At 70.3% G+C, this 55,219-nt stretch carries 52 protein-coding genes, 1 tRNA gene, 2 pseudogenes and 1 riboswitch (3 of these 56 only partly in view); of the genes and pseudogenes, 27 read left to right on the forward strand and 28 right to left on the reverse strand.

Translation table 11 applies throughout. The annotated features are described in order from the left end of the window. Nucleotides 1-930, reverse strand: the 5' portion of a protein-coding gene (thrC, locus tag IG08_RS0102890) for a threonine synthase (protein ID WP_030595822.1). It extends 351 nt beyond the left edge of the window; the window shows 930 of its 1,281 coding nt (coding positions 1-930); it begins with the start codon at nt 928-930; the stop codon falls past the left edge of the window. 17 nt (nt 931-947) lie between these two features. Then, a riboswitch (SAM riboswitch) is annotated at nt 948-1,094 on the reverse strand. A gap of 167 nt (nt 1,095-1,261) precedes the next feature. Between thrC and IG08_RS0102895 the strand changes: the two genes are divergently transcribed. The 3 genes from IG08_RS0102895 (at nt 1,262) to otsB (ending at nt 4,815) form a co-directional block, all read left to right on the forward strand. Continuing rightward, nucleotides 1,262-2,206 (forward strand): glucosyl-3-phosphoglycerate synthase, encoded by a 945-nt coding sequence (locus IG08_RS0102895; RefSeq protein WP_030595825.1) that lies wholly within the window; start codon nt 1,262-1,264, stop codon nt 2,204-2,206. A 106-nt stretch (nt 2,207-2,312) separates the two neighbouring features. Continuing rightward, on the forward strand, nt 2,313-3,803 hold the full coding sequence (locus tag IG08_RS0102900; protein WP_030595828.1) for an alpha,alpha-trehalose-phosphate synthase (UDP-forming): 1,491 nt from the start codon (nt 2,313-2,315) through the stop codon (nt 3,801-3,803). A 157-nt stretch (nt 3,804-3,960) separates the two neighbouring features. Further along, entirely contained in the window at nt 3,961-4,815 is an 855-nt protein-coding gene (gene otsB, locus IG08_RS0102905; RefSeq protein WP_030595831.1) for a trehalose-phosphatase, read from the forward strand. Nucleotides 4,816-5,279: 464 nt separating this feature from the next. Here the strand turns inward: otsB and IG08_RS0102910 are convergent, their stop codons facing one another. Together IG08_RS0102910 and IG08_RS0102915 are read right to left on the reverse strand one after the other, a co-directional pair. Then, the gene (locus IG08_RS0102910) at nt 5,280-5,528 is read right to left on the reverse strand and encodes a DUF3263 domain-containing protein (RefSeq protein WP_030595834.1); all 249 of its coding nucleotides are present in this window, start codon (nt 5,526-5,528) and stop codon (nt 5,280-5,282) included. Nucleotides 5,529-5,560: 32 nt separating this feature from the next. After that, nucleotides 5,561-6,826: an extracellular solute-binding protein gene (locus IG08_RS0102915; protein ID WP_078655416.1), complete on the reverse strand. Its 1,266-nt coding sequence runs from the start codon at nt 6,824-6,826 to the stop codon at nt 5,561-5,563. Between the two features lie 130 nt (nt 6,827-6,956). Between IG08_RS0102915 and IG08_RS0102920 the strand changes: the two genes are divergently transcribed. From IG08_RS0102920 to IG08_RS0102930, 3 genes are all read left to right on the forward strand, one after another. Then, nucleotides 6,957-7,898 (forward strand): ROK family protein, encoded by a 942-nt coding sequence (locus tag IG08_RS0102920; protein ID WP_030595840.1) that lies wholly within the window; start codon nt 6,957-6,959, stop codon nt 7,896-7,898. Next, complete coding sequence (gene nagA / locus IG08_RS0102925) at nt 7,898-9,133, forward strand: N-acetylglucosamine-6-phosphate deacetylase (RefSeq protein WP_078655417.1); 1,236 nt, start codon at nt 7,898-7,900, stop codon at nt 9,131-9,133. Before IG08_RS0102920 ends, nagA begins: the two co-directional genes overlap by 1 nt. Nucleotides 9,134-9,273: 140 nt before the next feature. Continuing rightward, on the forward strand, nt 9,274-10,203 hold the full coding sequence (locus tag IG08_RS0102930; protein WP_030595846.1) for a 1-phosphofructokinase family hexose kinase: 930 nt from the start codon (nt 9,274-9,276) through the stop codon (nt 10,201-10,203). Between the two features lie 33 nt (nt 10,204-10,236). On the opposite strand, the gene IG08_RS0102935 is transcribed toward IG08_RS0102930, so the two are convergent. Together IG08_RS0102935 and cdgB are read right to left on the reverse strand one after the other, a co-directional pair. Beyond that, nucleotides 10,237-11,172, reverse strand: a complete 936-nt coding sequence (locus IG08_RS0102935) for a CBM35 domain-containing protein (protein WP_030595850.1) — start codon at nt 11,170-11,172, stop codon at nt 10,237-10,239. A gap of 116 nt (nt 11,173-11,288) precedes the next feature. Further along, a complete protein-coding gene (cdgB, locus tag IG08_RS0102940) occupies nt 11,289-12,947 on the reverse strand; it encodes a diguanylate cyclase CdgB (RefSeq protein ID WP_030595854.1) in 1,659 nt (552 codons plus the stop codon). A gap of 385 nt (nt 12,948-13,332) precedes the next feature. Here cdgB and IG08_RS0102945 point away from each other — a divergent pair, with 385 nt between their 5' ends. Both IG08_RS0102945 and IG08_RS0102950 read left to right on the forward strand, forming a co-directional pair. After that, on the forward strand, nt 13,333-13,908 hold the full coding sequence (locus IG08_RS0102945) for a flavin reductase family protein (protein WP_030595856.1): 576 nt from the start codon (nt 13,333-13,335) through the stop codon (nt 13,906-13,908). A 42-nt stretch (nt 13,909-13,950) separates the two neighbouring features. Beyond that, entirely contained in the window at nt 13,951-14,424 is a 474-nt protein-coding gene (locus IG08_RS0102950; protein ID WP_030595859.1) for a GNAT family N-acetyltransferase, read from the forward strand. Here the strand turns inward: IG08_RS0102950 and IG08_RS0102955 are convergent. Both IG08_RS0102955 and arfB read right to left on the reverse strand, forming a co-directional pair. After that, the gene (locus IG08_RS0102955) at nt 14,421-15,293 is read right to left on the reverse strand and encodes a sigma-70 family RNA polymerase sigma factor (protein WP_030595861.1); all 873 of its coding nucleotides are present in this window, start codon (nt 15,291-15,293) and stop codon (nt 14,421-14,423) included. The genes IG08_RS0102950 and IG08_RS0102955 overlap by 4 nt on opposite strands. Before the next feature lie 229 nt (nt 15,294-15,522). After that, complete coding sequence (gene arfB / locus IG08_RS0102960) at nt 15,523-15,960, reverse strand: alternative ribosome rescue aminoacyl-tRNA hydrolase ArfB (protein ID WP_030595863.1); 438 nt, start codon at nt 15,958-15,960, stop codon at nt 15,523-15,525. A 171-nt stretch (nt 15,961-16,131) separates the two neighbouring features. Here arfB and IG08_RS0102965 point away from each other — a divergent pair, with 171 nt between their 5' ends. Next, nucleotides 16,132-16,707: a TerD family protein gene (locus IG08_RS0102965; protein WP_030595866.1), complete on the forward strand. Its 576-nt coding sequence runs from the start codon at nt 16,132-16,134 to the stop codon at nt 16,705-16,707. Nucleotides 16,708-16,778: 71 nt separating this feature from the next. Here IG08_RS0102965 and IG08_RS0102970 read toward each other — a convergent pair whose 3' ends face one another. Further along, on the reverse strand, nt 16,779-18,182 hold the full coding sequence (locus IG08_RS0102970) for a M1 family metallopeptidase (RefSeq protein ID WP_030595868.1): 1,404 nt from the start codon (nt 18,180-18,182) through the stop codon (nt 16,779-16,781). A gap of 41 nt (nt 18,183-18,223) precedes the next feature. On the opposite strand from IG08_RS0102970, the gene IG08_RS0102975 reads away from it, so the two are divergent. Next, entirely contained in the window at nt 18,224-18,724 is a 501-nt protein-coding gene (locus IG08_RS0102975; RefSeq protein WP_030595869.1) for a hypothetical protein, read from the forward strand. 49 nt (nt 18,725-18,773) lie between these two features. Here the strand turns inward: IG08_RS0102975 and IG08_RS0102980 are convergent, their stop codons facing one another. Continuing rightward, nucleotides 18,774-19,988: a polysaccharide pyruvyl transferase family protein gene (locus tag IG08_RS0102980; RefSeq protein ID WP_030595870.1), complete on the reverse strand. Its 1,215-nt coding sequence runs from the start codon at nt 19,986-19,988 to the stop codon at nt 18,774-18,776. 192 nt (nt 19,989-20,180) lie between these two features. Next, the gene (locus IG08_RS0102985) at nt 20,181-20,858 is read right to left on the reverse strand and encodes a pentapeptide repeat-containing protein (RefSeq protein WP_078655418.1); all 678 of its coding nucleotides are present in this window, start codon (nt 20,856-20,858) and stop codon (nt 20,181-20,183) included. Nucleotides 20,859-20,997: 139 nt separating this feature from the next. On the opposite strand from IG08_RS0102985, the gene IG08_RS0102990 reads away from it, so the two are divergent. The 3 genes and pseudogenes from IG08_RS0102990 to IG08_RS56675 all read left to right on the forward strand — a co-directional run. After that, the gene (locus tag IG08_RS0102990; RefSeq protein ID WP_030595873.1) at nt 20,998-22,158 is read left to right on the forward strand and encodes an FAD-dependent oxidoreductase; all 1,161 of its coding nucleotides are present in this window, start codon (nt 20,998-21,000) and stop codon (nt 22,156-22,158) included. A gap of 65 nt (nt 22,159-22,223) precedes the next feature. Beyond that, nucleotides 22,224-23,204 (forward strand): zinc-binding dehydrogenase, encoded by a 981-nt coding sequence (locus tag IG08_RS0102995; protein ID WP_030595878.1) that lies wholly within the window; start codon nt 22,224-22,226, stop codon nt 23,202-23,204. A 73-nt stretch (nt 23,205-23,277) separates the two neighbouring features. After that, nucleotides 23,278-23,777: pseudogene (locus tag IG08_RS56675) on the forward strand (MFS transporter); the annotation flags it as partial. A gap of 57 nt (nt 23,778-23,834) precedes the next feature. Here the strand turns inward: IG08_RS56675 and IG08_RS0103005 are convergent. The 3 genes from IG08_RS0103005 to IG08_RS0103015 form a co-directional block, all read right to left on the reverse strand. After that, on the reverse strand, nt 23,835-27,062 hold the full coding sequence (locus tag IG08_RS0103005) for a hypothetical protein (RefSeq protein WP_030595880.1): 3,228 nt from the start codon (nt 27,060-27,062) through the stop codon (nt 23,835-23,837). A gap of 143 nt (nt 27,063-27,205) precedes the next feature. Then, nucleotides 27,206-28,612, reverse strand: a complete 1,407-nt coding sequence (locus tag IG08_RS0103010) for an NAD(P)/FAD-dependent oxidoreductase (protein ID WP_030595882.1) — start codon at nt 28,610-28,612, stop codon at nt 27,206-27,208. 10 nt (nt 28,613-28,622) lie between these two features. Continuing rightward, nucleotides 28,623-29,243, reverse strand: coding sequence for a rhomboid-like protein (locus tag IG08_RS0103015; protein ID WP_338060134.1), 621 nt, complete (start codon nt 29,241-29,243; stop codon nt 28,623-28,625). Between the two features lie 37 nt (nt 29,244-29,280). Here IG08_RS0103015 and IG08_RS0103020 point away from each other — a divergent pair, with 37 nt between their 5' ends. Continuing rightward, nucleotides 29,281-30,192: an aminoglycoside phosphotransferase family protein gene (locus IG08_RS0103020; RefSeq protein ID WP_043453029.1), complete on the forward strand. Its 912-nt coding sequence runs from the start codon at nt 29,281-29,283 to the stop codon at nt 30,190-30,192. Here IG08_RS0103020 and IG08_RS0103025 read toward each other — a convergent pair. Next, nucleotides 30,189-30,764, reverse strand: coding sequence for a CGNR zinc finger domain-containing protein (locus tag IG08_RS0103025; RefSeq protein ID WP_030595891.1), 576 nt, complete (start codon nt 30,762-30,764; stop codon nt 30,189-30,191). The genes IG08_RS0103020 and IG08_RS0103025 overlap by 4 nt on opposite strands. 200 nt (nt 30,765-30,964) lie before the next feature. Here IG08_RS0103025 and IG08_RS0103030 point away from each other — a divergent pair, with 200 nt between their 5' ends. From IG08_RS0103030 to IG08_RS0103040, 3 genes are read left to right on the forward strand one after another with little or no spacing between them, the layout of a single operon-like run. Beyond that, nucleotides 30,965-32,164 (forward strand): MFS transporter, encoded by a 1,200-nt coding sequence (locus IG08_RS0103030; protein WP_043453112.1) that lies wholly within the window; start codon nt 30,965-30,967, stop codon nt 32,162-32,164. Nucleotides 32,165-32,174: 10 nt separating this feature from the next. Beyond that, nucleotides 32,175-32,660, forward strand: coding sequence for a GNAT family N-acetyltransferase (locus IG08_RS0103035; RefSeq protein ID WP_030595895.1), 486 nt, complete (start codon nt 32,175-32,177; stop codon nt 32,658-32,660). Between the two features lie 34 nt (nt 32,661-32,694). Continuing rightward, nucleotides 32,695-33,816 (forward strand): DUF4037 domain-containing protein, encoded by a 1,122-nt coding sequence (locus IG08_RS0103040; protein WP_234342794.1) that lies wholly within the window; start codon nt 32,695-32,697, stop codon nt 33,814-33,816. A gap of 14 nt (nt 33,817-33,830) precedes the next feature. On the opposite strand, the gene IG08_RS0103045 is transcribed toward IG08_RS0103040, so the two are convergent. Then, nucleotides 33,831-33,904 (reverse strand) — tRNA-Thr (locus IG08_RS0103045). Nucleotides 33,905-34,119: 215 nt separating this feature from the next. On the opposite strand from IG08_RS0103045, the gene IG08_RS0103050 reads away from it, so the two are divergent. The 3 genes from IG08_RS0103050 to IG08_RS0103060 all read left to right on the forward strand — a co-directional run bounded on the left by IG08_RS0103050 (nt 34,120) and on the right by IG08_RS0103060 (nt 36,743). Then, the gene (locus IG08_RS0103050) at nt 34,120-35,256 is read left to right on the forward strand and encodes an ABC transporter ATP-binding protein (RefSeq protein WP_030595899.1); all 1,137 of its coding nucleotides are present in this window, start codon (nt 34,120-34,122) and stop codon (nt 35,254-35,256) included. Between the two features lie 215 nt (nt 35,257-35,471). Beyond that, nucleotides 35,472-35,927 carry a hypothetical protein gene (locus tag IG08_RS0103055; RefSeq protein WP_030595901.1) on the forward strand — a complete coding sequence of 152 codons (456 nt, stop codon included), beginning with the start codon at nt 35,472-35,474 and terminating at the stop codon, nt 35,925-35,927. Between the two features lie 84 nt (nt 35,928-36,011). Next, the gene (locus IG08_RS0103060; RefSeq protein WP_030595905.1) at nt 36,012-36,743 is read left to right on the forward strand and encodes a nucleotidyltransferase family protein; all 732 of its coding nucleotides are present in this window, start codon (nt 36,012-36,014) and stop codon (nt 36,741-36,743) included. 205 nt (nt 36,744-36,948) lie between these two features. Here IG08_RS0103060 and IG08_RS0103065 read toward each other — a convergent pair whose 3' ends face one another. From IG08_RS0103065 to IG08_RS0103090, 6 genes are all read right to left on the reverse strand, one after another. Then, on the reverse strand, nt 36,949-38,571 hold the full coding sequence (locus IG08_RS0103065; RefSeq protein WP_030595908.1) for a DoxX family protein: 1,623 nt from the start codon (nt 38,569-38,571) through the stop codon (nt 36,949-36,951). A 114-nt stretch (nt 38,572-38,685) separates the two neighbouring features. Then, a complete protein-coding gene (gene rlmB / locus IG08_RS0103070) occupies nt 38,686-39,627 on the reverse strand; it encodes a 23S rRNA (guanosine(2251)-2'-O)-methyltransferase RlmB (RefSeq protein WP_030595911.1) in 942 nt (313 codons plus the stop codon). Nucleotides 39,628-39,742: 115 nt separating this feature from the next. Next, complete coding sequence (gene cysS, locus IG08_RS0103075; RefSeq protein ID WP_030595914.1) at nt 39,743-41,140, reverse strand: cysteine--tRNA ligase; 1,398 nt, start codon at nt 41,138-41,140, stop codon at nt 39,743-39,745. Nucleotides 41,141-41,216: 76 nt separating this feature from the next. Next, on the reverse strand, nt 41,217-41,711 hold the full coding sequence (gene ispF / locus IG08_RS0103080) for a 2-C-methyl-D-erythritol 2,4-cyclodiphosphate synthase (protein WP_030595916.1): 495 nt from the start codon (nt 41,709-41,711) through the stop codon (nt 41,217-41,219). Further along, the gene (ispD, locus tag IG08_RS0103085) at nt 41,701-42,453 is read right to left on the reverse strand and encodes a 2-C-methyl-D-erythritol 4-phosphate cytidylyltransferase (RefSeq protein ID WP_030595918.1); all 753 of its coding nucleotides are present in this window, start codon (nt 42,451-42,453) and stop codon (nt 41,701-41,703) included. The genes ispF and ispD overlap by 11 nt, the downstream gene beginning before the upstream one ends. Nucleotides 42,454-42,748: 295 nt before the next feature. Then, nucleotides 42,749-43,231: a CarD family transcriptional regulator gene (locus IG08_RS0103090; protein WP_003953493.1), complete on the reverse strand. Its 483-nt coding sequence runs from the start codon at nt 43,229-43,231 to the stop codon at nt 42,749-42,751. A 645-nt stretch (nt 43,232-43,876) separates the two neighbouring features. On the opposite strand from IG08_RS0103090, the gene IG08_RS0103095 reads away from it, so the two are divergent. Further along, nucleotides 43,877-44,521 carry a copper chaperone PCu(A)C domain-containing protein gene (locus IG08_RS0103095; RefSeq protein ID WP_030595920.1) on the forward strand — a complete coding sequence of 215 codons (645 nt, stop codon included), beginning with the start codon at nt 43,877-43,879 and terminating at the stop codon, nt 44,519-44,521. A gap of 108 nt (nt 44,522-44,629) precedes the next feature. On the opposite strand, the gene phoP is transcribed toward IG08_RS0103095, so the two are convergent. Both phoP and phoR read right to left on the reverse strand, forming a co-directional pair. Next, nucleotides 44,630-45,301 carry a two-component system response regulator PhoP gene (phoP, locus tag IG08_RS0103100; RefSeq protein ID WP_004000192.1) on the reverse strand — a complete coding sequence of 224 codons (672 nt, stop codon included), beginning with the start codon at nt 45,299-45,301 and terminating at the stop codon, nt 44,630-44,632. Nucleotides 45,302-45,306: 5 nt separating this feature from the next. Continuing rightward, on the reverse strand, nt 45,307-46,566 hold the full coding sequence (phoR, locus tag IG08_RS0103105) for a two-component system sensor histidine kinase PhoR (RefSeq protein ID WP_030595922.1): 1,260 nt from the start codon (nt 46,564-46,566) through the stop codon (nt 45,307-45,309). A 246-nt stretch (nt 46,567-46,812) separates the two neighbouring features. Between phoR and phoU the strand changes: the two genes are divergently transcribed. The 3 genes from phoU (at nt 46,813) to IG08_RS0103120 (ending at nt 49,154) form a co-directional block, all read left to right on the forward strand. Further along, entirely contained in the window at nt 46,813-47,514 is a 702-nt protein-coding gene (gene phoU / locus IG08_RS0103110) for a phosphate signaling complex protein PhoU (protein WP_030595923.1), read from the forward strand. Nucleotides 47,515-47,994: 480 nt separating this feature from the next. After that, nucleotides 47,995-48,246 carry an SCO4226 family nickel-binding protein gene (locus IG08_RS0103115; RefSeq protein ID WP_030595924.1) on the forward strand — a complete coding sequence of 84 codons (252 nt, stop codon included), beginning with the start codon at nt 47,995-47,997 and terminating at the stop codon, nt 48,244-48,246. Nucleotides 48,247-48,449: 203 nt separating this feature from the next. Further along, nucleotides 48,450-49,154 (forward strand): hypothetical protein, encoded by a 705-nt coding sequence (locus IG08_RS0103120; protein WP_030595925.1) that lies wholly within the window; start codon nt 48,450-48,452, stop codon nt 49,152-49,154. A gap of 54 nt (nt 49,155-49,208) precedes the next feature. Here the strand turns inward: IG08_RS0103120 and IG08_RS0103125 are convergent, their stop codons facing one another. After that, nucleotides 49,209-50,867: a serine/threonine-protein kinase gene (locus IG08_RS0103125; protein WP_030595926.1), complete on the reverse strand. Its 1,659-nt coding sequence runs from the start codon at nt 50,865-50,867 to the stop codon at nt 49,209-49,211. Nucleotides 50,868-51,212: 345 nt separating this feature from the next. On the opposite strand from IG08_RS0103125, the gene IG08_RS59920 reads away from it, so the two are divergent. Continuing rightward, nucleotides 51,213-51,527, forward strand: coding sequence for a hypothetical protein (locus IG08_RS59920; RefSeq protein ID WP_158812178.1), 315 nt, complete (start codon nt 51,213-51,215; stop codon nt 51,525-51,527). A gap of 50 nt (nt 51,528-51,577) precedes the next feature. On the opposite strand, the gene IG08_RS0103135 is transcribed toward IG08_RS59920, so the two are convergent. Next, on the reverse strand, nt 51,578-51,991 hold the full coding sequence (locus IG08_RS0103135; RefSeq protein ID WP_030595927.1) for a cytidine deaminase family protein: 414 nt from the start codon (nt 51,989-51,991) through the stop codon (nt 51,578-51,580). A 157-nt stretch (nt 51,992-52,148) separates the two neighbouring features. Here IG08_RS0103135 and IG08_RS0103140 point away from each other — a divergent pair. Continuing rightward, nucleotides 52,149-52,583: pseudogene (locus IG08_RS0103140) on the forward strand (UTRA domain-containing protein); the annotation flags it as partial. A 25-nt stretch (nt 52,584-52,608) separates the two neighbouring features. On the opposite strand, the gene IG08_RS0103145 reads toward IG08_RS0103140, so the two are convergent. Together IG08_RS0103145 and IG08_RS0103150 are read right to left on the reverse strand one after the other, a co-directional pair. Next, complete coding sequence (locus tag IG08_RS0103145) at nt 52,609-52,977, reverse strand: hypothetical protein (protein WP_234342795.1); 369 nt, start codon at nt 52,975-52,977, stop codon at nt 52,609-52,611. A gap of 104 nt (nt 52,978-53,081) precedes the next feature. Beyond that, complete coding sequence (locus IG08_RS0103150; protein WP_030595934.1) at nt 53,082-53,843, reverse strand: phosphoglyceromutase; 762 nt, start codon at nt 53,841-53,843, stop codon at nt 53,082-53,084. A gap of 151 nt (nt 53,844-53,994) precedes the next feature. Between IG08_RS0103150 and IG08_RS0103155 the strand changes: the two genes are divergently transcribed. After that, a protein-coding gene (locus IG08_RS0103155) for an MDR family MFS transporter (RefSeq protein WP_030595935.1) crosses the window boundary here: on the forward strand, nt 53,995-55,219 show its 5' portion. Its footprint extends 44 nt past the window's final position; the window shows 1,225 of its 1,269 coding nt (coding positions 1-1,225); its start codon is at nt 53,995-53,997; its stop codon lies off the right edge, out of view. Further along, a protein-coding gene (locus IG08_RS0103160; protein ID WP_030595937.1) for a DUF397 domain-containing protein crosses the window boundary here: on the reverse strand, nt 55,207-55,219 show its 3' portion. Its footprint extends 215 nt past the window's final position; the window shows 13 of its 228 coding nt (coding positions 216-228); its start codon lies off the right edge, out of view — the gene reads right to left on this strand; it ends in the stop codon at nt 55,207-55,209. The two genes, IG08_RS0103155 and IG08_RS0103160, sit on opposite strands and share 57 nt — an antisense overlap.

A 55,219-nucleotide genomic window follows, 5' to 3' on the forward strand; every position in this document is an offset into this window, starting at 1 on the left:
CTTCTGCGGCCGGACGACGTCGTGCCCCGCCTTGTAGGCGACGGACACCGGGGAGCAGCCCTCGGCCTGCGCGCCGAAGATCTTGTACGGCTTGTCCTCGACGAGCCCGAGCTTGATCAGCTCCTGCAGACCCTTGTCGATCTTCGTGAGCTGCGAGCCGGAGGCGATCGGGACGACCAGCTGGTCCGGCAGCTGCCAGCCGAGCTGCTCGCAGATCTCGTACGCCAGCGTCTTGGAGCCCTCGGCGTAGTACGGCCGCAGGTTGACGTTGACGAAGCCCCAGCCCTCGCCGGCCGGGTCGCCGATCAGCTCGGAGCAGAAGCGGTTCACGTCGTCGTAGTTGCCCTCGATGCCGACGAGCTCGCCGCCGTAGACCGCGGCCATGACGACCTTGCCCTGTTCCAGGTCGTGCGGGATGAACACGCAGGACCGGAAGCCGGCGCGGGCGGCAGCGGCGCCGACGGCGCCGGCCAGGTTGCCGGTCGAGGAGCAGCTCAACGTCGTGAAGCCGAAGGCCCTCGCGGCCTCGATGGCCTGGGCGACGACGCGGTCCTTGAAGGAGTGCGTCGGGTTGCCGGAGTCGTCCTTCACATACAGACCGCCGGTCACGCCGAGCTCGCGGGCCAGGTTGTCGGCCTTGACGAGCTGGGTCCAGCCGGGGTTGATGTTGGGCTTGTCGGCCACGTCCGCGGGGACGGGCAGCAGCGGCGCGTAGCGCCAGATGTTCGCGGGTCCCGCCTCGATCTGCTTGCGGAGCTCCTCGGTGTCGTAGGCCGAGAAGTCGTACGCGATCTCGAGCGGGCCGAAACACTCCTCGCAGGCGAAGACCGGACCGAGGGGGACGCGGTGGCCGCATTCGCGGCACGAGAGCGCCGCGGCGGGTCCCAGATCGACGGAGTTCGTGGTGCTTGCAACAGTCTGCGCAGCCATGGAGGCGAGGCCCTTTCTCCTCATCTTCCTCACGACGCATCTCGCCGTGAGACGGATTTGGCACCTTCCCTAGCCGGGAGCCTCGCCACGTCAACGTGACAAGACCGGCTGGAGGGTTGCCGGGGCTTCAACGGGCCGTATCCCTCTGCCCCTCTGGATGAGCGGTATTCGATTGTGTACGCCGACGGCCCCCGACATGCGATGGTCATCAGCGTTGTTCAAGACTGTAACCGAAGGCCAGGACAGTTGAGTGAGCCGTCCGAACCGCGAGATGGATCACGCACCCTAAGTGATCGCCGCTCGCCGAGAGAACGCAGAGGAGCCGCGCACTGTGCTGAACGAAGTCGAGCGCTGGCTGGCCAGCCGATCCTGGTCCGTGACCGATCGCCCGCTCCACCGGATCATGGCCGCGAAGCGCAGCAAGGGGCAGACGGTCAGTGTCGTCCTGCCTGCGCTCAACGAGGAGGAGACGGTCGGTGACATAGTCGCCGTGATCCGTCACGACCTCATGCAGCAGGTCCCGCTCGTCGACGAGATCGTCGTCGTCGACTCGGGATCGACCGATCGTACGTCCGAAGTGGCCGCCGCCGCCGGGGCCCGGGTCGTCCACCGCGACGACATCCTCCCCCGCCTTCCGGCCGCCCCCGGCAAGGGCGAGGTGCTGTGGCGCTCGCTCCTTGTCACCAGCGGTGACATCGTCTGCTTCATCGACGCCGACCTGAAGGAGTTCTCCTCGGACTTCGTCTCCGGCATCGTCGGCCCGCTGCTCACCGATCCCGAGGTCGACCTGGTCAAGGGCATGTACGACCGCCCGCTGGGCGGCGCCGCCGGCCAGGGCGGCCGGGTCACCGAGCTCATGGCGCGTCCGCTGCTGAACATGCACTGGCCGCAGCTGGCCGGTTTCGTGCAGCCGCTCGGCGGCGAGTACGCGGCCCGCCGCTCGCTCCTCGAGCAGCTGCCGTTCCCGGTGGGATACGGCGTCGAGCTCGGGATGCTGGTCGACGCCCTGCATCTCGTGGGCCTCGACGCGCTCGCCCAGGTCGACGTCGGTGTGCGCAAGCACCGGCACCAGGACGGGCAGGCGCTGGGCCGGATGTCCGCCGCGATCTACCGCACGGCCCAGCTCCGGCTGGCCCGCGGGCACCTCATCCGTCCCTCCCTCACCCAGTTCGAGCGGGGCGAGGACGGCTTCGAGCCGCGTACGTACTCCGTGGACACGGAGGAGCGGCCGCCGATGGTGGAGATCGCGGAGTACGCGGAGCGCAAGGTCGCCTGAACGGGCCCCGTTCCCCGCGTTACGGGCTGCTACCTGCCGTATACGGCGAGGCAGCCGGGACCGGCCGAACGTTTGAGTGTTTACGGGCCGGGCTAGGTTGAGGCGTATGGCTTCCACGGCTTCCATGCAGGTGCTGGTCGCGTCCAACCGCGGCCCGGTCTCGTACGACGTACGCCCGGACGGTTCGCTGCACGCCAAGCGGGGTGGCGGCGGACTGGTCTCGGGACTGTCGGCGATCGGGCCGGACACGGGTGCGCTGTGGGTGTGCTCGGCGCTGAGCGACGGCGACCGGGAGGCGGTACGGCGCGGGGTCGGCGGTGGGGGTCCCCCCGCTCGAGCGAAGCCGAGAGTGGGGGACGGTGTGCGGATGCTGGACATTCCGGCCGACGTGCACGAGGACGCGTACAACGGCATCGCCAACTCCGTGCTCTGGTTCGTCCACCACATGCTGTACCAGACACCGCTGGAGCCGGTCTTCGACGCGGAGTTCCGGCGGCAGTGGGCGTCGTACGAGACCTACAACCGGGCGTTCGCGGAGGCGCTGGCGGAGGAGGCGGCGGAGGGCGCGGCGGTGCTGGTGCAGGACTACCACCTGTGTCTGGTGCCCGGCATGCTCCGCGAGCTCCGCCCCGACCTGCGCATCGGGCACTTCTCGCACACGCCGTGGGCGCCGCCGGAGTACTTCCGGATGCTGCCCGACGACATCCGGGCGCGGCTGATGGAGGGCATGCTCGGGGCGGACCGGGTGGCGTTCCTGACCTGGCCGTGGGCGACGGCGTTCCAGCGCTGTGCGGAGCAGGTGGACCCCGAGCGCTGGATCGGCGCCTGGCCGTCGGGTGCCCCGAGGTCGATCGAGCACCTGCTCGACGGCCGTCGGATCACCCGCGAGACGCTCATCGGCGTGCACGGCCTCGGTGCCGACGCCGAGTTCCTGCACGCCCGCTCGCACGAGGCGGACGTCGAGGAGCGCCTGGTGGCCCTGCGCGCGGAGATCGGCGAGGGGCGCAAGGCCATCGTCCGGGTCGACCGCACCGAGCTGTCGAAGAACATCGTGCGCGGACTGCTGGCGTACCGGCAGCTTCTCGACGACCACCCCGAGTGGCGCGAGCGCGTCGTGCACGTCGCCTTCGCCTATCCCTCCCGCCAGGACCTCGCCGTGTACCGGGAGTACACCGCCGAGGTGCAGCGGCTCTCGGACGAGATCAACTCCCAGTACGGGACGCCGGGTTGGACCCCGGTCGTGCTGCATGTCAAGGACGACTTCGCGCGCTCCCTGGCGGCGTACCGGCTTGCCGACGTGGCCCTGGTGAACCCCATCCGGGACGGCATGAACCTCGTCGCGAAGGAGGTGCCGGTCGTCTCCGACGAGGGGTGCGCGCTGGTGCTGTCGCGGGAGGCGGGGGCGTTCCAGGAGCTGGGCAAGGACGCGATCGCCGTGAATCCGTACGACGTGGTCGGTACGGCGCGGGCGTTGCACGAGGCGCTGACCATGCCGCTGGACGAGCGGGCGGAGCGGACGAAGCGGCTCGCCGCGGCGGCTACGGCGTTGCCGCCGGCGCAGTGGTTCCTGGATCAGCTGGGCGCGCTGAACGGCTGATTTCGCCCCCGCCGCCCCTACCCGTCCCGTCCCTGGGGGCTGCCGCCCCCAGACCCCCGCTTTCGGCCTGAACGGCCTCGTCCTCAAACGCCGGACGGGCTGAAATACACCGGTCGGCGCCCAGATCTCAGACTCCTTCACGGATAAGGTCCCCACCATGGGCAGCCACACGGACTCCACCGACCCTCTGCCGACGCCGGTCACCCCCGCCGGGCGGGACGGGCTTCGCGCTCTGCTCGCTCAGCCGGAGCGCGCGGTGATCGGGCTCGACTTCGACGGCACCCTCGCGCCGATCGTGGCGGATCCCGAGCAGGCGCGGGCGCACCCGGAGGCGGTGGCCGCACTCGCCGCACTCGCGCCGAAGGTGGCCGCCGTGGCGGTGATCACCGGGCGGCCGGCGGGGGTGGCCGTCCGGAACGGTGGGTTCGCCGGGGTGCCCGGCCTGGAGCACCTCGTCGTTCTCGGTCACTACGGCGCCGAGCGCTGGGACGCCGTCACCGGCACCGTGAACGCGCCCGCCCCGCATCCCGGGGTCGCCGCCGTCCGGGCGGAGCTGCCGGGGTTCCTGGACAAGATCGGCGCGTGGCAGGGGACGTGGATCGAGGAGAAGGGCCGGGCGGTCGCGGTCCACACCCGCCGCGCCTCCGACCCCCAGACCGCCTTCGAGGCCCTCCGCGAGCCCCTCGCCGACCTGGCCACCCGCCACGGCCTGATCGTCGAGCCGGGCCGCCTGGTCCTGGAACTCCGCCCACCCGGCACGGACAAGGGCGTCGCCCTCCTCGAATACGTCCGTGAGCTCTCCGCCGAGTCCGTCCTCTACGCCGGCGACGACCTCGGCGACCTCCCCGCCTTCTCCGCCGTGGACAAACTCCGCTCCGACGGCACACCCGGCCTCCTCGTCTGCAGCGGCAACGACGAGGTGACCGAGCTAAGGGAACGGGCGGACGTCGTGGTGGACGGCCCGACGGGAGTGGTGGAACTGCTGCGGGGGCTGGCGACACGACTGGGCTGAGACATTCCAGCCGGGGGCTCCGCTTCCAGGTGCCGGCCGGTGCATCCCAGCCCGCCCGGCGCCTGAGGACAAAGCACCGACCATCCCGAACCCCCACCCACCCGCCGGGGGCCCCGCTTCCAGGCGCCGGCCCCGGCATCCCAGCCCGCCCGGCGCCTGAGGACAAAGCACCGACCATCCCAAACCCCCACCCACCCGGTGGCGGCGTCGCTGCCAGGCGCCGGCCGGTGCATCCCAGCCCGTCCAGCGCCTGAGGACAAAGCACCGACCATCCCAAACCCCCACCCACCCGCCGGGGGCGTCGCTGCCAGGCGCCGGCCCCGGTATTCCAGCCCGTCCGGCGTTTGAGGACAAGGCCCGTTCAGGGCCGACAGCGGGGGGCTGGGGGCGGCAGCCCCCAGGGACGGGACGGGTAAGGGCGGCGGGGGCGAGACCGCATCCGTCAGCGGCCCCGCCGCGGGCCGTCAGCGCTCCGACCGGCGGGCCTCCCGCACCCGCCGCAGCCGGTTCACCGTCACCGGGTCGTACGCCAACGCCCTCTCGTCGTCCAACAGGGCATTCAGCAACTGGAAATACCGCACCGGCGCCAGCCCCAGCTCCTCCCGTATCGCCCGCTCCTTCAGCCCCGGCCCACCGAATCCGCGCCGCTCCAGCGCAAGAATGTCCCGCTCCCGGCGACCGAGTCCGCCGTACTCCTCCCGCTCGTCCTCCATGCCCGCACCGTAGCCCCCGGCACTGACAGTGACTACTCCCCGCTCTCCGCCGAGATTGCCGTGTTCTGCAGCGCGTCCAGGACCGACGTCGGGCTGCCGCCCGAGGCGACCGCCTGGCCGATCTTCGCCTTCACGGCCGCACTGACGGTCGCCCAGGAGGTCTTGCCGACGGGGTAGAGCTCGGAGACCGGAAGGGCGTCGAGGAAGGGCTCGAGGTCGGCGTCCTGCTTGGCCGTACTCATCGTCCTGGAGGCGGAGTCGGTGACGGGCAGCAGGTCGTACTCGCGGGAGAAGGCGAGCACGTTCTTCTCGCTGTAGACGAAGTCGAGGAAGTCGCCGACCTGCTCGGCGTGGCCGTTCTGCTTGAAGGCCATCATCCAGTCGGCGACGCCCATGGAGGTCTTGCTCTGCCCGTCGGCCCCGGGCATCGGCACCATGCCGACCTTGACGCCCTTGGCGGCGGCCGTCTTCATCAGCGAGGGATGCCCGTTGAGCATGCCGACGTCCCCGGCCGCGAACGCGGCGAACGCGTCCGCGCGGTTCAGCTTGCCCGGCGCGACCGGCCCGGTCAGCCCCTTGCCGACGAGGTCGTTCTTGAGCCAGGTGAGGGTGGCGACGTTCTCCTCGGAGTCGATGCCGTAGCTGCCGAGGGAGTTGGTGTAACCGCCGCCCCCGCTGAGCAGCCACTGCATCGTCTCGGCCTGCGCCTCCTCCGGCCCGAGCGGCAGCGCGTACGGGTACTTCACGCCCTGCGCCTTGAGCACCTCGGCGTCGGCGGCGAGCTCGTCCCACGTCTCCGGCGGGGTGAGGCCGGCCTTGGTGAAGAGGGCCTTGTTGTAGAAGAGCAGCCGGGTGGAGGCGGCGAACGGCATGCCGTACTGGACGTCGTTCACCTGGCCCGCGGCGGCGAGCTGGGACTCCCAGTCGGCCTGGGTGGTGATGGAGACCAGGTCGCCGGCCTTGTAGAGGAGGTCCTTGCGGGCGTAGTCGGAGTAGGAGCCGATCTGCGCGAGGTCGGGCGCCTTGCCGGCCTCGACCATGTTCTTGACCTTGCGGTCGACGTCGTTCCAGGAGTAGACGGTCAGGTCGATCGTCACACCGGGGTGATCGGCCTCGTACGCCTTGATGAGCTTGTTCCAGTACTTCTGGGAGCTGTTGGCCGCGCCGTCGCCGTAGTCGGCGGCGACCAGCTTGAGGGTGACGTCCCCCGAGCCGTCGCCGAAGCCGCAGCCACCGAGGACCGCCGCCATGCCAAGTGCGGACACCGCCGCGATCGTTCCCGTTCCACGCCGCCCCACCAACAACCGCCCCAAACTCACGTTCGAAACTTTTCGAAATCTTCAAAAAGTCATACTTATTCAGAGGTTCAGGTCTACACCACGTGAGTGGACTAGACCTCTTGCGGGTCCGGGGGCCACACTGTCCCCCGTGAGACATGTCATCGCCCTCGATGTGGGCGGCACCGGGATGAAGGCCGCCCTGGTCGGGACGGACGGCGAGCTGCTGCACCAGGCCCGCCGCGCCACAGGGCGCGAGCGCGGCCCGGACGCGGTCGTCGACGGCATCCTCGACTTCGCCGCCGAGCTACGCGCGTACGGCGTCGAGCACCTCGGCGAGCCCGCGGCCGCGGCCGGCGTCGCCGTGCCCGGCATCGTCGACGAGGAGCGGGGCATCGCCGCCTACTCGGCCAACCTCGGCTGGCGGGACGTACCGCTGCGCTCGCTCCTCGGCGAGCGGCTCGGCGTCCCGGTCGCCCTCGGCCACGACGTGCGCACCGGCGGCCTCGCGGAGGGCCGGATCGGCGCGGGCCGGGGCGCCGACCGCTTCCTGTTCGTGCCCCTCGGCACCGGCATCGCGGGCGCCATCGGCATCGGCGGCCGGGTGGAGTCGGGCGCGCACGGCTTCGCGGGCGAGATCGGCCACATCGTCGTACGGCCCGGAGGGAGCCCCTGCCCGTGCGGGCAGCGCGGCTGTCTGGAGCGGTACGCGTCCGCGGCGGCGGTCAGCGAGGCGTGGGCGTCGGTCTCCGGGGACCCCGAGGCGGACGCGGCCGACTGCGCGAAGGCCGTCGAGTCCGGCGACCCGCAGGCACAGGCCGTCTGGCAGAACGCCGTCGACGCCCTCGCCGACGGCCTGGTCACCGCCCTCACCCTGCTGGACCCCCGCACCCTCATCATCGGTGGCGGCCTGGCCGAGGCGGGGGAAACCTTGTTCACACCACTACGGGACGCAGTCCGCCGACGAGTCACTTTCCAGAAGCTCCCGTCGGTGGTTCCGGCGGCCCTGGGAGACACCGCGGGATGCCTGGGCGCGGGCCTGCTGGCCTGGGATCTGTTGACCACACCTACGACGCCGGAGGAAGCGACCTGATGGCAACCCCCCTAGGGGCGCGGGACAGCGCCGATATGCGGCTACGCCGCGGGGCGCGACCAGCCACACACCACCCGCAGCCCGCATCCGGCAATGGGCCCCTCATCCTGTCCGGAGCCGACCTGGTCCTCCCCACCGGAACCGTCAAGAACGGCCGACTCATCATCGACGGCGCCCGAATCACCGGTGCCGCCCCGGCCAACGCCCAGGTGATCGACGTATCCGGCCACACGCTGGTGCCCGGATTCGTCGACCTCCACAACCACGGCGGAGGCGGAGCCTCCTTCACCTCAGGCACCGCAGACGACGTGGTCAAGGGCATCGACACGCACCGGCGACACGGCACCACCACCCTCGTCGCCTCCACCGTCACCGGCGACATGGACTTCCTCGCCCAGCGGGCCGGCCTCCTGTCCGAGCTCGCCGAGCAGGGCGACATCGCGGGGATCCACTTCGAGGGCCCGTTCATCTCCCCGTGCCGCAAGGGCGCGCACTCCGAGGCGCTGCTGCGCGACCCGGACCCGGCGGAGGTCCGCAAGCTGATCGACGCGGCACGGGGAAAGGCCAGGATGGTCACCCTCGCCACCGAACTCCCCGGCGGCATCGACTCCGTACGCCTGCTCGCCGAACACGGCGTCATCGCGGCGATCGGCCACACGGACGCGACGTACGAGCAGACCCTCGAAGCCATCGACGCGGGCGCCACCGTGGCCACCCACCTCTTCAACGCGATGCCGCCCCTCGGCCACCGCGACCCCGGCCCGATCGTCGCCCTCCTGGAGGACGAGCGCATCACCGTCGAGCTCATCAACGACGGCACGCACCTCCACCCCGCCTCCCTCCAACTGGCCTTCCATCACGCCGGCGCGAGCAGAGTCGCGTTCATCACGGACGCGATGGACGCGGCCGGCTTCGGCGACGGGCGGTACATGCTCGGCCCGCTGGAGGTCGAGGTCAGCGAGGGTGTGGCGAGGCTGGTGGAGGGCGGCTCGATCGCGGGCTCGACCCTGACCCTGGACCGCGCGTTCAAGCGGGCGGTGACGGTGGACCGGCTGCCCGTCGAGGACGTCGTCGCGGCCATCTCCGCCAACCCGGCCCGGCTGCTGGGGATGTACGACCGCATCGGCTCCCTGGAGCCCGGCAAGGACGCCGACCTCGTGCTTCTTGACCATCAATTCGACCTCAAGGGCGTGATGCGCCGCGGCGAATGGGTGGTCGATCCCCAACTGGGGTGATGTGTCCGGCTGTTGAGAGCGGCGGTTGTCCTGCGAGACTGGGACGACCGCCGTCCGTTTGGCATGATCACCTCTCCGGGCGGCGCAACAGCCGTACGGCAGGCGCGTTCTGTTCATTTCCTCGGGGGAGGTCGGCCCAGGTGATCCTCACGGTCACGCTGAACACCGCTCTCGACATCACCTATCGCGTACGGTCGCTGCGGCCGCACACCTCCCACCGGGTCGGCGAGGTGACCGAACGGCCGGGCGGCAAGGGCCTGAACGTGGCCCGGGTGCTCGCGGCCCTCGGCCACGAGGTGACGGTCACCGGCTTCACGGGCGGCGCCACGGGGCGTGCCGTACAGGATCAACTCACCGCGGTGCCCGGGGTGGTGGACGCCCTCGTCCCGGTCACGGGCGCGAGCCGCCGCACGATCGCCGTCGTGGACGAGCGGACCGGCGACACCACCCAGCTCAACGAGCCGGGTCCGACGGTGACTTCGGCCGAGTGGTCCGCCTTCCAGGAGGCGTACGAGGATCTCGTCGCGTCCGCCGCCGCGGTGGCCCTGTGCGGGAGTCTGCCGCCGGGGGTGCCGGTGGGGGCGTACGCGGGTCTCGTACGGACCGCTCGGGCGGCCGGAGTGCCCGTGCTGCTCGACACCGGCGGGGAGCCGCTGCGCCGTGGGGTCGCCGCCCGCCCGGACGTCATCAAGCCGAACGCCGACGAACTGGCCGAACTCACCGGCTCCCACGAGCCGTTGCGCGCCACGCAGGACGCGCGCAGGCGTGGCGCCCGCGCGGTCGTCGCCTCCCTGGGCGCCGAGGGCCTGCTCGCGACGGCCCCCGAGGGCCGCTGGCGCGCCACCCCGCCCGCCCGCGTCCACGGCAACCCGACGGGCGCCGGAGACTCGGCGGTCGCGGGCCTGCTGTCAGGACTGGTGGAACGACTCCCGTGGCCGGACCGGCTGGCCCGCGCGGTCGCCCTGTCCGCAGCGACCGTACTGGCGCCGGTGGCGGGCGAGTTCGACCGCGAGGCCTACGAGGAGCTGGTGGGGCGGGTGGCGGTGACCGGGGAGGTCAGCGCGGCGTGACAGTCCCACGATGTCGGAGCTCTGCTCCAACCACTACTGGTCGACGTTCTCCGTCACGGAGAACTGGTCGAGCAGGGCATTGCACTGGTTGCCCTGTTGGCACGAGAGCTCGATCGTGTTGGTGCCCTTGTTCAGGGAGACCTGGGCCCAGGTGGTCTGCCAGCCCTTCTCCCAGTCGCCCTCGGGCTGCTTGGCGAAGTTCTTCATGTTCAGCGGCTGGGTGTTGGCCTTGCCGTTGACCGTCAGCGTCCCGTTGGCATCCACACCGGGAATGTCGTAACGGACGTAGAGCCGGTAGGTGCCGGTCTTCTCAATGCCGTTGACGGTCCACGTGACCTTGGCGCCGACCTGGTTGAAGCCCTGCACATAGACGCCGCCGTCGGCGTTGGCGCCCTTCACATCGGACGCGGTGGTGGTACCACCCTCCAGGCGAAGTGCCTTCGCGTCGACCTTCGGCAGCTCACCGGCAGCCGCCGACTCCGAGGCCGACGCACTCGGCTCGCTGCTCTGCGAGGTCGACGGCGTCGTGGACGCCCCGCTGCCGCCCGCGTTGTCCTTGTCGTCGCCGCCCGCCATCGCCACGCCGATGCCGATGACGACCGCGGCGACCACCGCGATCGCGCCGATCAGCAGGCCCTTGGTGTTGGGGCCGCGGCCGCGGTTGCCGCCGTCACTGTAGGACTGCATCGGGTGCTGGGTGGTGGGGGCGCCGCCCGGGAAGGTCTCGGGCGCGGCGTAGTGGGCGTTCGACTGCTGCGGGACCTGGCCGTACGGCGCGGTCGCGGGTGCCGGTGCCTGCTGGGGGTACTGCCGCTGGCCGACCGCGCGCACGCGGTTGACGGAGCCCGGATAGCCGTAGCCACCGCTACCCGACGGGGGCTGCGCTCCGTTGGCCTGTCCGTCGGCGTAGAGGTAGCCGAACGGGTCGTCGTCCTCGGGCGTGCTCGCCCCGTTGTTGCCGGACGTCATCCCTTGTACTCCTCAGGTGCGGGCGGATGCGATACGTGGAGTCAGAATGGCGAGCCTACCCGCTCCGCATGGCCCAAACGGGTGACTCGGATCGCATCAGCTCACTGACCTGGGGATCATCCCGCGCGTCTGTGTTGTTTGGGACGAGATCGTTTCTCGATGTACATCCGCTCGTCGGCGGACTTCAACACCTCGTCCGCCGTCATCCCGCAGTGCGCCCAGCCGATGCCGAAACTGGCGCCGACGCGGACGGCCCGGCCCTCGGCCCGGATGGGCTGGATGATCTCGTTGCGCAGGCGTACTGCCAGGTCCTGGGCGTCGGCCTTGCCGAGCCCGTTGGCGAGGATCACGAACTCGTCGCCGCCGAGCCGGGCCACGGTGTCGCCGTCGCGCACCTGGCGGGACAGCCGGCGGGCGACCTCGATGAGGACCGCGTCACCCGCGTTGTGCCCGAACCGGTCGTTGATCGACTTGAAGCCGTCGAGGTCGCAGAAGAGCACCGCGAGCCCCTTGGCGCCGTCGTCACGTTCACCCTCGGGGGCGACGGTGTGCACGTGGTGGTCGAAGGCGTCGAGGGCCGCGGCGTCGGGCCGGAAGTCGAAGCCGTGGCCGTTGGCGTCGTAGGCGGGGTGGCCGTAGGTCGCCGCGTCGAGGGGCTCCAGGGCGGCGGAGTGGGTGGTGGGGCGCTGACACAGACGGGAGGACAGGCGCGCACGCAGCTCGGCGGAGTTCGGCAGTCCGGTGAGCGAGTCGTGCGAGGCGCGGTGGGCGAGCTGGAGCTCGCGGCGCTTGCGCTCCTCGATGTCCTCGACGTGGGTGAGGAGGAAGCGGGGTCCGTCGGCGGCGTCGGCGACGACGCTGTTGCGCAGGCTGACCCAGACGTACGTACCGTCGCGGCGCCCGAGCCGGAGCTCGGCGCGGCCGCCCTCGGCGGAGGTCCGCAGCAGTGTCCCTATGTCCTCGGGATGGACGAGGTCGGAGAAGGAGTAGCGGCGCATCGCGGAGGCGGGGCGGCCGAGCAGGCGGCACAGCGCGTCGTTGGTGCGCAGGATCCGGCCGTGCTGGTCGCCGCCCATCTCGGCGATGGCCATGCCGGAGGGGGCGTACTCGAAGGCCTGCCGGAAGCTTTCCTCGCTCGCCCGCAGGGCCTGCTGGTCCCTTTCGAGCCTGACCAGTGCCCGCTGCATATTCGCGCGTAGACGGGCATTGCTGATCGCGATGGCGGCCTGGAACGCGTACATCTGGAGTGCCTCGCGCCCCCAGGCGCCGGGCAGCCGGCCGTTGCGCGGGCGGTCCACCGAGAGCACGCCGATCAGCTCGCCGCACGCGGCGCCCCCGGCGCCCGGCGTGTACATGGGCGCGAAGAGCCGGTCGGAGGGGTGCCACTCGTCCTCGAAGCGGGGCGCGGGGCCGTCGGTGTACCACTGCGGTACGTCGTCGTCGTCGAGGACCCAGCCCTCGGTGTGCGGGATGAAGACCAGGTCGCCCCAGTTCTCGCCCATGCTGAGGCGGCGCTCCCAGGACTCGCGGGAGCCGACCCGGCCGGTGATGAGGGCCTCGGCGGCCTGGTTGCCGGAGAAGGCGGCGACCACGAGATCACCGTCGGGGCGTACGAGATTGACGCACGCCAGCTCGTAACCGAGTGCGCCCACAACGCCGTCCGCGACCGTCTGCAGTGTGTCCGCCAGGCTGCGGGCCGTGTTCATGTCGGCCATGCCCTGGTGCAGCTGTCGCAGAGACGCAAGGCGGACATAAGGCTCCGACTCGGTCTCCATGTTCGCCCTCCCCCCGAGACTTCGCAGCGAATCAAGGGTTGTCTTCGGCGTACTCTTCCGCGCTTCTTGTGCAGTGCTTCGTGTTCGGTGGTGCCCTTGCATCTTCCCCGCCACTGAATCACAGCGCGCTGCCCACTCGGTACACAGGGTCAACAATTAGTACCTCTTGTGACTCAAGTCACAGCGAAACATGAACAATTGAGTGGGGTTTCTGCGATTTCCCTGTGCGTTTGCTGAACACAAACTTTGTGTCTTTGTGGAGGCAGTGGCCCGACCTGCGCGCGCCTCGATCGCGGGTCGGTCTCAGGTCGGTCGCGGGACCTAGGTCCGGCCTCGGGCGGAGGCCCGATGCGGCGCGCACGGACCGGAGATTAGCGTGACCGACGTGCCGAACACTCCCCCCGCCACGCGCCCGATGATCCCCACGCCCGCCTCCGGGCATGCTGTGGGGGTGAGCAACGACGAGTTCCGCGCCGCCATGTCCCGGCTGGCCGCCGGCGTGGTCCTGGTGACCGCGTTCGAGGCCCCGCTCGATGCCGAGGGGCCGGGGGGCGAGGACGTCGGCATGACGGCCACGGCGTTCATGTCGGTCTCCCTGGACCCGCCTCTGGTGCTGGTCAGCCTGCGTACGGGCTCCCGCATGGACGACCTGCTGGACGAGCAGCCCCTGTGGGGGGTCTCGGTCCTGTCCGAGAGCCAGCGGCACATCGCCGGCCGCTTCGCCATGAAGGGCCGCATCAGCGACCGGCTGCTGTTCGAGGACATCCCGTACGTCCGCGGCGCCGCGACCGGCGCTGTCCTGGTGGGCGGCGCGCTGGCCACGCTGGAGTGCCGGACGGAGCAACGGGTGGCGGCCGGCGACCACGTGCTGGTGATCGGCCGGGTGCTGACGGCGGACGTGCCGAGCGCGGACGGGGGGCCGCTGGCGTATTTCCGTGGGCGGTACCGGCAGTTGAGCTGAATTCGTTGGCCCACGCGTGATCCGCTTGCCTAGGGTGCGCGCATGACGACGGCCTCCGCACTTCATCTGGAAGAGATCACGCCCCGCAACTTCGCGGCCGCGACGGGCATAAAGGTCCGCCCGGAACAGGAATTCGCGGTCTCGCCGGTGATGCAGTCCCTCGCCGAGGCATACGTCCATCCCGCCGGGGTCGCCTGGCCGCGTCTGATGGTCGACGGCGACCGCCCGGTCGGATTCCTGATGGCCTTCTTCGACATCGACTGGGCCGCGGACGGCACGCTGTTCCGTTCCGGCCTGTGGCGGCTGAACATCGCGGCCGGCGAACAGGGCCGCGGATACGGCCGGTTCGCGGTCGAGTCGGTGGCCGAGGAGATCCGCCGCCGGGGCGGCAAGCAGCTCTACGTCACCTGGCATCCCGAGCCGAACGGGCCGGAGGAGTTCTATCTGAAGCTGGGGTTCCGCATCACCGGGGAGCAGAGCGAGGGCGAGACGGTCGGGGTCCTGGAGCTGGACTAGAGCAGGCGTACATCCAGTCGCGAGACGTGTCCGGGGTCCGTGGCGATGTCGATCACGGCGATGCGGTCGTGTACGAACGTGAAGGTCAGGGTGCGCTCCACCCGGCCGTCGACGACGACCGCGAGGCCCGTGGCACCGTCGACGAGAGCGGGCACGGCGACACCGGCCACGCGGGAGTAGGTCGTCGCGCCGGACGCCACCGCCGCCGCGCCCGTGGTCACACCGACCTCCGTGCGCGCCACGACGTCCGGGTCGAGCACCTCGAGGAGCCCGTCGAAGTCGCCCTCGCGGGCGGCGGCGAGGAAGGCGTCGACGACTTCCCGCTGCTTCTGCTGCCGTACGAGGTCGGTGTCGTGTTCGTGTGCCTCGGAGCCCTGCACCCGGCGCCGGGCCCGGCTGGCGAGCTGGCGGGCCGCCGTGGGGGTCTTGCCGACGATGCCCGCGATCTCGTCGAACGGCACCGCGAACAGGTCGTGCAGCACGAAGGCCAGCCGCTCGGCGGGGGTGAGGGTGTCGAGGACGACGAGGAGGGCGACGCCGACCGAGTCGGCGAGCAGGGCGTCCTGCTCGGGGTCGGGTACGGCGGCCGGCACCGGTGCCGCTGCGCCGTACGCCTCGTACGTTTCCAGCGGCTGCTCGGCTCGGGACCTGCGGGAGCGAAGCATGTCCAGGCAGACCCGGCCCACCACCGTCGTCAGCCAGCCCCCGAGGTTGTCCACCTGCCGGGCGTCGGACCGGCTCAGCCGGACCCACGCCTCCTGCACCGCGTCGTCGGCTTCGGCGACCGAGCCGAGCATGCGGTGGGCGACGGCGCGCAGATGGCCCCGGTGGGCTTCGAAGCGCTCGGCCAGGAAGTCGTTCTCGCTCATCGGTCGCTGCCTCTCGTCGCGGTCCGTCCGTCGTCGTCACTGGGTTGACGGATGGCGCGCGGGAGATGTGACAGGCCCCAAGCGGGTCGGGCGAAGTCGGCTGCGGTTCGGCAGCGCCCTGAAGGGGCGCGGGGCTGTATCGATGTGCGGCTCCGCCGCGTGGGCGCGACCAGCCACGACGCCGCCGCAGCGGACCGACAGCACATCGCCGCACTTCCAGCGAAGCGCTTTAGCCCCAGTCCTTGCCGGTCCGGCCCCGCTTCGTGTCCGAGCGCTGCTTCTTCTCCCGCAGCCGGCGTTCGTTGATGCCGCGCGGGATGCGGGTCGCCCGGCGGGGCTTGGGCGGGGGCGCGGTGGCCTCGGCGAGGAGCGCCGCCAGGCGTACGGCGGCGGTCTCGCGGTTGCGCCACTGCGAGCGGTGCTCGGAGGAGCGGACGCTGACGACTCCGTCGACGAGCCGCCCGGCCAGCTTGGCCAGGGCCCGCTGCTTCCACACCTCGGGCAGCGCCTCGGTCCGCTCGACGTCGAAGCGCAACTCCACCTGCGAGTCGCTGGTGTTGACGTGCTGTCCACCGGGCCCGGACGACCGCGAGAAACGCCACATGAGCTCGGCCTCGGGAAGCGAGACGGAGCCGCGGATGACATAGGGACCGGCCATGGGGTCCATGTTCCCGGCTCTGTCCGGTCCACGTCACCCGAATATCACCGGGACGTCCCCCCTCTTGGTAAAGAAAGTAAAGACACGGGGAACCTTGGGCACCCCTCGCTGCGTTCATTGGGGTAGCTGTAGCTTCAAGCCCGTACCGCCGTACACAAACGAGGGAAGGACTCCCAAACCATGGCTGTAAGCCTGTCCAAGGGTGGCAACGTCTCGCTCACCAAGGAGGCCCCGGGCCTGACCGCCGTCACCGTGGGCCTCGGCTGGGACGTCCGCACGACCACCGGCACGGACTTCGACCTCGACGCCTCCGCGATCGCGGTCAACACTGAGGGCAAGGTCTACTCGGACGGCCACTTCGTCTTCTTCAACAACAAGGAGACCCCGGACAAGACCATCGTCCACACCGGTGACAACCGCACCGGCGAGGGCGCGGGCGACGACGAGGCGATCAAGGTCAACCTCGCCGGCCTCCCGGCCGACATCGAGAAGATCGTCTTCCCGGTCTCGATCTACGACGCGGAGAACCGCTCGCAGAACTTCGGCCAGGTCCGCAACGCCTACATCCGCATCCTGAACGAGGCCGGCGGCGCCGAGATCGCGCGCTACGACCTGTCGGAGGACGCGGCCACGGAGACGGCCATGGTCTTCGGCGAGCTCTACCGCAACGGCGCGGAGTGGAAGTTCCGCGCCGTCGGCCAGGGCTACGCCTCGGGCCTGGTGGGCATCGCGCAGGACTTCGGCGTGAACGTCTGACCGTCGCAAGACGCTGCGCTGTACTGGAACCCCTGGCTTCGGCCGGGGGTTCCGGCGTTCCGCCCCGCTCCTTACGCGTGCGCCGGCTTCCCCTCCCCGTACAGCCAGTCCTTCCAGATCGCGTCGAAGTCCTCGTCGGGTGCCCGCTTCTCGACGTAGGCCGTGAAGTCCGCCGTGTCCACGTTGCCGTGGCGGTGGGTGGTGGCCCAGCCGCGGACGATCGCGTGGAAGGTCTTGTCGCCGACGGCCCGGCGGATCTTGTGGAGGACCATCGCGCCGCGCTGGTAGACGGGGCTGTCGGAGATGTGCCCGGAGCTGGTCGGGTTGGCGGGTGGGAAGGACCAGAGGTCCTCGTAGACGTCCTCGCCGTGGTCGTACAGCGCGTCGAAGGTCTGCTGGGCGCTGTCGCCGCCGTGGTCCTCGTCCCAGAGCCATTCCGCGTACGTCGCGAAGCCCTCGTTGAGCCACATGTCCTGCCAGGTCTTCGGGGTGACCGAGTTGCCGTACCACTGGTGGGCGAGCTCGTGGACGAGGGTCTCCGTGTCGGGTGCGCCGGGGAAGACGGGGCGGTTCTGGGTCTCCAGGGCGTAGCCCGCGTCGCCCTCGCGGTCGACGATCGCGCCGGTGGAGGAGAAGGGGTAGGGGCCGAAGGTGTCCTGGGCCCACTCCATGACCTGGGGGATCTTCGCCAGCACCTTGCGGCTTGCGCCGGCCTCGGCCGGGTCGACGGCCACGTACACGGGCAGGCCGTCAGGGGTCGTGGAGCGGCGGATCGTGTAGTCGCCGATCGCGAGCGTGGCGACGTAGCTCGCCATGGGTTCGGCGGTGTGCCAGGTGGTGGTGGTACGGCCGTCCGCGGTCCTCGTCGACTTCAACTCGCCGTTGGACACGGCCTGCAGGCCCTCGGGCACGCTGATGGCGATGTCGTACGACGCCTTGTCGGACGGGTGGTGGTTGCCGGGGAACCACGTCATCGACCCCGTCGGCTCGCCCAGGGCGAGTGCCCCGTCCCGCGTCGGCAGCCAGCCCTCCTTCGAGTCGTCCGGGTCGGTGATCGTCTCGGGGGTGCCGGAGTAGCGGACGGTGACGCGGAAGGTCTCGCCGTCGTCGAGGTCGTGGGGCGGACGTACGGTCAGCTCCTGGCCGGCGCGGTTCCAGCGGGCGCCCTTGCCGGCGACGGTGACGGACTCGACGTCCAGGCCGTCCAGGTCCAGGTTCAGGGCGGAGAGGTCCTGGGTGGCGCGGGCGGTGATCGTCGCCGTGCCGGAGAGGTCCTTCTCGTCCGGGTCGTAGGCCAGGTCCAGGGCGTAGTGCGTGACGTCGTAGCCGCCGTTGCCCGCCTTCGGGAAGTACGGGTCGCGGAGGCCGGAGGCGCCGGGGGTGCCGTGGACTCCGCCGCCGCATGCGGTCAGGGCGAGCGCCAGGGCTGCGAGGAAGGACGTGCAGGTCAGGACGACCGGTGCGGATCGGGGCACGGCAGTGATCCTATGAGAGGGCGCGTGACACCATCACCTACGTGCTCGACATCGGCTACGCCCTCTCCAACCGCTTCCCGGATCCCCCGCAGACGGACTACCGCCGGGCGGACGTCCACGCCCTGCGGCACGACCTGTTCTGCGGTGACGTCTACCTCGCCGACACCAAGGCGGACCGGGAGCTGTCCACAGCCTGGGGATGGGTGCCGGTGCTCGACTTCGCGTGGGCGCTGTGCGACATCGCGGAGCGGCTGGACCGGGATCCGGCGGGCTCCCGGGCGTCCCGGCCGCAGCACGCGGAACTGGACTTCACCGAGTCCACGGACCGGATGCTCTTCGAGCGCCGCTTCGGGTGGGTGGATGTCGAGGCGGACTGGATGCCGGTGGAGGAGGCGCCGTTGAGTTTCTCCCACGCGGAGTTGCGCCGCGAGGCTCGGGATTTCCTGCACGACCTGATCGCCGACCTGGTTGATCTGCACGAGGACCTGGGGGACAACCCGGCGATCTGGACGCTTCAGGCGCAGTTTCCGCGGGTGCGGTGAGCCACTGGGGGCTCCTGCGATCCCGCAGGCCGGGCGGCACTTGAGCGCGTCATCGGCGTGTGGTGCCGAGCAACGAGGTGAGTGTCTCGGTGAACGCGGTCCCCGAATGGTCGGCGTGTTCGCGGATCCGCGCGGCGACGGCGTCGGCTCCGCCGCCTTCCACGAGGTGGACGAGCCGGTCGGCGCGGCGCTGGTGGGCTTCCCGGGTGTCGGGGAGGGTGGAGAGGTAGAAGTCCGTAGCGTCGTAAGCCATGTGGAACACGTGCTTCTTCACATCGCTCAGCGTCAGGTAGTCGTCGTCGGTCGTCGGAACCGGTTCGGGGGTGCCGACGCACACCACCGGGGTGCCGGCGCCCCATGCGTTGACACACAGGTGGTAGGTGTCCGTGATGACCAGTCGATAGCGGGAGAGGACGCTCACCAGGTCGCCGACGGTGGGGGCACCCGGGCGGGCCGCGATGGGGCCGGCCTGGGACGGGATGTCCCGGTCGAACCAGGGCAGCCATTCGAGAGGGGCTCCGAAGCGATCGGAGAGGCCCTGGCAGAAGTCGGGCAGCCACGTGGGGATTTCGGTACGGGCGCCGAGGAACACGCCGATCGCACCGCCGTCCGGGACCTCCTGGGACCACTGCGTGGTCGGGAGGTGGTCGAGGTCGCCCGGGCGGGACAGCAGCGCCGCGTCCGAACCGAAGTACTCGGTCGTACGGTCCCCACGGAGGTGCGCGATCTTGGCCGCCGACAGCGGGTCACGCATCCAGACCCGGTGACTGCGCGTCATCAGGCGGGAGAAATGTGGACCGAATTCCTTGTCCTCGTAGTCGGACTGTGTGTTGTGCAGGATCGTCCCGCCGTAGCTGAGGGTCCGCGCGAGGAGTTCGTCCGGCTGGTCTGCGAGCAGCAGGGTCCGGTTCAGCAGGGCCCGGGCGGCGTCGCGGTCCTCGGCGATGCCGAAATCGAGCAGGCGGTTCGTCGCGTCCTGTGCCAGGTAGTGCCGGGTGTGGAGGAAGTCGCCCCAGAAGACGACCGCGTCGTGGTCGCGGAGCTCGTCGAGGTGCTCGATCAGGGAACGGAAGCGGAACGGGAAGTCGGTGCCTTGCGCACCCTCGCGCAGCGGCACGGTCTCCGGCGTGTGCAGGGTGTACCAGGTCGGGTCGATCTCGGTGCCCATGCGCCGTCGCAGGGACTCGAAGGCCAAGTCGACGGTCAGCATTCCTGTGTTGCGGTACCCGATGTTGGGCGCGGTGATGACGGCGACGCGTGCCATGTGTTGGTTTTCCCCTAGTTGTTGCCGGCGCCTCGAAGTGGTGCGGACCACCGGCCAACGTACACATCGACGTCGGGGCGATGGATTCGGGGCGTGGGGTCCCGTCCCACCTACCGTCCGCCGGACGGTTCCTGGGCGCCGGTCGGGCCGAAGCGCGCCACCAGCTCATTGCCGTAGAACGTCCCCACCTCGTCAGCCCTCCACCCGAATGCCCAGTTCCGCTGCCAACACCGGTGCCAGGTCCAGCAGTTGGGACGGGCTGATCAGCGCCCCCCGCAGCCGGTCCACCCCCCGCGCGATCTCCAGCGAGGCGGCCCCGCGCAGGTCGACGTCCGTCAGGGTCGCCGCGGTGAGGTCCGCGCCCTTGAGGTCGCAGTCGACGAACTCGACGCGTTCCAGGCGGGCGCCGCCGAAGTCCGGTTCGACCAGGACGCAGCTCTCGAAGACGACGTCCTTCAGGCGAGCGGTGCGCAGGTTCAGGTAGTCGATCTTGCCGCCGCGCACCACCACGCGCTCCAGGACGGCGCCGTGCAGCTGGACCCCGCCCAGACGTGCGTCCACCAGCTCGACGTCACGCAGCGTCGCATCCGAGAGGTTGGTGCCCACGCCCCGGACGCCGGTGAGGACCGAGTCGAAGATGCGGGCGTTGCGCAGCCGGGTCTCGTCCAGCGCACACCCCGTCAGCGCGCAGTCCATGAAGCGGGCGCCCGCGCCGTCCTGCCCGGCGAAGTCCAGGTCCCGGAACTCCAGCCCGTCGTAGTCCCCATCGGGCTCCAGCTCCCCTCCCCCGTGCCCCTCCAGCGGCGGCAGCCGCACCTCCGGCCGCCGTGCACCCTTCACCCTGCTCGCACCCGTCCCTCGACTCACCATGCCCCCATGCTGCACCCCGTCACTGACAATCGCCCTGACCTGCGACAACACCCATTCATGTCACATTCCGGCCCACCCCGTCCGTCGTACTCACAGAACCCACGGAAGCGAGACGCCAACCAGAGGGAGACCCCCAGCCATGCACCGCATCACCGTCATCGGCGGCGGCCTCGCCGGGCTGACCGCGGCCATCACCGCCGCCGAGGCGGGCGCCAAGGTCACCGTGTACGAGGCCCATCACACCCTCGGCGGGCGGGCGCGGACCGCCGAGGGGCCGTACCGGACCAACGACGGGCCGCACGCCCTCTACAGCGGCGGCCCGCACTGGTCCTGGCTCAGGCAGCGCGACCTCATCGGGGCGCTCGCGCCGATCCCGCCCCTGGAGGCGGCCCGGCTGCGGCTCCGCCACAAGGGGGTGCTGCGCCGCACCCCGCCCTTCGCGATGCTCAAGCTGCTCCGTCGTAGCGCCCAACAAGCCCCGATCGACCAGGACTTCCTGTCCTGGGCGACCGAACAGGCCGGAGGCGAAGGCGCTCGCGCCGCCGCCCACTACTCCGCCGTCGCCCTCTTCCACCACGACCCGGGCGCCCTGTCCGCCGCGTTCGTGCAGGAACGGCTGCGGCGGGCCACCAAGCTTCCGCCCGAGGCGCACTACCCGTGCGGCGGCTGGGCCTCCGTCGTCGACCGTATGGCCGCCCGCGCCTGGAACCTCGGCGTGCGCATGGAGACGCTGGCCCGGGTCGACACCCTCCCGACCGACACGCCCGTCGTCGTCGCCACCTCCCTCGACGCCGCCCGCCGTCTCCTCCGCGACGACTCGCTGACCTGGACGAGCGGCCGCACGGCACTAATCGACCTCGCCCTGCGCACCCGCCGCGGTGACGCCTTCGCCGTCTCCGACCTCGACTTCCCCGGCTGGATCGAGCGGTTCACCGCACAGGACCGGACCCTCGCGCCGGCCGGTGAGCAGCTCGTCCAGGGGCAGATCCCCATCGCGCCGTACGAGACGAAGTCGGACGGCATCGCCCGTGCCGAGGAGCTGCTCGACCTCGGCTTCGAGGGCTGGCGCGAGCGGGTCACCTGGCGGCGCGAGTCCGTCGCGAACGGCCGTACGGGGGCCGTGGATCTGCCCGGTACGAGCTGGCGCGACCGGCCGGCCGTGGACCGGGGCGACGGTGTCTATCTCGCGGGCGACCAGGTCGCGGCGCCCGGTGTCCTGTCCGAGGTCTCCTTCAACAGCGCGCTCACCGCCGTGTCGCTGGCGCTCGGCCGGCACGCCCTTGACCTCAAGCATGCCTGAGGTTGAAGAGTGGGGTTCCTGAGCGACGGAAGCGACGGACAAGACATCCAACTGGGGGATTCCACATGCACGCCATCCGCCTGCACGCCTTCGGCCCGGCCGAGAACCTCACCTACGAGCAGGCCGAGGACCCCCGACCGGGCCCGGGACAGGTCCGTATCGCCGTACGAGCGGCCGGAGTCCACCTCCTGGACACCGCCCTGCGCGAGGGACAGCAGGGCCCGCTGCCCGAGCCGCCGGCGCTGCCCACCATCCCCGGCCGCGAGGTCGCCGGCACGGTCGAGTCCCTCGGCGAGGGAGTCGCCGACCTGTGGCTCGGCCGGCGCGTGGTCGCCCACCTCGGGTTCGCGCCGGGCGGCTACGCCGAACTGGCCGTCACCGATGTCGACCGCGTCCACGAGATCCCCGGGAACCTGGACTTCGCCCAGGCCGTCGCCATGATCGGCACAGGGCGTACGACGATGGGGATCCTCCAGTTCACCGAGCTCGGGCCGGGCTCGGTGGCCGTGATCCCGGCGGCCGCGGGCGGTATCGGCACGCTGCTCGTGCAGCACGCCAAGAACGCCGGGGCCACTGTCGTCGGGTTGGCCGGCGGGCCGGACAAGGTCACCAAGGCGCAGGCCAACGGCGCCGACCTCGCCGTCGACTACAAGGACCCGGCCTGGCCCGACAAGGTGCGCGCCTATCTCGGGGGCCGGCCCGCGACCGTCGTCTTCGACGGCGTCGGCGGCGATGTCGCCCGCCACAGCACGGAACTCCTCGGACCCGGCGGCCGGCACATCGTGTTCGGCTGGTCCGGCGAAGGGATCCGGGGCGGACAGCCGTATCTCGTCGAGGGCGTCTCCGAGCAGGTCCTCGGCCCCGTGATGATGCGCAAGGCCGGCGGCCCCAACCCCATCCGCACCCTGGAGCTGCGCGCCCTCACCGAGGCCGCCGCGGGCCGCCTCACCCCCGCCGTGCAGCGCTTCCCGCTCGCCGAGGCGGCGGCCGCGCACCGGGCGCTGGAGACGCGCGGGACCACTGGAAAGGTGGTCCTGGAGCCATGACACGCCCAGATGCGATACATGCGGATTCATGGCCTTCTGACCGGGTGAGCGTCACCCGGTCAGGTGATCCGGCGATCCCCGCCGCTGGTGGAGCCTGGTGATCATCGCCCTCGCGCAGCTGATGGTCGTCCTCGACGCGACCATCGTGAACATCGCGCTCCCTTCCGCACAGCGCGACCTGGGCATGTCCGACGGCAACCGCTGGGGGCACCTCCCACGCCCTTGAGGCAGTGGGGGAGGGTGATCACCGCCTGCACGCTCGCCTTCGGCGGGCTCCTCCTGCTCGGCGGCCGCACCGCCGACCTGGTGGGCCGTAAGCGCACCTTCGTCATCGGTCTGGTCGGCTTCGCCGCCGCCTCCGCGTTCGGCGGCGCGGCCACGACCTCGGGGATGCTCTTCGGCGCCAGCGCCCTCCAGGGCGTCTTCGCCGCCGTACTCGCCCCGTCCGCGCTCAGCCTCCTGACCACCACCTTCACCGACCCGAAGGAGCGCGGAAAGGCCTTCGGGATCTACGGCGCACTGGCGGGGTCCGGATCCGCCATCTGGTGCGCCGGTGCCGGAGTCGGTGGCCTGAGCGGAAAGAAGTTGGGGGCCGCCCTCAGGCGGCCCCCAACTTCTTTCCACATCAGCTCACTTCGCGACCGCCTTCGTCGCCTTGCTCACCGCCGACCCGTCCTTGTGACCGGTCCGGTGCGCGATCACCTTCACGGTGATCTTTTTGCCCTTCTGGGCCGTCTTCAGCTTCAGCGAGGACTTGGTCGCCCCGCTGATCGCCTTGCCGTTCGCGTACCACTGGTACGAGTACGAGGTCGGCGTCAGGCTCCACGTCCCCTTGGACGTCTTCAGCGTCCTGCCGACCTTCGCCGTGCCGCTGATCACCGGCGCCTTGGTCGACTTGGGCGCGTCCCCCTTGGCCACGGTCACCCCGGCCGAGGTCGCCGTCCCGCTCTGCCAGCCGCTCCTGACCGCGGTGACGGTCACGCTGAGCTTCTTGCCGAGCGTCGAGGCGGCGACGGTGTACGTCTTCGCCGTCGCCCCGGAGATCGCCTTGCCGTCCACCTTCCACTGGTACGTGTACGAGGACGGTTCCGCCGACCAACTGCCCGGCGCCGCCGTGACCTTGGCGCCCACCTTGGCCGTGCCGGTCACCTTGGGGGCGGCCGTGTTGGTCAGCTGGGGTTCGGTGACGGTGAAGGTGCCGCGCGGGTACTCACAGCAGGTGGTGAACACGCTGACGTTCCAGGTGCCCGCCGCCACGCCCGTCAGGTCGAGGGTCGCGGTCAGCGTCCGGTTGTCGGCCGAGACCGATTCCGTCGTGGCCGTCAGGGTCCTGCCGCTCTGCGACAGCCGTACCGTCGCGGTCGGGGGCAGCGCGGTGCCGGTCACCGTGAGCGTGACCTTGTTGCCGGCGACCCCGGTGTCCGGGCCCACGTCGGTGACGCTGACCTTGTCCGGGCCGCACAGCGTGAACGTACACGTCAGCTTGGCGCTGTAGGCGGTGCTCGACGCCTTCTCCGGCAGGCCGAGAACCAGCAGGCTCGGGCTGGACGCGGAGGACGAGCCGCCCGCCGCGCACTGGTAGCCCGTCGGTATGTACAGCGAACAGCCGTTGTTCCAGGCGCTGTTGTACAGCGCGGGCACCGCGGTCGTCGTAGCGCCCGTGGTGTCCGTGATCGCCATGTCGAAGCGGTCGAACCCGGCCGTCGGCAGCACCGCGCACACCGCGGTGTGCGACTCGTCGAGCGTGCCGGTGACCGGCCCGTAGCCGTACGACACCGACGGCACCTTCGTGCACTCCGGCGCCGGACCGTCCGCCGTCGCGACGCGCAGGGCGTCCAGGTGGTACTCGGGCGCGGCCTTCAGCGTGGCCGGGGTCTGCACGAGGACCTGGTGGGTGGTGGACCCGGTGACCGCGCAGGAGCGGTTGCGGAAGGAGCACTCGGCGGTGCCGTCGCCGCCGAAGGCGACGATGTTGGCGGTGCCCAGCGCGTCCCGCACGTCGAGGTGCAGGACGTCGGTTGCCGCGTCGGTGGTGACCTGGTGGCAGTTCAGGGTGCCGGGGTCGCCGTACGTCCCGGCCACGGAGGGGCCGCCGACCTTCGACGCGGCGACACTCGTGCAGCCCGCCGCGGAGGCGGACGCGGTGACGTCACGCCGGGTCAGGGAGTACGTGGCGGCCATGTCCCGGCCGGTGACCAGCACGGTGTGGGCCGCGCCCGGGGTCAGCGCGCACAGCGTCCAGCCGTTGTTGGTGGCGGTGCGGTCGCAGACCTTCTTGCCGGTGGCGTCCAGGACGGAGAACTTCGCCGGTACGCCCCCGGAGGTGCCGATGAGCTGGAGGACCTCGGCGCCCGTGTGGGCGTCCGCCGGGATGCTCAGGCACTGCGAGAAGACGCCGTCCCCCGTGCCGAAGGCGGCCGCGGCACCGTCGGCGGAGAAACTGCCGGCGGGCAGCACCGGGCAGTCGTTCGCCGCGTCGGTGCGATGGAAGGCGATCGTGTAAGGGCCGGTGGCGTCCTCGCCGACGGCGTCGGTGTGGACCAGCGCCCGGAAAGGAGCCGTGCCGGTCAACTCGCAGTCGCCGTCCGCCAGTTCCGTCGCGCCGCACTGCACGGTGCCGTTCGCGTCGACGACCTCCACCTCGGCGTCGACACCGTCCGCGGCGATCGGGGTGAGAGCGGCGATCGTGGCGCCCTGCGGGGCGTCCAGCGCGAGGCAGTCGTACTGCCCGACCGTGCTCAACTCGCCCTTGTGCACGCCGGTCCCGGTCGCCACGCACCCGGCGTCGGAGGCGCGATCGAAGACGACCACGTCGTCACCGGGGTCGACGCCGAGGTCGATGACCGCGGTGTAGGTGCCCGCGGCCGGCAGCCGGCAGGGGTCGGTCTCCTCGCAGGCGATCTTCCCGGCCGCGTCGTACACGAAGGCGGGGCTCGCCGAGTAGTCGTCGACCTCGTGGACCACGTACGGTCCGGCCCGGTCGACGGTGAAGGTGAAGCAGGGGTTGGTCCGGAAGTCCAGACCCTCCAGCAGTCCGAAGGGCCGCACGGGCGCGGTCCGGCAGCCCTGCGGGTCGGACAGCGAGCGCACCCCGGCCGTGTACTCGGCGGGGAAGCCGTTCTCCGACTCGTTCACCCTGGAGATCACGCGGTAGGGGCCCCCGCCGGGCAGCACACAGCTGAGGGTGTTCTCGTCGTCCGCGGTGATCCGCGGGCAGATCCGGGTCCCGGTCGAGTCGGTGATCCACGCGACGATGTCGCCGTAGACCTTGGTGGCCCGGTTGAGCAGGACGCGCTCGCCCGGCTCGCCCTCGAAGGCCTGGCAGTCGATCTCCAGCGGGCTCGCCGAGGTCCGGACGGGCGCGGGCACGTCCCAGGCGGTGCCGACCGAGGCGTGGCAGCCCTCGGTGGCCGAGCTCAGCGGGACGACGGTGAACCCGGCGTCCGTCAGGTCCGACCACCCACTGTTGACGACCTCGACGGTGTAGTCGCCGGCCGCGGGCACATCGCATCGGCCGCTCTCGGAGAACTGCTCCTCGTAGCAGTCGACTTCGGTGCCGTCCGCGGCGAACAGGCGCGCGTACGCGCTGCTGCTCCGGTCGACGGTCACCAGATACCGCCCGGCCGCCGGGGCCGTCATGGTGAAGCAGACACTTTCCCCGGCCGGGACGGTCGCCTTGTTGATGGCGTCCCCGGGGTCACCGAACGACGCGAGCGCGAGCGGCGCGCACTCCGCCTCGGCGGCGACGGCAGGGCTCGCCCCGGTCAGGGCCAGCAGCGAGGCGAACAGCGAGACGACAGCGGCGAAGACGGCCGCCCGTCTGCGTCTCGTAGGCGGACAGGAGTCGTCGACGGACAAGAGATCCCCCCTGGATCAGCGGTCGTTGAGGCGATAGTGACACAGGGGTCCGACAGCGCACTCACGAGATTCCAGGGGCTGCAGAAAGCGTTATCCGATCAGCACCGTCCGGCAATCCACTCAACACCGTCCGGCAAATCCACTCAGTGCCGTCCGGCAATCCGATCGGCGAACCGCGCCAGCCGCGACGACTCCCCGCCCAGCCCGGAGAACTCCCGCCGGTCCGCCGCCCGGTACGTGGCGTACATCCCGTGCACCCCCAGCCAACGCAACGGCTCCGGCTCCCACTTGCGCACCTTGTGCCCGACCCACGGCAGATCGGTCAGCTCGGTCCGACCGCCCTGCCCCGAGTCCTGCTGCACCAGGTCCCGCAGCGTCCGCGCCGCCAGGTTCGCGGTGGCGACGCCCGAGCCGACGTACCCGCCCGCCCAGCCGAGCCCCGTCGACCGGTCCAGCGTCACCGTCGCGCACCAGTCCCGCGGCACGCCCAGCACCCCCGACCAGGCGTGCGCGACGCGCACCCCGGCCAGCGACGGGAACATCCGCACGAGGATGTCCCGCAGCGCCTCGATCGTCGCGTCCTGCGTCCGCCCGTCGTTGTCGGTCCGCGACCCGAAGCGGTACGGCACCCCGCGCCCGCCCAGCGCGATCCGCCCGTCGGCGGTGCGCTGCGCGTACATGTAGGCGTGCGCCATGTCCCCCAGCGCCTCCCGCCCCTCCCAGCCGACCGACGCCCACTGCTCCTCGCTCAGCGGCTCGGTCGCGATCATCGAGGAGTTCATCGGCAGCCAGGTCCGCTTCTGACCCTTCAGGTTGGCCGTGAAGCCCTCCGTGCAGCGCAGGACGTAGGGCGCACGGACTGTGCCGTACGGCGTCACCGCGTGCTTGGGCCGTATCTCCGTCACCGGCGTGCCCTCGTGAATGACGACGCCCAGCGCCTCCACGGCCGCCGCGAGCCCTTTCACCAGCTTCACCGGGTGCACCCGCGCCCCGTGCGGAGTCCACGTCGAGCCCACCGCGCCGGCCACCCGGACCCGCTCGGCGGTCTCCACGGCGCCGTACAGCTCACGGTCCTTCTCGCCGTACGACAGCTCGTGCTCGTGGAAGGCCTTCAGCCGCGCCAACTGAGCGGGCGTACAGGCGACTTCGAGGACGCCGCCCTGGTGGACGCCGGCGTCGAAACCCTCCCCCGCAACCGCCCTGACGACCTCGTCGACGGTGTCGTTCATGGCCCTCTGCAGCCGTACGGCCGCCTCGTGCCCGTGCAGTTTCGCGTACCGGTCCCGGCCCGCGATGCCGTTGTACAGCCAGCCGCCGTTGCGCCCCGAGGCGCCGTAGCCGCAGAACTTCTGCTCCAGGACGGTGATCCGCAGGAAGGGCACCGCCTTCTTCAGGTAGTACGCGGTCCACAGTCCCGTGTACCCGCCGCCCACGATCACCACGTCCGCGGACGCGTCACCGCCGAGCGGCTCCCGCACCGCAGGGAGGGAGTCGTCCGCGTACCAGAAGGAGATGCCGCCGTTCACGACAGCGCTTGCCGAGCTGCTCATGAGCCGGAAGTCAACCATTCACGGCGGCCGCTGTCTCCTTCGGATTCCGTGGCTTCACCCGCCCCCTGGCCAGCGGGTAGCACCCGAACCCGATCAGCACGGAGGTGAAATGCCCGAGATCGGTGAAGGTGCGCCCGGTGACCAGCGGCACCCCGTACACGAGGAGAACGACGAACGCGTAGCCGTACCGCCAAGGAGCCGGGATCAGATGGACGAGCACGGCGACCACCCCCGCCAGCGCGTAACTCACCCCGATATCAAGGGTGTTGACCGCCGAGGCCGGCGCCATCCCGTGCCGGATCCCCCACAGCAGCGCCCCCTCGCTGATCAGCGTGGCCAGCACATGCGCCGCCGCACACACCGCCAGCCACCGCGCCGTCCCCAGCCGGCGTTCGGCCGGCGCGTGGAAGACGGAGTAGAGGACGGCGTACGGCAGCCAGCGCCCGCCGTCGATCCACATCGCACTGGCGACCAGCACCCGCACCGGGTTGCTCGACAGCTCATGGATGTTCGTCGACCGCTGCCGCAGGAACTCCTCCTCGAACTCCGGCGACATGTGATGCAACGCCACCGTCGTCACGAACAGGATCCCCAGCCAGATGTACGTGCCCGGGGCGCCGCGGACGTACATCCACACCCTGTGGACAACCCGACGAAGGCGAATTCGCATGATCCGATTCACCCACGTCGGTAGGGTCCGGGACGTGATCGACATTCCGGAGGAACTGGCCGCGACGCAGGCGAAGTACAACGGAGAGGCGGGGCGGGCCTTCATCGCCGGACTGCCGGACCTGGCCGCCGGCTTCCTGCGGCGCTGGGACCTGCACCCCGACGGACCGTCCATGTACGGCATGTGCGCACTGGTCCTCCCGGTGACGCGGACCGACGGAACCCGCGCCGTACTGAAACTGCAGCTCCTCGACGAGGAGACCGCCGGAGAACCGGTCGCCCTGCGCACCTGGAACGGCGACGGAGCCGTACGGCTCCTCGCGTACGACGACGCCACCGGCACCATGCTGCTCGAACGGCTCGACGCGGCACGGATGTTGACCCACCTGCCGGACGCCCGGGAAGCCACCCTCGTCATCGCCCGGCTGCTCGCCCACCTGACCGCCGTACCGGCACCGCAGGGTCTGCGACGGCTGGAGGACCTCGCCCGGGGAATGCTGGACCAGCTGCCCGGGGCGCTGCCCCGGGTGACCGAAGCCGACCGCCACCTGCTCCAGGACTGCGCGGCCGCACTGCGCGAGGTCGCCACCGAACCCGGCGACCGCCTCCTGCACTGGGATCTCCACTACGACAACGTCCTCGCCGCCGACCGCGCCCCCTGGCTCGCCATCGACCCCAAACCCCTGGCCGGCGACCCCGGCTTCGAACTCTTCCCCGCCCTCGACAACCGCTTCGACCCCGCCGAGATCCGCTGGCGCTTCGACGCCATGACCGAGGTCCTCGCCCTCGACCGCGCCAGGGCCCGCGCCTGGACCCTGGCCCGGGTCCTGCAGAACTCCCTGTTCTCGATCGAGGGCGGCCGCGCTCCGGCGCCGCACCACCTGGAGATCGGGCGTCGACTGCGGTCTTAGTCGGCAGCCGCCTTGCTCCGCAGCGTCTCCTTCTTCGCCCGGTTCCCGCACGTGCCCATGGAGCACCAACGGCGAGTGCCGGGGCGGGAGGTGTCCAGGAACAGGGCCGCACAGGTGGAGCCGGCGCAGTTGCGGACCCGGGTGATCGCCGGTGAGGTGACGAGGTCGAGGGCGTCCCGGGCGACGAGGGAGAGGGTTGCGCGGACCGGGTCGTCCGCGTGCCAGTGGAGGGCTCCGTCGGGGTTCAGGTGCGGGACGGGGGCGGGACGGGCGGCGGCCTCGTTCACCGCCGTCCGGGAGTGCGCCGAGGGCTTCTCGCCGGCGCGAGCGGCCGCGATCAACTCGTGGACGGCCTCCCTCAGCTCGCGGGCCTCCTGTGCGGTGCTCTTGCCCGGCCGAACGTCGGCGCAGGGCCCGCACTGTGTGACCCAGGCCAGCAGAGCCTCGCCGTCGGGCAGCTCCTCCACCGCGTCGGGCGTGCCGCGGTGTCGCAACGTACGGACGAAGTCGAGGCAGGAGCGGCCGGCCCCCTGACGGAAGCGAAGGCTGACGGGCTCGGCAGGTGCGGGCATGGATCCAGCGTACTAGAGAACCGCTTTAACCGGTGCCGGACGCCGATACGACTGCTACCGTCATGGAACCAGTCAAACCGGTTCACCCGGTTCACCCGGTTCACCCGGATCACCCGGATCACCCGGATCACCCGGATCACCCGGATCACCCGGATCACCTGTTTCAACTGCTTCACCTGTGAGGTGTCTTCGTGCCCCCGATCCCCGAGCACACGACAGACCGAACGACGGAACAACCGGCCCTCCCCCGCGGGGCACTCCTCGTCCTGTCCCTCGCCTGCGGTGTCGCCGTGGCCAACATCTACTTCCCGCAGGCGATCAGCACGCTCACCGCAGCCGACCTCGGCGTACCCCCCGCATCGGCCGCCCTGGCCGTGACCGCGGCCCAACTCGGCTACGCGGCCGGCATCTTCCTCCTGGTCCCCCTCGGCGACCGACTCCCGCACCGCCCGCTCATCGTCACCCTGCTCACCCTGACCGCCGCAGGCCTCCTGGCAGCAGGCACCGCACCCTCCCTGCCCGTCCTCGTCGGCGCCAGCGCGGCCGTCGGAGTCACCACGGTCGTACCGCAGATCATCATCCCGATGACCGCCGGACTCGTCCCCGCCGAGCGCCGCGGAGCCGTGACCGGCACCCTCCTGAGCGGCCTGATCGGCGGCATCCTGCTGGCCCGCACCTTCAGCGGCACCCTCGGCGAACGGCTGGGCTGGCGCGCGCCCTACCTGGTGGCCGCCGCCGTCACCCTCGCCCTGGCAGCGACCCTCACCCGCACCCTGCCCACCACCACACCCACCTCCCGCGAGCGCTACCCGACCCTCCTCGCCGCGCCCCTGCGCCTCCTGCGCGAAGAACCCGACCTCCGCCGCAGCTGCCTCTACCAGGCCACCGTCTTCGCCGGCTTCAGCGCCGCCTGGACCAGCCTGACCCTCCTCGTCACAGGACCGACGTACGACAGGGGCGCCCAGACCGTCGGCGTGATCGGCCTGGTCGGCGCCGCCAGCATGTTCTGCACCCCCTTCGCCGGCCGCCTCGTGGACCGCAGGGGCCCGGACACGGTGAACCTCGTCTGCATGCTCGGTTTCCTCGCCTCGGCCGCCGTCCTCCTGCCCGGCGCGCACGGAGGCACGATCGGCCTGATCACCGTCTCCGCCGGCCTGCTTCTGCTCGACGTGGCCGTCCAGTCCGGCCAGGTCGCCAACCAGGCCCGGATCTTCGCCCTACGACCAGAAGCCCGCGCCCGCCTGAACACCGCGTACATGACCTGCGCGTTCCTCGGCGGCAGCGCCGGATCCTGGCTCGGTGTCCGCACCTACGACCACTTCGGCTGGCCCGGCGTGACCGGCCTCGTAGCCCTCACGGGCGTGCTGGCCCTCACCCGGCACCTCCTCCATCGGAGCTAGCCTGCGCATCGTGATCCGTACCGCGACCCCCGCCGACATCCCCGCCGTCCACACCCTCATCCGCGAACTGGCCGCATACGAAAAGGCATTGGAGGAAGCAAGAGCAACCGAGGAGCAACTGACAGAGGCCCTCTTCGGCGAGCGCCCTGCCGCCTACGCCCACATCGCCACCGACGACACCACGGGCGAAGTCGTCGGCTACGCCATCTGGTTCCTCAACTTCTCCACCTGGCGCGGAGTCCACGGCATCTACCTCGAAGACCTCTACGTCCGCCCCACCGCCCGCGGCGCCGGCCACGGCAAGGCCCTCCTCACCGAACTCGCCCGCATCTGCGTGACCCGCGGCTACCAACGCCTGGAGTGGTCGGTGCTCGACTGGAACACCCCGGCCATCACCTTCTACGAGTCCCTCGGCGCCCGCCCCCAGGACGAGTGGACGGTGTACCGGTTGACAGATGAGGCGTTGGTGAAGGTTTCACGCATGACAACTCACTGACTGGGCACGGCTCACTTACATGAGCATCACTGGCATGAGCGCCCCGAATATGCCCGCCTTCTTACCCGGCCTCGAACTCTCCCGCCGCTTCTACACCGAAGCCGTCCGCCCCTTACTGGAGGAAGCCGCCCCCGACATCCCCCACTCCGCCGCCCGCATCGGCAGCGGCTCCGAGGTCCTCGGCTTCGACACCGCCCGCTCCACGGACCACGAATGGGGGCCACGCCTCCAGCTCTTCCTCCGCCCCGGCGACGTCCCCCGGCACGCCGGCCGCATCAGACACGTCCTCGCCGAACACCTCCCGAAGACCGTCCACGGCTTCCCGACCAACTTCGCCCCCACCGGCGAGCCGGGCGACATCCGCGTCATGCGGACCACCGACGGCCCCGTCCACCACCGCGTCGAAGTCACCCACGTCACCTCCTGGTTCACCGCCACCCTCGGCTTCGACCCCAACGCCCCCATCACCCCCGCGGACTGGCTCGCCGCCCCCACCCAACTCCTGGCCGAGGTCACCGCGGGCGCGGTCTTCCACGACGGTCTCCGCTCCCTGGCCCCCGCCCGCACCGCCCTGAGCTGGTACCCCCACGACCTCTGGCTCCATGTGCTGGCCTGTCAGTGGCGCCGCATCTCCCAGGAAGAGGCCTTCGTCGGCCGCTGCGGCGAGGTCGGCGACGAACTCGGCTCCGCGATCGTCACCGCCCGCATCGCCCGCGACCTGATACGCCTGTGCCTCCTCATGGACCGCCGCTACCCGCCGTACGACAAATGGCTCGGCAGCGCCTTCGCCCGCACGACCACGGGCCACCACCTCACCCCGGTCCTCACGGCGGCCCTCGCGGCCACGGACTGGCACACCCGCGAACAGCACCTCGCCAAGGCGTACGAGACGATCGCCTGCCTGCACAACACCCTCGGCCTGACGGACCGGGTCGACCCGAGCACCCGCCCGTACTTCAACCGCCCCTTCCGGGTCCTCAAGGCGGAACGATTCGCCGAGGCACTGACCGCCCGTATCTCGGACCCCGCGATCAAGGGGCTGCCGGTGGTCGGGGCCGTGGATCAGTTCGTCGACAGCACAGAGGTGCTGGGGCGGCCGGAGGTGGCCCGCGCGGCGGCCGAGAACATGACGAAGCCCAGGCCACAACACCGCTGACCTGGGCTTTCCCGAGCCCCCTGTCGGATTCGAACCGACGACCTACGCATTACAAGTGCGTTGCTCTGGCCATCTGAGCTAAGGAGGCCTGCACGCGCGTGACGCGCATGTGCCCGTGCAGTGTACCCAGGTCCCAAGTGCGCCCTGTCGAAAATTTCCGCGAAGTTCACAGTCGCTCAGGTACTGACATACGGGTGAACGCCAGGTACCGTCCTGACCCAGTCCACCTGCGTGGACTACACCACCACCTTCCTACAACGGATCGTCCGGCACGTTCCTGCCGGTAGAAGGGGGCCCATCACCATGGCCACTGTTTCGTTCGACAAGGCAACCCGCATCTACCCGGGTTCCACCAAGCCCGCTGTCGACGCTCTGGAGATCGACATCGAGGACGGCGAGTTCCTCGTCCTCGTCGGTCCGTCCGGCTGCGGCAAGTCCACCTCGCTCCGCATGCTCGCGGGGCTCGAGGACGTGAACGGCGGCGCCATCCGCATCGGTGACCGCGACGTCACGCACCTGCCGCCGAAGGACCGGGACATCGCCATGGTGTTCCAGAACTACGCGCTCTACCCGCACATGTCCGTCGCCGACAACATGGGCTTCGCGCTCAAGATCGCCGGCGTCAACAAGGCGGAGATCCGGCAGAAGGTCGAGGAGGCCGCGAAGATCCTCGACCTCACGGACTACCTGGACCGCAAGCCGAAGGCGCTCTCCGGCGGTCAGCGCCAGCGTGTCGCCATGGGTCGCGCCATCGTGCGTGAGCCCCAGGTGTTCCTCATGGACGAGCCGCTGTCCAACCTGGACGCCAAGCTCCGTGTGTCCACGCGTACGCAGATCGCCTCGCTGCAGCGCCGTCTCGGCATCACCACCGTCTACGTCACCCACGACCAGGTCGAGGCCATGACGATGGGCGACCGGGTGGCCGTCCTCAAGGACGGTCTGCTCCAGCAGGTCGACTCACCGCGCAACATGTACGACCGCCCGGCGAACCTCTTCGTCGCCGGCTTCATCGGCTCCCCGGCGATGAACCTCGTCGAGGTCCCGATCACCGACGGCGGTGTGAAGTTCGGCAACAGCGTCGTCCCGGTCAGCCGTGACGCCCTGACGGCCGCCTCCGACAAGGGCGACACCACGGTCACCGTCGGCGTCCGTCCCGAGCACTTCGACATCGTCGAGCAGGGCGGCGGCGCGGCCGCCACCCTGACGAAGGACACGGAGGACGCCCCGGCCGGTCTCGCGGTCTCCGTGAACGTCGTCGAGGAGCTCGGCGCCGACGGCTACGTCTACGGCAGCTCCAAGGTCGGCGACGACCTCAAGGACCTGGTCGTCCGCGTCAGCGGCCGCTCGGTGCCGGAGAAGGGCGCCACGCTGCACGTCGTGCCGCGTCCGGGCGAGATCCACGTGTTCTCGACCTCCACGGGCGAGCGCCTCTCCGACTGATCTCCGACCGGGGACATTCCCGGCGATTTCACCCGCGTTGACGAGAAGGGCCCCGCAGAGCGCTGCGGGGCCCTTCTCGTTGTCGACAAATACCCCGGCAGACCGGTCATTTCGAGCCCGTACGTCAACGCGCTACCCAAAAAGAGCCACCACTTCATCCCCCGAACCGGTGACTAAATGTCGCCAAATCATCACCCCGCGCTACCCTCACACGCGTGAAGCACTCCACTAACCAACAGACGCGACGCGGCCGGGGCCCCGCCCGCCGGATCGGCCGCTCCCTCGCCCTCGTCCTGCCCGTCGTCCTGGTGCTCTCCGGGACCCTCGCGGTCACCCGAGTCAACTGGTCGGGGAATCCCTCGAACTCAGTGCTCACCGCAGCGGACGCCTCCAACGGCGACGTCTCCTCGCGTGTCGCCGCTCTGGCCCCGCAGGACGTACTGCGGGAGCAGCTCCTGACCGAGCTCCAGGAGAAGAACCCCGGTGTCGCCCTCACCCACCTCCAGGAGGCCGTGAACGACCGTCCGTCGCTCGCCGAGCACTGCGTCTCCATCGCCCGCGCCCTCGGCCGCGCCGCGGTCCGCGTGTACGGACCGACGCGCGCCCAGTCGTACGCCCGCCCGGTCTGCGACACGTCCTTCGCGACGGGGGTCGCCGCAGCGCACAGCTAGCACCGCAGTCATGCACAGCTGGACCCAACAGGGCGGCAGCGGCCGCCCTGGGGCGGCGAGCGGGGCGCGACGTACAGTTCGGTCATGACCGATCCGAACGCCGCGTCCCGCCCCGTTCAAGCCGTGATTCTGGCCGGTGGCCAGGGCTCACGGCTGCGCCCCTACACCGACGACCGGCCCAAGCCGATGGTCGAGATCCCCGGTACGGGAACTCCGATCATCGGCCATCAGCTCGTCTGGCTCGCCGAGGAAGGCGTGACGGACGTGGTCATCAGCTGCGGGCACCTCGCCGAGGTCCTGCAGAAGTGGCTGGACACGGCCGACCTGCCGGTCAGCGTCACGACGGTCGTCGAGACGGAGCCGCTCGGCCGCGGCGGCGGCCTCAAGTACGCCGCCGCGCATCTCCCCCACCCGGACCGGCCCTGGTACGCCACCAACGGCGACATCTGGACGCGCTTCTCGCTGCGCGACATGGCGGACTTCCACGCGGAGCGCGACGCGGTCGCGACGATTGCGCTGGCCCGGCCGCGTATCCCCTGGGGTGCGGTGAAGACGGACGAGTTCGGGCGGGTGACGGACTTCATCGAGTCGCCGCCGACTTCGTACGAGATCAATGCGGGCGTGTACGTCTTCTCACCGGAGTTCACCGGGCTGCTGCCCGAGCGCGGCGATCATGAGCGGACGACGTTCCCTCACCTTGCGCGTGAGCGCCGGCTTGCCGGGTTTCCGATTCCGCAGGGTGCGTATTGGCGTGCCATCGACACGGCCAAGGATCTGCGCGAGGCGGCGAAGGAGTTGGCTGCGTTGGGGCGTTAGGGCTCCACGGGGAGGGTCGTGAGGCCGTCGCGAGGCCGCGGGCCGGTTCGTGGTTGCTCGCGCCCTTCCCCGCGCCTCTGAGGGGCGCGCTGCAGTCGCCGTAGATCGAAGGGGTCCCGCACATCAACTGTGCGGGACCCCTTCGTTGTTGGGCTGTACGTGTCTCAGCCGGCGGGCTTGCCCAGGATGTCGCCCACCGGCTCGGTTACCCCAACAGGCCGCCTACCAGGCCCGGTTCGCCGGAGGAGGAGCCTCCGCCGCCGGAGCCGCCGCTCGAGCCGGTGCCGCCGGTGCCACCCGAGGTGGGGCCGGAGCTGGTGCTGGGGGCCTGCTCGGCCGGGGAGGACTGCTCAGGCGTGGTCTGGCCAGTGCCCTGGGTCTGGCTGGGCGAGCCGGCCGTGGTGGCGTCTCGGGTCGCGCCCGGGGTGGTCGCCGCGCCGGAGGGGCTGCTGCCTGCCGTGGCGCCCTGGGTGGGCGCACTGGAGGCGGACGGCGACTTCTTGCGCTGGGCGGGGTCCTGCGGGAGCGGGGAGCCGGGCAGTTCGTTGCGCGGGGCCTCGCCGGGGCCGGGGACGACCACGCGGTCGGCGTCGCGGACGGCACCGCCGAGCAGCGAGCCGACGAGGAGGGTGATCCCGGCGACGATGGCGGTGACGAGGGCTCCGCGGCGCAGGACGTAGCGGCGCAGGTCCCAGAGGTCGGCGCGGGGGCCGAGGCGGCGCCAGGCGCTGCCCGCGAGGCGGCCGTCGATGGAGTAGACGGGGGCGCCGGCGATGATCAGCGGGGACCAGGCGGCCAGGTAGATGATGTCCGGGGTGTCGTAGGCGGGGACGCTCTTCCAGCTGACGGTGACGAGGAGCGCGGCGGAGAGGCCGGCGCCGACGATCGCACCGACGCGCTGCCAGCAACCCAGGATCGTGAGGACCCCCACGATGACCTGGAGGAAGGCGATGACGAGCCCGGCGCCGACGGGGTGCTGGAGCGCGAACTGGCGCAGTGGCTCGGCCACTTCCCACGGGTGCAGGGTGTTGAGCCACTTGACCATGGAGCCGCGTTCGCCGCCGTCGAAGTAGACGGGGTCGCAGAGCTTGCCCATGCCGGCGTAGATGGAGATGAAGCCGAGGAAGATGCGCAGCGGCAGGAGGACGACGCCCAGGTTCATACGGCGGCCGGGGTAGTAGGCGTGCCGCGCGGGGTCGTCGCCGTGGCGCCTTGCGCGCCGGTCACCGCCCTCCGTGTCACCGCCGTCCTCGAACTCCTCGCCTCCGTAGGCGGGTTCGTCGTAGGCGCTGCCAACCGGTCGCATGCTGGGGAGGAGTCGGGTGCCGTCCTCGCCGTGCGTGCGCTGGGCGCCGACGACCGGGGTCTCGACGGTCTGCGTCAACTCGTCGCCGTAGCCGCCCTGGTAGCCGCCGTCGACGTCGATGCGGGGGATGACCTGCGTGGCTCCGGCGTCGGCGGACGGGGGCGGTTCCTCGCCATGGCGGACGCTGCCGCCCCGCACGGCCTGGAGCAGGCGGTGGGCGCCGGTGTCGTCGGGGGCGGACTTGCCGCTCCACACGACCGGCCGGCGGCGGGCCGCTCCGCCGGTCGCGGCGCCGACGACGGGGATGCGTGCGGTGTCCTCGGTGGCGCTCAAGTGCCGTGCGATCCGCGGGGATTGGCTGCGTCTGGTCGACGCGCCCAACTGCACGCGGAAGCTCGCATGATTGACGATGATCTGCGCCGGATCGCTCGGCACCTTCACCATGCTCAGCGCGGGAGCGTCGTCGAAGCCCGACGGGCCGTCCCCCGTGGGTGTGCGGGGTGTTCTGGTGTCCACACTCATCTAACCGAGTGACGTGTGTTTAGGACACTGCTTTGACTCGCCGGAAGTGTCCGGACCGCGTCAAGCCAGTGCTGAACGCCAGGAACACCCCATGTGGGTGACTGCGTCGAACACTCAGGCGCGTCGGCGTGCAGCCTCGTAGAGCACGATCCCCGCCGCCACACCCGCGTTCAGCGACTCGGCCCCACCCGGCATCGGAATCCGCACCCGGTGGTCGCAGGTCTCGCCGACCAGGCGGGACAGGCCCTTGCCCTCGCTGCCCACGACGATGACGACGGGGCCTTCCAGGGCCTGCAGTTCGTCGACCTGGGACTCACCGTCGGCGGCGAGGCCGACGACCGTGATGCCCGCCTTCTTGTACGCCTCCAGGGCGCGCGTCAGGTTGGTGGCGCGGGCAACGGGCGTACGGGCGGCGGCGCCGGCGGACGTCTTCCAGGCACCGGCGGTCATGCCGGCCGCGCGGCGCTCCGGGACGACGACGCCGTGGCCGCCGAAGGCGGAGACGGAGCGGACGACGGCACCGAGGTTGCGCGGGTCGGTCACGCCGTCGAGGGCGACGATGAGCGGGTCCTCGCCACCGTCGTAGGCGGCGTTCGCGAGGTCCTCGGGGTGGGCGTACTCGTACGGCGGGACCTGGAGGACCAGGCCCTGGTGGTTGAGCCCGTTGGTCATGCGGTCGAGCTCGGGGCGGGGGGCCTCCATGAGGTTGATGCCGCCGCGCTCGGCCGCGAGCTGGAGCGCCTCGCGCACCCGCTCGTCGTTGTCGATGAACTGCTGGACGTAGAGGGTGCTCGCGGGCACGCCCTCGCGCAGCGCCTCGACGACGGGGTTGCGGCCGACGACCAGCTCGGATGTGCCCTTGCCGCCGCGGCCGCGGGGCGCGGGGCGGCGCGCGGCCTGCTTCGCCTTGGCGTTCGCGATGCGGTTCGCCTTGTGCTTCTTGCGCATCTCGGCGGGCGGGGTCGGGCCCCTGCCCTCCAGGCCCTTGCGCCGCTGGCCGCCACTGCCGACCTGCGCGCCCTTCTTGCCGGACATGCGGCGGTTGTTGGCTGCCATGACCTACCTGTCTGTGTGATGCGGTGATGCGAACGAAGACGTACGTCTATGCAGTGTGCCGTCCGGACAGCCGGACGGCACAATCGATCAAGGAAAATCGCTCAGGGAAGGGGACCTAGCGCGGGCCCAGCGTCCAGCGCGGCCCCTGCGGGCCGTCCTCGATGGACAGGCCCGACTGGTTGAGCTGGTCGCGGATGGCGTCCGCGGTGGCCCAGTCCTTGCGGGTGCGGGCGGCCTCGCGCTGGTCGAGGACGAGTCGTACGAGACTGTCGACGACGCCGTGCAGATCTTCGCCCCGGTCGGTCTCGCCGGCCCAGTGCGGGTCGAGCGGGTCCAGGCCGAGGACGCCGAGCATGGCGCGTACCTCGGCGAGGCGGGCGACCGCGGCTTCCTTGTCGTCGGCGGCGAGGGCGGAGTTCCCCTGCCGGACGGTCGTGTGCACGATGGCGAGGGCCTGCGGGACCCCCAGGTCGTCGTCCATCGCCTCGGCGAAGGCGGGCGGCACCTCGGCGGCGGGCTCCACGGGACCGGCCTTCTCGACCACCCGCTGCACGAAGCCCTCGATGCGCGCGAACGCCGACTCGGCCTCGCGCAGCGACTCCTCGCTGTACTCGATCATCGAGCGGTAGTGCGGGGTGCCGAGGTAGTAGCGCAGGACGATGGGGCGCCACTGCTTGACCATCTCGGAGACGAGGACGCTGTTGCCGAGCGACTTCGACATCTTCTCGCCGCTCATGGTGACCCAGGCGTTGTGCACCCAGTACGAGGCGAAGTCGTCGCCGAAGGCCTTGGCCTGGGCGATCTCGTTCTCGTGGTGCGGGAAGATCAGGTCGAGGCCGCCGCCGTGGATGTCGAAGGCGCGGCCCAGGTACTTGTGGGCCATGGCCGAGCACTCGAGGTGCCAGCCGGGGCGGCCGCGGCCCCACGGGGTGTCCCAGTCGGGCTCGCCGGGCTTGGTCGCCTTCCACATGGCGAAGTCGCGGGGGTCGCGCTTGCCGGTGATGCCCTCCTCGGCGGGCTGGCGCAGGTCGTCGATGTCCTGGTTCGACAGCGACAGATAGCCGGGGTAGGAGCGCACGTCGAAGTAGACGCTGCCGTCGGCCTCGTAGGCGTGACCGCGCTCGATGAGGGCGCGCATCATCTCGATCATCTCGGGGACGTGCCCGGTGGCGCGCGGCTCGTACGTCGGCGGGAGGCAGCCGAGGGCCTCGTAGCCGTCGTTGAACGCCCGCTCGTTCTCGTACCCGATGGACCACCAGGGGCGGTTCTGCTGCTCCGCCTTCCAGATGATCTTGTCGTCGATGTCGGTGACGTTGCGGATGAACGTGACGCCGTAGCCGCGGTACTCGAACCAGCGGCGCATGATGTCGAAGTTCAGCCCCGAGCGGATGTGCCCGATGTGCGGTGCGGCCTGCACGGTGGCACCACAGAGGTAGATCGAGACACAACCCGGCGTGAGCGGGGCGAAGTCACGAATCTGCCGGGCGCTGGTGTCGTACAGGCGAATGGTCACGACACCAGGGTAGTGGCCCCTGGGGAGTGCCTTACGACCCTTCCCCTCAAGGGGGACATATTCGTGACGTTGACCGTCAGCCGGCCCTCACGACCAGCGCCGTGGCCACCGCCATCAGACCCTCGCCCCGCCCGGGAAACCCGAGCCCGTCCGTCGTGGCGCCGGACACCGACACCGGTGCTCCGGCCGCCTCGGACAGGATCTTCTGGGCCTCGTCCCGGCGCTTGCCGATCTTCGGGCGCGGCCCTACGACCTGTACGGCGATGTTCCCGATCCGGAAGCCGGCCTCACGGACGATGCGGGCCGCCTCCGTCAGGAGTACGACTCCCGATGCGCCGGACCATTCCGGCCGCCCCGTTCCGAAGTGCTGACCGAGGTCACCGAGCCCGGCCGCGGAGAACAGCGCGTTGCACGCGGCGTGCGCGACGACGTCCGCGTCGGAGTGGCCGGCCAGGCCGGTCCCCTCGCCCTCCCACTTGAGGCCGGCGCACCACAGCTCGCGGCCTTCCTCGAAGGCGTGGATGTCGGTGCCGATGCCGACCTGGGGCATCGGAAAGGACTCAGAAGCCATCGTTGAGCCTCCGCCTCGCCAGGACCGCCTCCGCGAGGACCAGGTCCAGCGGGCGCGTGACCTTGAAGGCCTCCTCGTGGCCGGGGACGACCACGACCGTCAGCCCGAGCTGCTCGACCATGCTCGCGTCGTCGGTGACGTCCTCGGTGACGGTCTCGTGGGCGCGGATCAGGGTCGCGCGGTCGAATCCCTGGGGCGTCTGGACGGCACGAAGGCGGGCCCGCACCGGGGTGGCCACCACCGGCTCCGGCTCCCCCACCGTCGCCGCGGGCTCGACCTCCTTCACGGTGTCCGCGAGCGGCAGCGCCGGCACCACGGCGGGCGCGCCTTCCCGTACGGCCTCGATGACGGCGTCGACCGTGTCCACCGGGACGAGCGGCCGGGCCGCGTCATGGACCAGGACGATGTCGTACTCGGGCGGCAGCGCGTCCAGGCCGAGCCGGACGGACTCCTGCCGGGAGTCGCCCCCGGGCACCACAAGGAAATCCGTCCGCTCGGGCAGCGCGTGCGCGTCGAGGAGCGACTTGACTTCGCCGGCGCCGTCGGGCGGGGCCACGACGACGACCAGGGACACGGCACGGGAGGCGGCCATCGCGCGCACCGCGTGGATGAGCATGGGGGTGCCGTTCAGCGCGCGGAGCGCTTTGGGGGCGCCCGGACCGAGGCGTACGCCCCGGCCGGCGGCCGGAATCACGACCGCCGTACGGGCTTCGGCGGGCGAGGAGCGCGAAACGTCAGACATCGGTTCCTGTCAGGTTTGTGTGCTCGACAGACGTGGGTATGGCCTGGGGGAGTGCCGGGCGCGAGCCTCGACCGGACCCTTCCGTGACACCGGTCGAGTCAGCTGCCCGGGCCCGGCACGCCCAGTATCGGGGGAACCTTCCCCGAGTAGGCATACGGCTGCAGACGTACGTACGACGTCTGCGACACCCGGGCACGAACATGCCGCAGCGCCCGGCGACGGGAAATACGTCATCGGGCACCGCGGCATTATCAGTGTTCTGAGCTGAGCGGGCCGGCAGCCTGCACAGGGACGCTCAGGACGCGAGAACCTCGTCGAGCAGGGCCTCAGCCTTGTCCTCGTTCGTGTTCTCCGCGAGGGCGAGCTCGCTCACCAGAATCTGGCGGGCCTTGGCGAGCATGCGCTTCTCACCTGCGGAGAGTCCGCGCTCGCGCTCACGACGCCACAGGTCGCGCACGACTTCCGCGACCTTGATGACATCGCCGGAGGCGAGCTTCTCCAGGTTTGCCTTGTATCGACGCGACCAGTTCGTGGGCTCCTCGGCGTACGGCGCGCGCAGCACCTCGAAGACCCGGTCCAGTCCATCCTGACCGACCACATCACGCACGCCGACGAACTCCGCATTGTCCGCTGGCACACGTACCGTCAGATCACCCTGGGCGACCTTCAGCACCAAGTAGGTCTTGTCCACGCCTTTGATCTGGCGAGTTTCGATAGCCTCGATCAGCGCGGCCCCGTGATGGGGATAGACCACGGTGTCGCCAACCTTGAACGTCATGTGACAGGTACCCCTTCCGTGGCTATCCAGGGTAACACGGAAACGGCGGCTTCTGAATGGCGTTTTCGCAGGTCAGGGCATATCTCGGGGCTTGACAACAGCAACAGGAACGTGCTTCGAGGGCCTTACGGAAGAAGGTATTCGCAGGTGGGGGCAGCTGCCCGGGGGAGGTGAAACGCGTACGTTACACACATCCGGAGGCGCCGCCAGGCGGCCTAACGTCCACAAATGTCCGGTTCCAAGTGTGCGACTTCCGCTACTCCGTTCGGTGGCCCGAGTCGGGTACGAGACGAATCCGGAATTGATCACGCGGGCGGCCGAGCGGACGGATGGTGATCAATTCCGGGGTTCATGGATTCCTTCACGGAAAATCCCCGGGGCAGCGTTGGCGGCACTTCAGCAGTAGTTCGGCAGTACTTCAGCACTACTTATGTGAATGCCGGACGAGCGTCGGCGCAATGTGACTCGGGAGCCACTTGTGACGGCTGCGGCTACCCCCTGCGGAGGGAAGCTGAGCGAAGAGGAGGGCTCGGGGGGAGGGTCGGGTGCGGCGGCGCGGGAACGGCTCGGTAACCTAAGGCCGCTGACAGACACTTAGGGCGGCTTTATGAGTCGCCACGCTCAAGTCAAGGAGTTGCCGCCGCCGTGAGCAGCAGCCTTCGACGCGGCGCCCTCGCCGCCGCCGCCATCGCGTTCTCGATCGCCTCGCTCGCCGCGTGCGGTGCCGGCAACAACGCCCAGACCCTGGAGGTCAAGCCGGACAACGCGGCCACCACCGTCGGGGACATCAAGCTCCAGAACGTCGTGGTCATCACCCAGCCCAACGAGGAATCCACGGGCCCTGCGGTGATCTCCGCGACCCTCTTCAACAACGGCCCCACCGCCCAGACCCTCGACGCGGTCAGCCTCCCCGGAGGCGCCACCGCCGAGCTCACGCCCGCCAAGGGGAAGGGGAAGCTGACCATCCCGGCCGGCGGCTCCGTCATCCTCGGCGGCAAGGGCAACGCCTCCGCGGCGCTGGCCGAACTCGGCGAGACCGTCAAGGACGGCAACGCCCAGAAGGTCACCTTCACCTTCAGCAAGACGGGTGACGTGAGCCTGCGCGCCTTCGTCGTCCCGGCCAAGAACTACTTCGAGAAGTGGGGCCCGACCGAGATCCCGACGGCGCCGGAGAAGTCGGCCACGCCGACCGACGCCGCGAGCCCGACGGACTCGGCCTCCCCGACCGACGGGGCCACGGCCACCGACGAGGCGTCCGCGAGCGCCACGGAGTCGGCCGCCGGCCACTGAGCAGTCGTACGACGAAGGGCGGGACCTCTTGATGAGGTCCCGCCCTTCGTCGTAGAGCCTGGTGAAGCCTGTCGAGGCGGTGAAGCCTGTTAAGGCCTGGTAGACGGCTTACGGCTCGAACTTGTAGCCCAGGCCCCGCACCGTCACCAGGTACCTGGGTGCCCCCGGGTCCGGCTCGATCTTGGCGCGGAGGCGCTTGACGTGGACGTCGAGGGTCTTGGTGTCGCCGACGTAGTCGGCGCCCCAGACCCGGTCGATGAGCTGCATGCGGGTCAGGACGCGGCCTGCGTTGCGCAGGAGCATCTCCAGGAGGTCGAACTCCTTGAGGGGGAGGTCGACCTTGGAGCCGGAGACCGTGACGACGTGGCGGTCCACGTCCATGCGGACCGGGCCGGCCTCCAGCGCGGCCGGAGTGACCTCCTCGGGCTCGCCGCGGCGGCGCAGGACGGCCCGGATACGGGCGACCAGTTCGCGGGACGAGAAGGGCTTGGTGACGTAGTCATCGGCTCCTATTTCCAGCCCGACGACCTTGTCGATCTCGCTGTCCTTGGCGGTCACCATGATGACGGGGACGTTGGAGCGGCCGCGCAGCTGGCGGCACACTTCTGTGCCCGGCAGGCCGGGCAGCATCAGGTCGAGGAGGACGAGGTCGGCGCCGTTGCGCTCGAACTCGTCGAGTCCGTCGGGGCCGGTGGTCGCGACGGCGACCTCGAAGCCCTCCTTGCGGAGCATGTACGACAGGGCGTCGGAGAAGGACTCCTCGTCCTCGACGACGAGCACTCGGGTCACGGAAGGACCTCCGGGGAGGGGAGCGGTTCGTATGGCTGGGGGGTGAGGTCGTCGGCCTCGTCATCGAGGTCGTCGAGGTCCGGGTGCTGGTGTGCACGGTCGCGGGCCGCACCCGCCTCCGGCAGTCGCAGGGTGAAGGTGGAGCCCTGTCCCTCGGAGCTCCACACCGTGACCTCCCCGCCGTGCGAGGCGGCCACGTGCTTGACGATCGCGAGCCCGAGGCCCGTACCGCCGGTGGCACGGGAGCGGGCGGGGTCGACGCGGTAGAAGCGCTCGAAGATGCGCTCCTTGTCCTTGTCGGAGATGCCGATGCCCTGGTCGGTGACGGCCACCTCGATCATGTCGCCGCCGGGCGCGGTCACCCGGCGGGCGGCTATGCCGACGCGGGTGCGGGCGGGCGAGTAGTTGACGGCGTTCTCGACGAGGTTGCCGAGGGCGGCGGCCAGCTGGCCGCGGTTGCCCCAGACGCTCAGGTCGGCGGCGCCGCCTGCGGCCATGGTGATCTGCTTGGCGCCGGCCGCGTGCCGGCAGCGGTCGACGGCCTCGGCGACCAGTTCGTCCATGCGGACGGGTTCGGCATCCTCCAGGGGATCGTCGTTCTGCACGCGGGAGAGGTCGATGAGCTCCTGGACCAGGCTGGTCAGCCGGGTCGCCTCTATCTGCATGCGTCCGGCGAAACGCTCCACGGCCTCCGGGTCTTCGGAGGCGTCCATGACGGCCTCCGACAGGAGGGAGAGCGCCCCGACGGGGGTCTTGAGTTCATGGCTGACGTTCGCGACGAAGTCGCGTCGTACCGCTTCTATCCGACGGGCCTCGGTGAGGTCCTCGACGAGGAGCAGCACCAACCGGGAGCCGAGCGGGGCGACCCGCGCGGAGACGGCGAGGGCCTCTCCACGTCCGGTCCCGCGCCTCGGCAGGTCCAGCTCGACCTGGCGTATCTCCCCGTCTCTCCTGGTGTCCCGGGCCATCTGCAGCATGGGCTCCACGGAGAGCTTGCCGCCGCGGACCAGCCCGAGGGCGTACGCGGCGGAGCTTGCCTTGACCACGGCGTCGGCCTCGTCGAGGACGACGGCCGACGACCGGAGCACGGAGAGGACGGTGTCCACGCCCGGCGGAAGCACCGGGTCCGTGTGCAGAGAGGTGCGAGTCGGGCGCTTCTGCTCCCGCTCGCTCCAGCGGAACGCCAGCATGGCGATGACGCCGGTGAGTACACCGGCGATCGCTGCCGCTGCGGCGACCGCCGCGTTCACGTCCATGCACCCAGGTTAGGCATGGGTCGGGCTTCGGCCACAGCCGTCCGAGTGCGAGCTCGAACACTCGTCGCCCAGAGTTCACCTTGGAGCCAGTGACGGTTCATTTGGGATGGCTGAAACGGACGCGTACAGGTCGGAACGTGGGAGCGTGGGGTGCGAAGCGCCGATTTCACGGCGGCCGGGCCCCGGTTCTGCCCCTGGCTCTGCCCTGGCTGCCCCTGAAGAACACCGTACGAGAGGGAACCGAAGATGCGGGACGCGTACCACGAGGAACTGGATTCGATCGGCGACGGTCTGGTGGAGATGGCCAGGCTGGTCGGGTCGGCTATCGGGCGCGCCACGACGGCCATCCTCGACTCCGACCTGAAACTGGCCGAAAGCGTCATCGAGGCCGACCAGAAGGTGGACGACCTCCAGCACGACCTGGAGGCCCGGGCCATAGCGCTGCTCGCCCGGCAGCAGCCGGTGGCCACGGATCTCCGTATCGTCGTCACCTCGCTGCGGATGTCGGCCGACCTGGAGCGCTCGGGCGACCTGGCCCAGCACGTGGCGAAGCTGGCGCGGCTGCGCTTCCCGAATCGTGCGATCCCGCACGACCTGCACGCGACCATCCTGGAGATGGGCCAGCTCGCGCAGCGCCTGATGGCCAAGGCGGCCGAGGTGATCATCACGAAGGACGTCGACCTCGCCCTCCAGCTGGAGCAGGACGACGACGAGATGGACCTGCTGCACCGCACGCTCTTCCAGCACCTGATGGACGACCGCTGGAAGCACGGCATCGAGACCGCGGTCGACGTCACCCTGCTGGGCCGCTACTACGAGCGCTTCGCCGACCACGCCGTGTCGGTCGCCAAGCGCGTGGTGTACCTGGTGACGGGCGAGCACGCGGACGAACTCCAGGCGGACATCCAGCCCGACATCCAGCCGGCCACGGGGACCGAGGGGGCCTGAACCGGCGCCCTGGGGTCTGTTCGGGGCGCGCGCGAGCCACAGTGCGCCGTGGATGCGCCCAGCTTGCGCTGTTGATGCGCCCAGCCGGGCGGGCATGGAATGGGCACAGGGTCCGATCCGAGAGTCGGGCCCTCGCCTCGAGGAGGGACTTATGGCCGAATCCCCCAGCACCCCCACGCCCGACCCCACCCAGGAACGCCCTACCGAGCAGCCCGCCGAGATCAGGACCCTGACGGTCATCGGCGCGTGCGGCTGCGGTTCGGGGTGTGGGTGCGGGTGCCAGTCGGGCAATCCGTGCCAGTGCGGCTGATCAGACAGTTCTTGTACGAGCAGTTCTTGTACGACGTTGAAGGGCCCCGGTGCTGATGCCGGGGCCCTTCGCGTTCATGGCCGGGGGCGGTTGCGGTCGCCCAGGTGGGGCGTGAGGCGCAGCATGGAAGGAGGTACGGAGGAAACCGGAAGGACGGGAGGTGCGAGACCATGTCTCGTTTCATGGACGTGCACCACGGGATGCAGGGCATCACGGCCGACCAGCTGAAGCAGGCCCACCAGGCCGACCTCGCCATAGAGAAGGAAGAGGGCGTGCACTTCGAGCGCGCCTGGGCGGACCCGCAGGCCGGGATCATCTACTGCCTCTCCGAGGCCCCCTCGGCCGACGCGGTCCAGCGCATCCACGAACGCGCGGGCCACAGGGCGGACGAGATCCACGAGGTCCCGCTGACGATCGCGTGACCGGCCTCGTAGTCGGTCCCGCCACCAGGGAAGGTCGGGCGAAGTGCAGGGGATGGCCTTCGCCCGCCCGCACAACTGACGGGCGCCTACGCGGTGTTGCCTTTTCGGCCGTAAGTGATGGCGGCAGAGCAGCAGTGCGTTTGACCGAATCCGGGGCTTTATTTTTATCGCGCCGGGGCACCGATCCGTGGATGATCGGTCGCATGACGAAGGAGGCGGTCCCGGGCGTCGACGACGCCCGCGGGTGGAACGAGCGTTTGGCATGGGCGTACGGCTTGATCGCACCGGACCCCACCGAACGCACCGTCGCCCTCGCCCGCCTGGACCGTGCCCGCGCGGGAGCCCAGGCCGCGACCGCCCGCTACAACGAGGTCTGGTACCCCGCAGCCTGGCAGCTCCCGTTCTCGGCCCGGAAGCGGGCAGCCGCGCAAGAGGCCAACACAGAGGCCGCGAGCCGTTCCCTGCCGGAGGCCCTGTGGGCCAGGCCCCTCCCCTCCGACATCAGCACGTGGCCGGGTCTGCCCTTCGCGGTGCTCTACCTGGAGTGGGAGGCCCGCTATCCACAGGAGTGGACAGAGCACGCGAAGCTGTGGGGCGTAAAACAGTCCCTGATACGGCAGTTGGCGACCGCCTCCGGTGATCCCCAGCTGCGAGCGAAGCTCGTCGACCTCGTCGATCTCGTGGTCCAGCGGGCGTATCGCTGCAAGGACCGCGAGTACGTACGCGTGGCCCGCGCCGTGGACGGCCCCGACCTGCGCGACCGACTCGCCTGGTCCCGGAACTCACAGAACCCGTGGGCACGGCTCCATGCGGGTTACGTGCTCTGGCTCCTCGACCACCCGGAGATCCCGAACACGCGGCGTGTGTGGAGGACGTGGCTGGCGGATCTGCGGACTCCGGGTGATTGAGGGCGAGTTGGTCGGGTCAGCGGTGTGCGACACCGGGACACCGCCTGGGCCGACTTAGGCCGCCCGCCAGACCGTCATGTCCGCGGTCAGGAAGCTGATCCCGGGGGTGTCCCACAGCGCGGTCGACTTCACCTGGACCACGAACAGCGCGATGTTCCCGGAGGGGTCCTTGACGCAGATCTCGCTGCCGGCCGCCACCGCGGCCAGCGGGAGGTCGTGATCCTTGGCGCCGGTCAGGGCGAACCGGCACGAGTCGAGGGTGGCACCCGGCTTGCTGTACAGCAGGCTGATCACGCTGGTGTCGCTCTCCAACGAGCACCCGACGTATTCGCAGACGAAGCGGATGTCACCCTTGCGGTTGTCGCGCTCGGGCGGCTCCTTGATGCTCACCGAGTTCTTCTTGGTCAGCATGACTCCGCTGAACGCCTCGGGGAGCGGAGTGGTGGCGGCTGTCGAGGAGGGACTCGATGTCTCCGGTGCACCGCCGCCGGTCCCTGAGGTCGACTCGGATCCCGCCGCGGAAGCGGACGAGGATGAGGACGCCGACGACCGTGCGGACGCTGTCGTATCCGGCGTCGAGGACGTGGCCGTGTCCTGGTGGAGGAGCCGGTCCGCCCCTTCTACGGCCGTCCATATCAAGCCCGCCAGCAGCAGCGCGCCCGCGGTCACGGCGGCGACCGTGATCAGCGCGACGCGTCTGCGGCGGGTGCGCGGCCTCTCCGCCACCGTCACCTGCGGCGGCGCGATCAAGGGCAGCGTGTGCACCGGGGTGGGGTCGAGGGCCGGAGTGGGGTCGGGAACCGGAGCCGGAACCGGAGCCGGAATCGTCGCCTCCGCCCCCGCGATCTCCCGCCACACGGCCGGCCCCGCACCCGCGTCGGCGTCCGGACCCAGCCGCTGCCGGCACCACTCGACGACCTCGGCCAGGGTGGCCCGCTCCGCGGGATCGGCGGCCAGGCACCGGGCGATCAGCGGACGGATCTGCTCGGGCAGCGGGGACAGGTCGGGTTCCGAGTGCACGATCCGGTACAGCACGGTGGCCGCGGGACCGTCGCCGTACAGCGGCCCGCCCAGTGCGGCGAAGGCCGCCGTCTGACCGAGCGCGAAGACGTCGGTCGCCGACGTGACCTCACCCGCGGTCGCCTGCTCGGGGGCCATGAACTGGGGCGTGCCGATGGCGGATCCGGTGGCCGTGTTCGAGGTGATGTCGGAGGCCAGCGAGATACCGAAGTCGATCACGCGCGGCCCGTCGGCGGCCAACAGCACGTTCGACGGCTTCAGGTCCCGATGCACGATGCCCGCACCGTGGATGGCCTGCAGCGCCTCGGCCACCCCCGCCATCAGCCACAGCACGGCCGGCACGGGCAGCGGTCCACGCCGGGCGACGGCCTCTGCGAGGGACGGCCCGGGGACGTACACCGTGGCCAGCCAGGGCGGCACACCGTCCGCGTCGGCATCGATCAACTCGGCGGTGTACGCACCACGGACCCGCCGGGCCGCCTTGATCTCCCGGCTGAACCGCCGCCGGAAGTCCGGATCGTCGGCGAGCTCCGGCCGCACCACCTTGATGGCCACGGGCCGTCCGCCCTGCGTATGCGACAGGTAGACCCGCCCCATGCCACCGGCGCCGAGCCGGGCGGCGAGGCGGTAACCGGCCACGACGGGTGGATCGTCCGCCTGAAGTGGCTGGAACACCTCGGTCGCGTTGTCCATCGGTCCCATCCCCCTGATGCCCCGGTCCCCCGGTCCCCCGGTCCCCTGATCCCCTGGCCCTATGAGCTGGCCAACATCAGCAGCCTAAAGGTTGTCCTGTGACGGCTGGTCAGAGCTGGGACGACTGAGGACCCGGAGAGGAGCCATGGCATGAAAACGCCCCGATCTGCACCAAGTTGGAGCCCCAATCCCCACCCGCCACCCAACGGGCAGGATTTCGCCTTACTTCTCTCCCGCCCCTTCTGTGTTGCACGATCTTCCCGCGCGCCCCCATTTCCTTGCTGGAGCCTGCCATTCCGTGGACCCTCGTGGCTTCAACTGCGGGGTTTTTCGGGGGTGTTGGGGATGCCATGTCAGCGGTGTGGTGGCACTACGGTCTATCGGTTACGCGGCTACTGGGAGGACCTGCCCGCAGAGTCGCCGAACAAGGCCAGGCTCGCTCCGCCGGACGCGCCGGACGTCCGGCAGTGGCTGGGAGTCCTGATGGTGGTGGCCGGCGTGTATCTGGCGGCGACGAGCGTAGTGGGCTACGGCCTGCTGGTGGCGCTGGGCGGGCTGCTGTGGGGTGTCTGGATGACGGCGCAGGTGCACCGGTATCGGATGACGTTGGCCGAGTACAACGCGTCGAAGATCTGCATGGAGAACCGGCATGTCTTCTAGCCGCGATCGTGCTGGTCGGGGCTTGGCGGTCTCGTGCAGAGTGACGCGGTCTACTCGGCGTCGAGCTGGTGGTCGGCCCAGACGTAGCTTTCGGGCAGCAAGTCGGTGATGAGGACGGTTCGGACGCGGTCGCCTTCGCCGACGATGACCTTGAGGGCGGGGAAGTAGTCGAGAAGGACCTGCCGACACCGGCCGCACGGAGGAACAACCCCCCGGTCGCGGTCCCCCACGGCGACGATCGTGTCCAGCTCGTAGACACCCTGGGCGGCTGCCGCACCGATGAGAACCAGCTCGGCGCAGGGACCACCCGTGAAGTGGTAGGCATTCACCGCCGTGACAATCCGGCCGCCCTGGGCACGACCCGCGGCCGCCATGGTGTGGTTGTCACCCCGACAACGAGTGCGCGCGACGTGCGCCGCGGCCTGGACGAGTTCGTGGTCGACGTGGTGAATCTGCGTGGTCATCTTCTCTGCCTTCGTCAGGTGTCAGGCGACGTTGACCCGACTGACGCGGATGATCCGCAACAGGCGCAGCCCCTCGTCGTCATCGATCTCGCGGACGCGTACTCGTTTGGTTCTTTGATGCGGCACTAGCTACTGGGGTTACGTCTGGGTGCCAAGGGAGGCCGACGCCGCGGGCGGTCACCCCCAGGTCGACAGCCTGGAGGTGAAGGAGGAGAAAGCCGGCCGGGACGTCTCCGCCCGACTTGGTGCCGTACGACGGGTGCTGGCCCGGCGGCGCCGGTATCTGCTCGACGGGCGGCCGGTCGAGTTCGCCACCTCCTATCTGCCCCTCGACATCGCGCGCGGCACCGCCATCGCCGAGCCCAATCCCGGACCCGGCGGCATCTACGCCCGCCTCGACCACTTCAAAGAAGAGATCCGCGCCCGGATGCCCTCCCCCACCGAGGGCAAGACGCTCCGACTGGCCTCCGGCGTGCCCGTCATCCACCTGATCCGGACCGCGTACGACACCGAAGGGCGGGCCGTCGAGGTCTGCGACACCGTGATGGCGGCGGACGCGTACGTCCTGTCGTACCAGCTCCCGGCGACGTGATCGCGCGATCGGGAGCGAGGTGGCACTACGCGGTGGGCTCGTCCGCGTCCTCAGGAGCGGTCGGCTCAAACATGGAGCTGATGTTGTTCCACATGAAGTGCTCCCGCCAGTCAGGTCTGTCGGCCGCCCAGCCGAGAAGTGCCCTCAACACCTTCTCCTGCGAGACGGTTTGCGTCTGGTAGTGCTCCGCGGCGACACCATCCCGGTACTCCAGTTGGTAGGTGTTGTTGTCGCGCAGCAGGACCTGGATGTACCAGTCACCTGCAAGCCCCTCGTCCTGTCGCTCAACGACCATGTGCTCTTTGTCGCGCCGCAGGTTGGCGAGCATGGCGCCTATCGCCGGCTTCGAAGGGCGCTTCACCACATGCCCCCGGGCGTTCGTCGCAATCAACATGAGCAGATCCTGCCGGACGGGTCTGACATTCATCTGCCCTGAAGGGGCATGGAAGAGCCCCCTCCTGACGGAAAAGCGCAGGTAGGGGGCTTCTTCAGCTCTGCTTACTTCTTCTTGCCCTGATTCTTGACCGCCTCGATCGCCGCCGCGGCCGCGTCCGGGTCGAGGTAAGTGCCGCCCGGGTTCAGCGGCTTGAAGTCGGCGTCGAGTTCGTAGGACAGGGGGATGCCCGTCGGGATGTTCAGGCCGGAGATCGCCTCGTCGGAGATGCCGTCCAGGTGCTTGACCAGGCCCCGGAGGCTGTTGCCGTGGGCGGCGACCAGGACCGTGCGGCCCGCCAGGAGGTCCGGGACGATGCCGTCGTACCAGTACGGGAGCATGCGGACGACTACGTCCTTCAGGCACTCCGTGCGGGGGCGCAGCTCCGGGGGGATGGAGGCGTAGCGGGGGTCTCCCGACTGGGAGAACTCCGTGCCGTCCTCCAGCTCCGGGGGCGGGGTGTCGTACGAGCGGCGCCAGAGCATGAACTGCTCCTCGCCGAACTCCGCGAGGGTCTGGGCCTTGTCCTTGCCCTGGAGAGCGCCGTAGTGGCGCTCGTTCAGACGCCAGGAGCGGTGGACCGGGATCCAGTGGCGGTCCGCGGACTCCAGGGCAAGCTGCGCGGTGCGGATCGCGCGCTTCTGGAGGGACGTGTGGACCACGTCGGGGAGAAGGTCGGCGTCCTTCAGGAGCTCGCCACCGCGGACTGCCTCCTTCTCGCCCTTCTCGTTCAGGTTGACGTCCACCCAGCCGGTGAACAGGTTCTTCGCGTTCCACTCGCTCTCGCCGTGGCGGAGGAGGATCAGCTTGTACGGTGCGTCGGCCATGCGTATGAGCGTAATCCAAGCTTTTGGTCGCGTGCGCGTCTGCCCGGCTGCCGGACGGTTGACCGGATCTGTTAATTGAGTGGCCCTCGCCGACATCATCTCCGTAAGGTGTGCCAGCAATCAGAGACTCTTACACCCCGGGGGATCCACCATGCCACTCGCCACCCTGAGACGCGCCGCCCGCGAGACCGTCTCCGGGCTTCCCCGCGAGTTCTGGTGGCTCTGGACCAGCACCCTCGTCAACCGGCTTGGGGCTTTTGTCGCGACTTTCATGGCTTTGTATCTCACCCTCGACCGTGGGTACTCCGCCTCCTACGCCGGTCTCGTCGCCTCACTTCACGGCCTCGGCGGGGTCGTCTCGTCCATCGGGGCCGGAGTCATGACCGACCGGCTCGGGCGGCGGCCCACTCTGCTCATCGCCCAGTCGGGCACCGCCGCCTCCGTCGCGCTCCTCGGCTTCATGCATCACCCCGTCGCCATCGCCGGCGTCGCGTTCCTGGTGGGGATGGCGTCTAACGCCTCGCGGCCCGCCGTCCAGGCGATGATGGCCGACATCGTGCGGCCCGAGGACCGGGTGCGCGCCTTCTCCCTCAACTACTGGGCCATCAACCTCGGCTTCGCCGTCTCGTCGATGGGTGCCGGGTTCATCGCCGCTTACAGCTATCTCGCCGGCTTCCTCATCGAGGCCGGGATGACTGCCGTCTGCGCGGTCGTCGTCTTCCTGAAGCTGCCCGAGTCCCGGCCGAGTCTCAACAAAAACGCCGAGGAAGCCACGGACGACGTCGGCCTCGGCACCGTCCTGCGTGACCGGCGGTTCATGAGCGTCGTCGGGCTGTCCTTCCTCGTCGCGCTGATCTTCCAGCAAGGGTCGATCGGGCTGCCGGTGGCCATGGGCAACGCCGGGTTCACGCCCGCCGACTACGGCATGGCCATCGCCGTGAACGGCGTGCTGATCGTCGCGCTGCAGATCCCTGTGACCCGGTTCATCCAGCATCGGGATCCCAAGCGGCTGCTCGTCGTCTCGTCCCTGCTCGCCGGATACGGCTTCGGGCTCACCGCCTTCGCCGGGTCCGTCGGCCTCATCGCCCTCACCGTGTGCGTGTGGACCCTCGGCGAGATGATCAACGCGCCCACCCAGACCGGCCTCGTCGTCCGCCTCTCCCCCACCCGGGGGCGCGGCCGCTACCAGGGCATGTACACCCTGTCCTGGTCCGCCGCGGCCCTCGTCGCACCCCTCATGTCCGGTTTCGTCATCGACCGGTTCGGCACGGCGTGGCTGTGGGGGCTGTGCGCGGTCGTCGGCACGGTCGCCGCGATCGGGTACGGCGCCCTCATGCGGCACCTTCCGGCCGAGGAGCCGACCTCACCCCTCGGAC

Source organism: Streptomyces fulvoviolaceus, assembly GCF_000718165.1.
GTDB classification, from domain to species: Bacteria; Actinomycetota; Actinomycetes; order Streptomycetales; family Streptomycetaceae; genus Streptomyces; species Streptomyces fulvoviolaceus.

Excerpts from the sequence above, each read along its gene's own strand:
- IG08_RS0103060 (WP_030595905.1), top strand. The coding sequence starts at position 36,012 with ATGACCGATCCGAACGCCGCGTCCCGCCCCGTTCAAGCCGTGATTCTG.
- IG08_RS0103020 (WP_043453029.1), top strand. The coding sequence starts at position 29,281 with ATGATCCGATTCACCCACGTCGGTAGGGTCCGGGACGTGATCGACATT.
- cdgB (WP_030595854.1), bottom strand. The coding sequence starts at position 12,947 with ATGGAGACCGAGTCGGAGCCTTATGTCCGCCTTGCGTCTCTGCGACAG.
- IG08_RS0102995 (WP_030595878.1), top strand. The coding sequence starts at position 22,224 with ATGCACGCCATCCGCCTGCACGCCTTCGGCCCGGCCGAGAACCTCACC.
- IG08_RS0103010 (WP_030595882.1), bottom strand. The coding sequence starts at position 28,612 with ATGAGCAGCTCGGCAAGCGCTGTCGTGAACGGCGGCATCTCCTTCTGG.
- IG08_RS0102955 (WP_030595861.1), bottom strand. The coding sequence starts at position 15,293 with ATGAGCGAGAACGACTTCCTGGCCGAGCGCTTCGAAGCCCACCGGGGC.
- IG08_RS0103115 (WP_030595924.1), top strand. The coding sequence starts at position 47,995 with ATGTCTCGTTTCATGGACGTGCACCACGGGATGCAGGGCATCACGGCC.
- IG08_RS0103025 (WP_030595891.1), bottom strand. The coding sequence starts at position 30,764 with ATGCCCGCACCTGCCGAGCCCGTCAGCCTTCGCTTCCGTCAGGGGGCC.
- phoR (WP_030595922.1), bottom strand. The coding sequence starts at position 46,566 with ATGGACGTGAACGCGGCGGTCGCCGCAGCGGCAGCGATCGCCGGTGTA.
- IG08_RS0103135 (WP_030595927.1), bottom strand. The coding sequence starts at position 51,991 with ATGACCACGCAGATTCACCACGTCGACCACGAACTCGTCCAGGCCGCG.
- IG08_RS0103120 (WP_030595925.1), top strand. The coding sequence starts at position 48,450 with ATGACGAAGGAGGCGGTCCCGGGCGTCGACGACGCCCGCGGGTGGAAC.
- ispF (WP_030595916.1), bottom strand. The coding sequence starts at position 41,711 with ATGGCTTCTGAGTCCTTTCCGATGCCCCAGGTCGGCATCGGCACCGAC.
- rlmB (WP_030595911.1), bottom strand. The coding sequence starts at position 39,627 with ATGGCAGCCAACAACCGCCGCATGTCCGGCAAGAAGGGCGCGCAGGTC.
- nagA (WP_078655417.1), top strand. The coding sequence starts at position 7,898 with ATGGCAACCCCCCTAGGGGCGCGGGACAGCGCCGATATGCGGCTACGC.
- IG08_RS0103145 (WP_234342795.1), bottom strand. The coding sequence starts at position 52,977 with ATGTTGATTGCGACGAACGCCCGGGGGCATGTGGTGAAGCGCCCTTCG.
- IG08_RS0102910 (WP_030595834.1), bottom strand. The coding sequence starts at position 5,528 with ATGGAGGACGAGCGGGAGGAGTACGGCGGACTCGGTCGCCGGGAGCGG.
- IG08_RS0103065 (WP_030595908.1), bottom strand. The coding sequence starts at position 38,571 with ATGAGTGTGGACACCAGAACACCCCGCACACCCACGGGGGACGGCCCG.
- IG08_RS0102980 (WP_030595870.1), bottom strand. The coding sequence starts at position 19,988 with ATGGCACGCGTCGCCGTCATCACCGCGCCCAACATCGGGTACCGCAAC.
- ispD (WP_030595918.1), bottom strand. The coding sequence starts at position 42,453 with ATGTCTGACGTTTCGCGCTCCTCGCCCGCCGAAGCCCGTACGGCGGTC.
- IG08_RS0102985 (WP_078655418.1), bottom strand. The coding sequence starts at position 20,858 with ATGGTGAGTCGAGGGACGGGTGCGAGCAGGGTGAAGGGTGCACGGCGG.
- IG08_RS0102965 (WP_030595866.1), top strand. The coding sequence starts at position 16,132 with ATGGCTGTAAGCCTGTCCAAGGGTGGCAACGTCTCGCTCACCAAGGAG.
- IG08_RS0102935 (WP_030595850.1), bottom strand. The coding sequence starts at position 11,172 with ATGACGTCCGGCAACAACGGGGCGAGCACGCCCGAGGACGACGACCCG.
- IG08_RS0103015 (WP_338060134.1), bottom strand. The coding sequence starts at position 29,243 with ATGTACGTCCGCGGCGCCCCGGGCACGTACATCTGGCTGGGGATCCTG.
- IG08_RS0103040 (WP_234342794.1), top strand. The coding sequence starts at position 32,695 with ATGAGCGCCCCGAATATGCCCGCCTTCTTACCCGGCCTCGAACTCTCC.
- arfB (WP_030595863.1), bottom strand. The coding sequence starts at position 15,960 with ATGGACCCCATGGCCGGTCCCTATGTCATCCGCGGCTCCGTCTCGCTT.
- IG08_RS0103090 (WP_003953493.1), bottom strand. The coding sequence starts at position 43,231 with ATGACGTTCAAGGTTGGCGACACCGTGGTCTATCCCCATCACGGGGCC.
- phoU (WP_030595923.1), top strand. The coding sequence starts at position 46,813 with ATGCGGGACGCGTACCACGAGGAACTGGATTCGATCGGCGACGGTCTG.
- otsB (WP_030595831.1), top strand. The coding sequence starts at position 3,961 with ATGGGCAGCCACACGGACTCCACCGACCCTCTGCCGACGCCGGTCACC.
- IG08_RS0103125 (WP_030595926.1), bottom strand. The coding sequence starts at position 50,867 with ATGGACAACGCGACCGAGGTGTTCCAGCCACTTCAGGCGGACGATCCA.
- IG08_RS0102950 (WP_030595859.1), top strand. The coding sequence starts at position 13,951 with ATGACGACGGCCTCCGCACTTCATCTGGAAGAGATCACGCCCCGCAAC.
- IG08_RS0102900 (WP_030595828.1), top strand. The coding sequence starts at position 2,313 with ATGGCTTCCACGGCTTCCATGCAGGTGCTGGTCGCGTCCAACCGCGGC.
- IG08_RS59920 (WP_158812178.1), top strand. The coding sequence starts at position 51,213 with ATGCCATGTCAGCGGTGTGGTGGCACTACGGTCTATCGGTTACGCGGC.
- IG08_RS0102990 (WP_030595873.1), top strand. The coding sequence starts at position 20,998 with ATGCACCGCATCACCGTCATCGGCGGCGGCCTCGCCGGGCTGACCGCG.
- IG08_RS0103150 (WP_030595934.1), bottom strand. The coding sequence starts at position 53,843 with ATGGCCGACGCACCGTACAAGCTGATCCTCCTCCGCCACGGCGAGAGC.
- IG08_RS0103050 (WP_030595899.1), top strand. The coding sequence starts at position 34,120 with ATGGCCACTGTTTCGTTCGACAAGGCAACCCGCATCTACCCGGGTTCC.